At 70.6% G+C, this 56,777-nt stretch carries 52 protein-coding genes, 3 tRNA genes and 2 pseudogenes (1 of these 57 running past the window's edge); 31 read left to right on the forward strand and 26 right to left on the reverse strand.

What is annotated here, in order from left to right:
• Positions 1 to 285: pseudogene (locus RWM17_RS00730) on the reverse strand (hypothetical protein); the annotation flags it as partial.
• A 212-nt stretch (positions 286 to 497) separates the two neighbouring features.
• Here RWM17_RS00730 and RWM17_RS00735 point away from each other — a divergent pair.
• On the forward strand, positions 498 to 884 hold the full coding sequence (locus RWM17_RS00735) for a hypothetical protein (protein WP_314100643.1): 387 nt from the start codon (positions 498 to 500) through the stop codon (positions 882 to 884).
• Between the two features lie 18 nt (positions 885 to 902).
• Positions 903 to 1,211, forward strand: a complete 309-nt coding sequence (locus tag RWM17_RS00740) for a pore-forming ESAT-6 family protein (protein ID WP_194614162.1) — start codon at positions 903 to 905, stop codon at positions 1,209 to 1,211.
• 223 nt (positions 1,212 to 1,434) lie between these two features.
• Here RWM17_RS00740 and RWM17_RS00745 read toward each other — a convergent pair.
• A tRNA-Leu gene (locus RWM17_RS00745) sits at positions 1,435 to 1,518 on the reverse strand.
• A gap of 109 nt (positions 1,519 to 1,627) precedes the next feature.
• Between RWM17_RS00745 and RWM17_RS00750 the strand changes: the two genes are divergently transcribed.
• The 7 genes from RWM17_RS00750 to pknB all read left to right on the forward strand — a co-directional run bounded on the left by RWM17_RS00750 (position 1,628) and on the right by pknB (position 10,755).
• On the forward strand, positions 1,628 to 2,341 hold the full coding sequence (locus RWM17_RS00750; RefSeq protein ID WP_314100644.1) for a DUF3662 and FHA domain-containing protein: 714 nt from the start codon (positions 1,628 to 1,630) through the stop codon (positions 2,339 to 2,341).
• The gene (locus RWM17_RS00755; RefSeq protein ID WP_399539835.1) at positions 2,338 to 2,871 is read left to right on the forward strand and encodes an FHA domain-containing protein; all 534 of its coding nucleotides are present in this window, start codon (positions 2,338 to 2,340) and stop codon (positions 2,869 to 2,871) included. The genes RWM17_RS00750 and RWM17_RS00755 overlap by 4 nt, the downstream gene beginning before the upstream one ends.
• A gap of 7 nt (positions 2,872 to 2,878) precedes the next feature.
• The gene (locus tag RWM17_RS00760; protein WP_314100645.1) at positions 2,879 to 4,123 is read left to right on the forward strand and encodes a protein phosphatase 2C domain-containing protein; all 1,245 of its coding nucleotides are present in this window, start codon (positions 2,879 to 2,881) and stop codon (positions 4,121 to 4,123) included.
• Positions 4,107 to 5,600, forward strand: coding sequence for an FtsW/RodA/SpoVE family cell cycle protein (locus RWM17_RS00765; protein WP_314100646.1), 1,494 nt, complete (start codon positions 4,107 to 4,109; stop codon positions 5,598 to 5,600). Before RWM17_RS00760 ends, RWM17_RS00765 begins: the two co-directional genes overlap by 17 nt.
• Entirely contained in the window at positions 5,600 to 7,072 is a 1,473-nt protein-coding gene (locus tag RWM17_RS00770) for a penicillin-binding transpeptidase domain-containing protein (protein ID WP_314100647.1), read from the forward strand. Before RWM17_RS00765 ends, RWM17_RS00770 begins: the two co-directional genes overlap by 1 nt.
• Entirely contained in the window at positions 7,069 to 8,853 is a 1,785-nt protein-coding gene (locus tag RWM17_RS00775) for a protein kinase domain-containing protein (RefSeq protein WP_314100648.1), read from the forward strand. The genes RWM17_RS00770 and RWM17_RS00775 overlap by 4 nt, the downstream gene beginning before the upstream one ends.
• A 192-nt stretch (positions 8,854 to 9,045) precedes the next feature.
• Positions 9,046 to 10,755: a Stk1 family PASTA domain-containing Ser/Thr kinase gene (gene pknB, locus RWM17_RS00780; RefSeq protein WP_314100649.1), complete on the forward strand. Its 1,710-nt coding sequence runs from the start codon at positions 9,046 to 9,048 to the stop codon at positions 10,753 to 10,755.
• A 55-nt stretch (positions 10,756 to 10,810) separates the two neighbouring features.
• Here pknB and RWM17_RS00785 read toward each other — a convergent pair whose 3' ends face one another.
• From RWM17_RS00785 to RWM17_RS00795, 3 genes are read right to left on the reverse strand one after another with little or no spacing between them, the layout of a single operon-like run.
• Positions 10,811 to 11,449: a glutamine amidotransferase-related protein gene (locus RWM17_RS00785; protein ID WP_314100650.1), complete on the reverse strand. Its 639-nt coding sequence runs from the start codon at positions 11,447 to 11,449 to the stop codon at positions 10,811 to 10,813.
• Positions 11,446 to 11,607, reverse strand: coding sequence for a hypothetical protein (locus RWM17_RS00790; RefSeq protein WP_314100651.1), 162 nt, complete (start codon positions 11,605 to 11,607; stop codon positions 11,446 to 11,448). The genes RWM17_RS00785 and RWM17_RS00790 overlap by 4 nt, the downstream gene beginning before the upstream one ends.
• A gap of 2 nt (positions 11,608 to 11,609) precedes the next feature.
• On the reverse strand, positions 11,610 to 12,383 hold the full coding sequence (locus RWM17_RS00795) for a class E sortase (protein ID WP_314100652.1): 774 nt from the start codon (positions 12,381 to 12,383) through the stop codon (positions 11,610 to 11,612).
• Between the two features lie 114 nt (positions 12,384 to 12,497).
• Between RWM17_RS00795 and RWM17_RS00800 the strand changes: the two genes are divergently transcribed.
• Positions 12,498 to 12,761: a cell division protein CrgA gene (locus tag RWM17_RS00800; protein ID WP_123547410.1), complete on the forward strand. Its 264-nt coding sequence runs from the start codon at positions 12,498 to 12,500 to the stop codon at positions 12,759 to 12,761.
• 202 nt (positions 12,762 to 12,963) lie between these two features.
• On the opposite strand, the gene RWM17_RS00805 is transcribed toward RWM17_RS00800, so the two are convergent.
• Entirely contained in the window at positions 12,964 to 13,809 is an 846-nt protein-coding gene (locus RWM17_RS00805; protein ID WP_314100653.1) for a rhomboid family intramembrane serine protease, read from the reverse strand.
• Complete coding sequence (locus RWM17_RS00810; RefSeq protein WP_123547408.1) at positions 13,810 to 14,349, reverse strand: peptidylprolyl isomerase; 540 nt, start codon at positions 14,347 to 14,349, stop codon at positions 13,810 to 13,812.
• Positions 14,350 to 14,487: 138 nt separating this feature from the next.
• On the opposite strand from RWM17_RS00810, the gene RWM17_RS00815 reads away from it, so the two are divergent.
• On the forward strand, positions 14,488 to 15,033 hold the full coding sequence (locus RWM17_RS00815; RefSeq protein WP_314100654.1) for a hypothetical protein: 546 nt from the start codon (positions 14,488 to 14,490) through the stop codon (positions 15,031 to 15,033).
• A gap of 330 nt (positions 15,034 to 15,363) precedes the next feature.
• Here RWM17_RS00815 and RWM17_RS00820 read toward each other — a convergent pair.
• From RWM17_RS00820 to dnaA, 10 genes are all read right to left on the reverse strand, one after another.
• Positions 15,364 to 15,436 (reverse strand) — tRNA-Ala (locus tag RWM17_RS00820).
• Between the two features lie 37 nt (positions 15,437 to 15,473).
• Positions 15,474 to 15,547 (reverse strand) — tRNA-Ile (locus tag RWM17_RS00825).
• A 71-nt stretch (positions 15,548 to 15,618) separates the two neighbouring features.
• Positions 15,619 to 16,026 (reverse strand): DUF3566 domain-containing protein, encoded by a 408-nt coding sequence (locus tag RWM17_RS00830; RefSeq protein ID WP_123547406.1) that lies wholly within the window; start codon positions 16,024 to 16,026, stop codon positions 15,619 to 15,621.
• Positions 16,019 to 18,691, reverse strand: coding sequence for a DNA gyrase subunit A (gene gyrA / locus RWM17_RS00835; protein ID WP_194614170.1), 2,673 nt, complete (start codon positions 18,689 to 18,691; stop codon positions 16,019 to 16,021). The genes RWM17_RS00830 and gyrA overlap by 8 nt, the downstream gene beginning before the upstream one ends.
• A 76-nt stretch (positions 18,692 to 18,767) precedes the next feature.
• Positions 18,768 to 20,741, reverse strand: coding sequence for a DNA topoisomerase (ATP-hydrolyzing) subunit B (gyrB, locus tag RWM17_RS00840; protein ID WP_123547404.1), 1,974 nt, complete (start codon positions 20,739 to 20,741; stop codon positions 18,768 to 18,770).
• 165 nt (positions 20,742 to 20,906) lie between these two features.
• The gene (locus tag RWM17_RS00845) at positions 20,907 to 21,488 is read right to left on the reverse strand and encodes a DciA family protein (protein WP_314100655.1); all 582 of its coding nucleotides are present in this window, start codon (positions 21,486 to 21,488) and stop codon (positions 20,907 to 20,909) included.
• The gene (recF, locus tag RWM17_RS00850; protein WP_314100656.1) at positions 21,485 to 22,729 is read right to left on the reverse strand and encodes a DNA replication/repair protein RecF; all 1,245 of its coding nucleotides are present in this window, start codon (positions 22,727 to 22,729) and stop codon (positions 21,485 to 21,487) included. The genes RWM17_RS00845 and recF overlap by 4 nt, the downstream gene beginning before the upstream one ends.
• Before the next feature lie 15 nt (positions 22,730 to 22,744).
• On the reverse strand, positions 22,745 to 23,629 hold the full coding sequence (gene gnd, locus RWM17_RS00855; RefSeq protein ID WP_314100657.1) for a phosphogluconate dehydrogenase (NAD(+)-dependent, decarboxylating): 885 nt from the start codon (positions 23,627 to 23,629) through the stop codon (positions 22,745 to 22,747).
• A gap of 56 nt (positions 23,630 to 23,685) precedes the next feature.
• Positions 23,686 to 24,834: a DNA polymerase III subunit beta gene (gene dnaN, locus RWM17_RS00860; protein ID WP_314100658.1), complete on the reverse strand. Its 1,149-nt coding sequence runs from the start codon at positions 24,832 to 24,834 to the stop codon at positions 23,686 to 23,688.
• Positions 24,835 to 25,324: 490 nt separating this feature from the next.
• Positions 25,325 to 26,740: a chromosomal replication initiator protein DnaA gene (gene dnaA / locus RWM17_RS00865; RefSeq protein ID WP_123547400.1), complete on the reverse strand. Its 1,416-nt coding sequence runs from the start codon at positions 26,738 to 26,740 to the stop codon at positions 25,325 to 25,327.
• Positions 26,741 to 27,047: 307 nt separating this feature from the next.
• Here dnaA and rpmH point away from each other — a divergent pair, with 307 nt between their 5' ends.
• The 8 genes from rpmH (at position 27,048) to RWM17_RS00905 (ending at position 32,584) form a co-directional block, all read left to right on the forward strand.
• Positions 27,048 to 27,185, forward strand: a complete 138-nt coding sequence (gene rpmH, locus RWM17_RS00870; protein ID WP_123356527.1) for a 50S ribosomal protein L34 — start codon at positions 27,048 to 27,050, stop codon at positions 27,183 to 27,185.
• An 8-nt stretch (positions 27,186 to 27,193) separates the two neighbouring features.
• Positions 27,194 to 27,529 (forward strand): ribonuclease P protein component, encoded by a 336-nt coding sequence (gene rnpA, locus RWM17_RS00875; protein ID WP_123547399.1) that lies wholly within the window; start codon positions 27,194 to 27,196, stop codon positions 27,527 to 27,529.
• Complete coding sequence (yidD, locus tag RWM17_RS00880) at positions 27,526 to 27,888, forward strand: membrane protein insertion efficiency factor YidD (RefSeq protein WP_123547398.1); 363 nt, start codon at positions 27,526 to 27,528, stop codon at positions 27,886 to 27,888. The genes rnpA and yidD overlap by 4 nt, the downstream gene beginning before the upstream one ends.
• 10 nt (positions 27,889 to 27,898) lie before the next feature.
• Positions 27,899 to 28,861: a membrane protein insertase YidC gene (gene yidC / locus RWM17_RS00885; RefSeq protein WP_314100659.1), complete on the forward strand. Its 963-nt coding sequence runs from the start codon at positions 27,899 to 27,901 to the stop codon at positions 28,859 to 28,861.
• Between the two features lie 91 nt (positions 28,862 to 28,952).
• Positions 28,953 to 29,552, forward strand: a complete 600-nt coding sequence (locus RWM17_RS00890) for a R3H domain-containing nucleic acid-binding protein (protein ID WP_314100660.1) — start codon at positions 28,953 to 28,955, stop codon at positions 29,550 to 29,552.
• Between the two features lie 7 nt (positions 29,553 to 29,559).
• Positions 29,560 to 30,210 (forward strand): 16S rRNA (guanine(527)-N(7))-methyltransferase RsmG, encoded by a 651-nt coding sequence (rsmG, locus tag RWM17_RS00895; protein ID WP_314100661.1) that lies wholly within the window; start codon positions 29,560 to 29,562, stop codon positions 30,208 to 30,210.
• A 509-nt stretch (positions 30,211 to 30,719) separates the two neighbouring features.
• Positions 30,720 to 31,622, forward strand: coding sequence for a ParA family protein (locus tag RWM17_RS00900; protein ID WP_314100662.1), 903 nt, complete (start codon positions 30,720 to 30,722; stop codon positions 31,620 to 31,622).
• Positions 31,622 to 32,584, forward strand: coding sequence for a ParB/RepB/Spo0J family partition protein (locus tag RWM17_RS00905; protein ID WP_314100663.1), 963 nt, complete (start codon positions 31,622 to 31,624; stop codon positions 32,582 to 32,584). The genes RWM17_RS00900 and RWM17_RS00905 overlap by 1 nt, the downstream gene beginning before the upstream one ends.
• Positions 32,585 to 32,996: 412 nt before the next feature.
• Here the strand turns inward: RWM17_RS00905 and RWM17_RS00910 are convergent, their stop codons facing one another.
• From RWM17_RS00910 to RWM17_RS00935, 6 genes are all read right to left on the reverse strand, one after another.
• On the reverse strand, positions 32,997 to 33,956 hold the full coding sequence (locus RWM17_RS00910; RefSeq protein ID WP_314100664.1) for a D-alanine--D-alanine ligase: 960 nt from the start codon (positions 33,954 to 33,956) through the stop codon (positions 32,997 to 32,999).
• A 65-nt stretch (positions 33,957 to 34,021) separates the two neighbouring features.
• A complete protein-coding gene (locus RWM17_RS00915; RefSeq protein WP_314100665.1) occupies positions 34,022 to 35,329 on the reverse strand; it encodes a PLP-dependent aminotransferase family protein in 1,308 nt (435 codons plus the stop codon).
• 123 nt (positions 35,330 to 35,452) lie between these two features.
• Complete coding sequence (gene trxA, locus RWM17_RS00920) at positions 35,453 to 35,779, reverse strand: thioredoxin (protein ID WP_123547390.1); 327 nt, start codon at positions 35,777 to 35,779, stop codon at positions 35,453 to 35,455.
• 71 nt (positions 35,780 to 35,850) lie between these two features.
• On the reverse strand, positions 35,851 to 36,858 hold the full coding sequence (gene trxB / locus RWM17_RS00925) for a thioredoxin-disulfide reductase (protein ID WP_314100666.1): 1,008 nt from the start codon (positions 36,856 to 36,858) through the stop codon (positions 35,851 to 35,853).
• Positions 36,859 to 37,079: 221 nt separating this feature from the next.
• Positions 37,080 to 38,753: a murein biosynthesis integral membrane protein MurJ gene (murJ, locus tag RWM17_RS00930; protein WP_314100667.1), complete on the reverse strand. Its 1,674-nt coding sequence runs from the start codon at positions 38,751 to 38,753 to the stop codon at positions 37,080 to 37,082.
• Complete coding sequence (locus tag RWM17_RS00935) at positions 38,750 to 41,017, reverse strand: DUF6049 family protein (protein WP_314100668.1); 2,268 nt, start codon at positions 41,015 to 41,017, stop codon at positions 38,750 to 38,752. The genes murJ and RWM17_RS00935 overlap by 4 nt, the downstream gene beginning before the upstream one ends.
• A gap of 173 nt (positions 41,018 to 41,190) precedes the next feature.
• On the opposite strand from RWM17_RS00935, the gene RWM17_RS00940 reads away from it, so the two are divergent.
• The 7 genes and pseudogenes from RWM17_RS00940 to dnaB all read left to right on the forward strand — a co-directional run bounded on the left by RWM17_RS00940 (position 41,191) and on the right by dnaB (position 48,186).
• A complete protein-coding gene (locus RWM17_RS00940) occupies positions 41,191 to 42,621 on the forward strand; it encodes a CCA tRNA nucleotidyltransferase (RefSeq protein ID WP_314100669.1) in 1,431 nt (476 codons plus the stop codon).
• A 16-nt stretch (positions 42,622 to 42,637) separates the two neighbouring features.
• Positions 42,638 to 44,044: a sugar ABC transporter substrate-binding protein gene (locus RWM17_RS00945; RefSeq protein ID WP_314100670.1), complete on the forward strand. Its 1,407-nt coding sequence runs from the start codon at positions 42,638 to 42,640 to the stop codon at positions 44,042 to 44,044.
• 203 nt (positions 44,045 to 44,247) lie between these two features.
• Positions 44,248 to 44,610 (forward strand): annotated as a pseudogene (rpsF, locus tag RWM17_RS00950) (30S ribosomal protein S6); the annotation flags it as partial.
• Positions 44,611 to 44,721: 111 nt separating this feature from the next.
• A complete protein-coding gene (locus tag RWM17_RS00955) occupies positions 44,722 to 45,297 on the forward strand; it encodes a single-stranded DNA-binding protein (RefSeq protein ID WP_314100671.1) in 576 nt (191 codons plus the stop codon).
• A 51-nt stretch (positions 45,298 to 45,348) separates the two neighbouring features.
• Positions 45,349 to 45,609, forward strand: a complete 261-nt coding sequence (gene rpsR, locus RWM17_RS00960) for a 30S ribosomal protein S18 (protein WP_055964231.1) — start codon at positions 45,349 to 45,351, stop codon at positions 45,607 to 45,609.
• Positions 45,610 to 45,637: 28 nt separating this feature from the next.
• Positions 45,638 to 46,090 carry a 50S ribosomal protein L9 gene (rplI, locus tag RWM17_RS00965; protein ID WP_123547383.1) on the forward strand — a complete coding sequence of 151 codons (453 nt, stop codon included), beginning with the start codon at positions 45,638 to 45,640 and terminating at the stop codon, positions 46,088 to 46,090.
• A 692-nt stretch (positions 46,091 to 46,782) separates the two neighbouring features.
• A complete protein-coding gene (gene dnaB / locus RWM17_RS00970) occupies positions 46,783 to 48,186 on the forward strand; it encodes a replicative DNA helicase (RefSeq protein WP_314100672.1) in 1,404 nt (467 codons plus the stop codon).
• Positions 48,187 to 48,197: 11 nt separating this feature from the next.
• On the opposite strand, the gene RWM17_RS00975 is transcribed toward dnaB, so the two are convergent.
• Both RWM17_RS00975 and RWM17_RS00980 read right to left on the reverse strand, forming a co-directional pair.
• Positions 48,198 to 49,799 carry an ATP-binding cassette domain-containing protein gene (locus RWM17_RS00975; RefSeq protein WP_314100673.1) on the reverse strand — a complete coding sequence of 534 codons (1,602 nt, stop codon included), beginning with the start codon at positions 49,797 to 49,799 and terminating at the stop codon, positions 48,198 to 48,200.
• Between the two features lie 341 nt (positions 49,800 to 50,140).
• The gene (locus RWM17_RS00980; protein ID WP_314100674.1) at positions 50,141 to 50,767 is read right to left on the reverse strand and encodes a TetR/AcrR family transcriptional regulator; all 627 of its coding nucleotides are present in this window, start codon (positions 50,765 to 50,767) and stop codon (positions 50,141 to 50,143) included.
• 101 nt (positions 50,768 to 50,868) lie between these two features.
• Between RWM17_RS00980 and RWM17_RS00985 the strand changes: the two genes are divergently transcribed.
• A complete protein-coding gene (locus RWM17_RS00985; RefSeq protein ID WP_314100675.1) occupies positions 50,869 to 52,716 on the forward strand; it encodes a carboxylesterase family protein in 1,848 nt (615 codons plus the stop codon).
• 117 nt (positions 52,717 to 52,833) lie between these two features.
• Here the strand turns inward: RWM17_RS00985 and RWM17_RS00990 are convergent, their stop codons facing one another.
• Entirely contained in the window at positions 52,834 to 53,490 is a 657-nt protein-coding gene (locus RWM17_RS00990) for a hypothetical protein (RefSeq protein ID WP_314100676.1), read from the reverse strand.
• Positions 53,491 to 53,623: 133 nt separating this feature from the next.
• Between RWM17_RS00990 and RWM17_RS00995 the strand changes: the two genes are divergently transcribed.
• The 4 genes from RWM17_RS00995 to RWM17_RS01010 form a co-directional block, all read left to right on the forward strand.
• Positions 53,624 to 54,328: a response regulator transcription factor gene (locus RWM17_RS00995; protein ID WP_314100677.1), complete on the forward strand. Its 705-nt coding sequence runs from the start codon at positions 53,624 to 53,626 to the stop codon at positions 54,326 to 54,328.
• Positions 54,318 to 56,123: a HAMP domain-containing sensor histidine kinase gene (locus RWM17_RS01000; RefSeq protein ID WP_314100678.1), complete on the forward strand. Its 1,806-nt coding sequence runs from the start codon at positions 54,318 to 54,320 to the stop codon at positions 56,121 to 56,123. Before RWM17_RS00995 ends, RWM17_RS01000 begins: the two co-directional genes overlap by 11 nt.
• Entirely contained in the window at positions 56,120 to 56,392 is a 273-nt protein-coding gene (locus RWM17_RS01005; protein ID WP_314100679.1) for a hypothetical protein, read from the forward strand. The genes RWM17_RS01000 and RWM17_RS01005 overlap by 4 nt, the downstream gene beginning before the upstream one ends.
• Positions 56,393 to 56,541: 149 nt before the next feature.
• Positions 56,542 to 56,777, forward strand: partial view of a phosphotransferase gene (locus RWM17_RS01010; protein ID WP_314100680.1) — the start only. Its footprint extends 667 nt past the window's final position; the window shows 236 of its 903 coding nt (coding positions 1-236); the start codon lies at positions 56,542 to 56,544; the stop codon falls past the right edge of the window.

A 56,777-nucleotide genomic window follows, 5' to 3' on the forward strand; every position in this document is an offset into this window, starting at 1 on the left:
GGGCACGAGGGCGGCGCCGGGAGCAGCCGAGGAGGCGCCCGTCACGACCCCGAGGACGAGCACGGCCAGCAGCGCGAGGGGCACGCCCCAGTCGAGCGCGACGGCGCCGCGACGTCGTGAGGGAGCAGCGGGCTGCACGCCGGCGAGCAGGCCCGAGTAGGTGCCGATGGCGCTGCCGGGTGCGGCCGGGACGATGCGGACGCCGCAGGACGAGCACCACGAGCCGCCTGTGGCGAGCGGGGCCCCGCACCGACCGCAGCTCCGCGCGCCCACCAGAGCACCCATCGGCGCCGCCTCTCGTCCCCGGGACCAGCCGTGCCGCCCGCCGCGACCGGCGGCGCGCCCGGCGAGGTCCCCTCGACCGCCGAACCGCCCCAATCTAACGGATCACGAGCTGCGCGGGTCGATGGCGGCCGAAGGGGGCGGCAGACCGATCTGTCCGTCCTCCTCGGCGACCGAGATGTACCCCTGGGACGGGTGGCGGAGGCGCCGTCCCCGTGGTTTCCTCATATGTCGACCACCAGTTCGAGACGCACGAGGAGACGATGATGAAGTTCGCCATGGGGAGCGAGACACTCACGCAGCTGAGCCAGAAGACGAGCGGGGCCGGCGACGACCTCGGCGCCCTGGTCCGCCAGCTGGCCGACGCCGCCGAGCCGCTCGAGGGGCGCTTCAACGGCGCCGGACGAGCAGCCTTCGACCGCTTCAAGAACGAGGTCGACGGCATCTCCGTCGAGCTCAACGCGGCCCTGTCGTCGGTGCTCACCGGCATCACGGGCCAGAACCGCGCGTTCCTCGAGGGGGAGCAGCAGATCGCCGACGAGACCTCGTCGGCCCAGGCGGGCGCCGGCTTCGAGTCGGCCCGTTTCGGCACGCAGGCATAAGGCAAGGGGAGCAGACAGATGGCCAACGCAACGGACCGCCGCGACTACGACCTCGCGGCCTCGGGCAACGCCCAGGACAACTTCAACGCCGTCGCCGGTCGGCTCGAGGCGCTCATCACGCAGCGCGACGCCGACGTCAAGACGGCGATGGCCGACTACCAGGCCGACGGCTCGAGCGAGGAGTACGCCACCAAGGAGCAGCGCTGGAACCGCGTCGCGACCGAGGTGCGCACGATCATCAACACCCTCCGCACGTCCCTGCAGTCGAACGACGAGTCGGCGCAGACCGCCATGCAGCGCGCCAAGGCAGCCGTCGACGGCATCTGAGCCACGTCGCCGCCCGTGACGCGCTCACGGACCGACCGAGAAGGGCCCTCCACCGGAGGGCCCTTCGTCGTCGCGCCGCAGGGGCGGCAGCGCGACAGAGGGCACGACGAACTAAGAAGGCCCTCCAGTAGGAGGGCCTTTCGTCGTCGCGCCGCAGAGGCGGCGGCGCGACAGAAGGCACGACGAACGAAAAAGGCCCTCCGATAGGAGGGCCTTTCGTTCGTGCGCGAGGGGGGACTTGAACCCCCACGCCCTTTCGAGCACTGGCACCTGAAGCCAGCGCGTCTGCCAATTCCGCCACTCGCGCGAACTCGAGAACATTATCATGTCCGAGCGCCCCGTCAGAGCACCTGCGGGGGCCGTCCACGCCGTCCGGCTAAGATCGGGCGACCAGCGACCCCCGAACCTGGAGACCCATGGGACTGCTCGACAACTTCGAACGCGGGCTGGAGCGCGCCGTGAACGGCGCCTTCGCCAAGACGTTCCGTTCGAGCGTGCAGCCCCTCGAGATCACGAGCGCGCTGCGGCGCGAGCTCGACACGAAGGCGGCCGTGGTCTCCCGTGACCGCATCCTCGTGCCGAACGAGCTCCTGGTCCGGCTGTCCCCGGTCGACCACGAGGCGATGGCATCCGTAGGGCCTGCCCTGATCGACGAGCTCACGCAGCTCACGCAGCGGCACGCGACGGCGCAGGGCTACCAGTTCGCCGGTCCGCTCCGGGTCCGGCTCCGGGAGGACGAGGCGCTGAGCGTCGGCATCCTCGCCGTCGACTCGCGCAACGTGCAGGGCGACGTCACGTGGCGACCGTTCGTCGACGTGGACGGCACGCGCCACGCCCTCACCGGCCAGCGCACCGTCATCGGCCGGGGCAGCGACGCGGACATCACGGTGCAGGACACGGGCACGAGCCGCAAGCACGTCGAGATCCTCTGGGACGGCCAGCGTGCCCAGGCCCGCGACCTGGGCTCCACGAACGGCTCGAAGCTCAACGGGGCACCGCTCTCGAAGGCCGCCCTGCAGCCCGACTCGGTCATCGAGATCGGTCGTACGCGTATCGTGTTCCGGGTGCTCCCCCAGTCATCGACGCCCGACCCCTTCGACGGGCCCGACGTCCGAGGGGGATCCTGGTGACCAGTGAGCTGACCCTCTTCGCGCTGCGCTTCGCCTTCCTGGCCGTGCTGTGGCTCTTCGTCTTCGCCGTCGTCTTCGCCCTTCGGTCCGACCTCTTCGGCCAGCGGGCGCGCAAGATGCCGACCGACCAGCAGCCGGGACGCGCCTCCTCCTCCGCCGCCGCGCCTCCTGCGCCCCGGCCCGTGTCCACGCCGGCGCCCGCGCAGCAGCGTCCGCCCGTCGCCCCCTCGTCCGACGGCGCCGCGACGCGCCTCGTCATCACGAAGGGCGCCAAGGCGGGTCTCGAGATGCCGCTCGGCGACGGCCCCCTCACGATCGGTCGGTCGCAGGAGAGCAACCTGGTCATCCGCGACGACTACACCTCGACGCACCACGCCCGGCTCATGCTCTGGAACGGACGGTGGGTCGTACAGGACCTGGACAGCACGAACGGGACGTTCCTCGCGGACGAGCGCGTCACCGTGCCCACTCCGGTGCCGACGGGCGCCACGGTGACGATCGGGCAGACGAGCTTCGAGCTGCGACGGTAGCCGCCCGATGACGACGCCCAAGAGTGCCGCCCTGTCCAACGTGGGCAAGATCCGGTCCAACAACCAGGACAGCGGCTATGCCGGTCAGCAGCTGTTCGTGGTCGCGGACGGCATGGGCGGCCACGCCGGCGGCGACGTCGCCTCGGCCATCGCCATCCGCCGCATCCGCGAGACCGACAAGCAGTACACGTCGCCGGGCGACGCGGAGTTCGCGCTGCAGTCGTCGCTGATCGCGGCCAACCAGCTGCTGGCCGAGACGGTCTTCGAGCACCAGGAGCTCACCGGCATGGGCACGACCGTGAGCGCGCTGCTCCGCGTCGGCGACAGCATGACGATCGCCCACATCGGCGACTCCCGCATCTACCTGTGGCGCGACGGCGAGCTGAGCCAGATCACCGCGGACCACACGTTCGTCCAGCGGCTCGTCGACAGCGGCCGGATCACGGCCGAGGAGGCGGCGGTCCACCCCCGCAGGAGCGTCCTGATGCGCGTCCTCGGCGACGTCGACGCGGCCCCCGAGATCGACACGGCCATCATCGGCACCCAGCCGGGCGACCGGTGGCTGATCTGCTCCGACGGACTGAGCAGCTACCTCGCCGAGGACCGCATCAAGAAGGCCCTCGCCGCCGGGCTCGACGCCGACCAGACCACGCGCCGCCTCGTCAAGGAGACCCTCGACCACGGCGCCCCCGACAACGTGACGGTCGTGATCGTCGACGTCGACGACACCGGCGACTCGTCCGTCGAGCCCCCGGTCACGGTCGGCTCGGCCTCGGCTCCGCTGACGTTCGAGGGCGAGGCCGGTCGCAAGTCGCTGCGGCTGCCGACGATCCTGCTGCACCCCCTCAAGGTCGCCTCGACCCCGGAGGACAGCCACTTCGAGCCCGAGTCCGACGAGTACCTCGCCGAGCTCATCGCCGAGGACAGACGTCGCCGTCGCCGTCGCCGCGTCACCTGGCTGGTGGCGCTGGTCGTGGCCGTCGGCGCCCTCGTCGCCGGTCTGTTCCTCGCCTACCAGTGGACCCAGGACCACTACTACGTCGGCGAGCGCAACGGCACGGTCGTGATCTACAAGGGCGTCCAGCAGACGCTCGGCCCGATCACGCTCAGCGAGGTGCACGAGGTCACCGACGTCCGGGTGGACGACCTGCCGAACTACACGCAGCAGACCGTCGAGGACACGATCAACGCGGACTCGCTCGGCGACGCCCGCGCCATCGTCGAGAGGCTGGCCGATGCCGTCGCTCGATGACCAGCGGTCCGACGAGGCCTCCACCGAGCTGATCGGCCGTCCCGCAGGAGGCGCGGGAGCGTCCCGTGGACCCGCCCGCGCCTCCGGCACCTCGCCTCGAGACCCGGGGCAGGCCCAGAACCTGACGCAGGCGATCACGCTGCGGCTGCGCCAGCCCGCGAAGCTGCGGAACCTCGAGCTGCTGCTGCTGATCGTCGCGGCCGGCATCGGCGCCGGGGCCATCGTCCTCGTGCAGCTCGGAGCGACCGGGGCGATCGACGCCTCCGTGCTGGTGGCCGGCTCCGCCGTGCTCGGCCTCGGGCTGATCTTCCACCTCGTGCTCCGGGTGGTCGCCCGCGAGGCCGACCCGTTCCTCCTGCCGATCGCGCTGACGCTCAACGGCATCGGCATCTCGATGATCTACCGCATCGACCTCGCCTACGGGCGCGAGGGCTGGGCCGCCTTCGGCATCAAGCAGATCGCGTGGACGGTCATGGCGATGACGATCGCGCTCGTCGCGCTGATCGTCGTGCGCAACTACCGGGTGCTCTCGCGGTACCGCTACATCGCGATGTTCGTGTCCATCGCCCTGCTCCTGCTCCCCCTGATCCCGGGCCTCGGCCGTGAGGGGCTGAACGCGCGCGTCTGGATCGACATCGGGCCGTTCTCGTTCCAGCCCGGCGAGATCGCGAAGATCACGTTGGCGATCTTCTTCGCGGGGTACCTGGTGACCGCCCGCGACAACCTGTCGCTGATGGGGCCCAAGATCCTCGGCATGCGGTTCCCGCGCGCCCGCGACCTGGGGCCCATCCTCATCGTCTGGGTCGTCGCCATGGGCGTGCTGATCTTCCAGCGCGACCTCGGCACCTCGCTGCTGTACTTCGGCCTGTTCCTGGTCATGATCTACATCGGCACGGGCCGCGGCAGCTGGATCGTGCTGGGCCTCACGCTGTTCCTCGGGGGCGCCATCGTCGCCAGCACGTTCCTCGGGTACGTCCAGGGGCGCTTCCGGGCCTGGCTGAACCCGTTCGACCCTGCCGAGTACTCGGCCGACGGCGGCTCGTTCCAGCTCGTGACGGGCCTGTTCGGCTTCGCGAACGGCGGCCTCGTCGGCACCGGGCTCGGACAGGGCCGTCCGCAGACGACGCCCCTCGCCGAGAGCGACTACATCTTCGCCTCGCTCGGCGAGGAGCTCGGCCTGGCCGGGATCTTCGCCATCCTGGCGCTCTACCTGCTGCTCGTCTCCCGCGGCTTCCGCATCGGCTTCGTCGGCCAGGACGACTTCGGGCGGATGCTCGGCGTCGGCATCGCCTTCGTCATCGCCCTGCAGGTGTTCGTCGTCATGGGCGGCGTCACGCGGGTGATCCCCCTGACCGGGCTGACGGCCCCCTTCATGGCCGCGGGCGGCTCCTCCCTCGTGGCGAACTGGATCATCGTGGCGCTCCTGCTGCGGCTGTCCGACTCCGTCCGCGACCAACCGAGGCTGGTGATCGGCTGATGAACAAAGAACTCAAGCGCGTGAGCTTCGTGGTGCTCGCCATGTTCGTGGCGCTCTTCATCTCGAGCTCGTACATCACGACGATCCAGGCCGACGCGCTGCGCGCCGACGGGCGCAACTACCGGTCCCTGCTCGCGAGCTACTCGGCCCAGCGCGGTCCGATCCTCGTAGGCGGCCAGCCCGTGGCGCAGTCGGTGCCCGTCGACGACGTCTACGAGTTCCAGCGGACCTACCCGCAGCCCGAGCTCTATGCCCCCGTGGCGGGCTACTACACGCTCGGCCAGGGCTCGCGCGGCGTCGAGGACGCCATGAACCAGCAGCTGACCGGCAACGCGAACTCGCAGTTCTTCGACTCGATCAACTCGTTGCTCACGGGTCAGGACCCCGAGGGCGCCACGGTGAACCTCACGCTCGACCCGGTGGTGCAGCAGGCGGCGTACGACGCCCTCGGCGACAACTCGGGCTCGGTCGTCGCGATGGACCCGGCGACGGGCAAGATCCTCGCCATGGTGTCGAAGCCGAGCTACGACCCCAACCCGTTGGCGTCGCACGACCCCGCGTCGGTCAAGAGCTCGTACGACGCGCTCGTCGCCGACCCGTCGGACCCGCTGCAGAACAGAGCCATCCAGGGCGACCTCTACGCCCCCGGCTCCACGTTCAAGCTCGTCACGGTGGCCGCGGCCCTCGAGAGCGGCGACTACACGCCCGACAGCGAGTTCCCGAACCCGGCGACCCTGCAGCTGCCCGGATCCACCTTCAGCATCAACAACGCCGAGGGCGGCAGCTGCGGAGGCGGCGAGACGGCCACCATCGCCACCGCCCTCCGCCTGTCGTGCAACATCCCCATGGCGCAGCTCGGGCAGGCCCTCGGCACCGACGCCATGGCCGACCAGGCCGCGGCGTTCGGCTTCGGCGACGACTCGATCGACATCCCCCAGGCCGTCACGCCGAGCCGCTTCCCGATCGAGCGCGACGGAGAGCCGATCGACGACGCCACGCTCATGCTGCAGTCGTTCGGCCAGGGCTCGGACCGGGTCACGCCGCTGCAGATGGCCATGGTCTCGTCCGCGATCGCCAACGGCGGCACGCTCATGGACCCGACGCTGATCGAGAGCGTCCTGAACCCCGACCTCAGCCCCGTGGAGGACTTCTCGCCCAGCGAGTACGGGAAGCCCGTCAGCACGGCGACGGCTCAGACGATGACCGACATGATGGTGCAGGACGTCGCGGACGGCGCCGCCAGCGGTGCGAGAATCGCTGGTGTCGACGTCGCGGGCAAGACGGGAACGGCCGAGAACGGCCCAGGCGACCCCTACACGTTGTGGTTCACCGGCTTCGCGCCGGCGGCGGACCCAGAAGTGGCCATCTCGGTGGTCGTCGAGAACGGCGGCGGACTCGGACAGTCCGCGTTCGGGAACAGTGTCGCGTCACCAATCGCGAAGAAAGTACTAGAGGCGGTGCTGAACAAATGAGACCTTCCGGCGGAATCACCTTCGGTGGGCGATACCAGTTGTCGACCCGCGTCGCCATCGGCGGCATGGGCGAGGTCTGGGAAGCCACGGACCTGGTCATCGGCCGAACGGTCGCGATCAAGATCCTCAAGGACGAGTACCTCGGCGATCCCGGGTTCCTCGAGCGCTTCCGCGCCGAGGCGCGGCACGCCGCCCTCGTCAACCACGAGGGCATCGCGAACGTCTTCGACTACGGCGAGGAGGAGGGCAGCGCCTACCTCGTGATGGAGCTCGTCCCCGGCGAGGCCATGTCGACCGTGCTCGAGCGCGACCGGGTGCTGCCCACCGACAAGGTGCTCGACATCGTCGCGCAGACCGCGTCCGCCCTGCAGGCCGCGCACGCCGCGGGCCTCGTGCACCGCGACATCAAGCCGGGCAACCTGCTCGTGACGCCCGACGGCCGCGTCAAGATCACCGACTTCGGTATCGCGCGCATCGCCGACCAGGTGCCGCTCACCGCGACCGGCCAGGTCATGGGAACGGTGCAGTACCTGTCGCCCGAGCAGGCCAGCGGGCACCCCGCGTCGCCGAGCACCGACATCTACTCGCTCGGCATCGTGGCGTACGAGGCGCTGGCCGGCCGACGCCCGTTCACGGGCGAGTCGCAGGTCGCCATCGCGATGGCCCAGATCAACGAGCAGCCGCCCGACCTGCCCTCGACGGTGTCCGAGCCCGTGCGCCGCCTGGTGCTCTCCTGCATCGCCAAGAAGCCGGCCGACCGTCCCGCCAGCGCCTCGGCGCTCGCCCAGGCGGCCCGGGCCCTGCGTCGAGGCGACGTGGCCGCCGCCACCGTCGCGGTCCCGATGATCGGCATGGCCGCCGCCGGGGCAGGCGACGCCGCGACCCAGGCCTTCAGCGCCCAGGACGCCACCACCCAGCTCTACGACCCCACCGGCAGCACGCGCCAGCAGCCGGGCGCCGCTGCCTGGACGCCCGGTGCCGCCGACCCCGAGGCCCAGCGCGGCGAGGGCGACGAGCTGGACGACGAGAAGAAGCCGCGCAGCCCGTGGTTCTGGCCCCTCATCGTGCTGGGAGTCATCGTCCTCGCCGGCGTCGGCGCCCTGATCGCGTTCGCGGTCACCTCGGGCGACCCGACACCGGCACCGACCACCCCCTCGTCGTCGGCCCCCGCGCCGTCGCCGTCGACCACGACGCCCGAGCCCGAGCCGAGCCCGACGACGGTCGCCGTCGACGAGAGCGTCTACGTCGGCCTCGCCGAGGACGACGCGCGCGGCCGCCTCGGCGACCTCGGGCTCGACGTCACGTCCGTCGACGCGACGACCCCGGCTCCCGACCAGGCCGCGGTCGGGACCGTCGCGGGTCTCGACCGCAGCGGCAACGTGCCCATCGGCGCCTCCGTGACGATGTACATCTACCGTGCGGCCCCGACACCCCCGCAGCCGACCGCACCGACCGCCTCCGCCCCGCAGGTGAGCGGCAACGGCCAGGAACAGGTCACCATCTCGTGGCAGGCCTACGGCAACTGCCCCGTGGGGTACACGCTGACCGGCTACACGTACTCGATCACGGGCGGCACGGACTCGGCGGGCCAGACGAGCGGGCAGCTCGGCACCAACGTGACGAGCGTCTCGGTCAAGTCGGCGACGCCCGGCAACATGACCGTCCAGTACGTCGCCGTCTGCGGTCAGCTGAGCTCCGCTCCGTCGGCCGGCGTGACGGTCGCCGTGACAGCACCGCCGATGACCCCGAGCCCGAGCCCGGGCGACGGCAACGACGGTTAGGCCTTCCGCGCCGACCGAGGCCACGATCGTCAGCGACGATCGTGGCCTCGGTCGTCCAGAGGTGTCACGAAGCGCTGACAATCATCCCTCTGGCGTAGGCGGCGGCCCCGTCCGGGGGTCGAGGCCCGGATACACTGGGTCCGGTTCGGAAGGGTCGCGCAGGCAGCGGGGTCCCAGAGGGGAGACTGGCGCGTGGCTGAAGGCGTGAGAGAGGGCATCCACCTCCTCGCCAACCGGTACCAGATCGGCGAGCTGATCGGCCGGGGCGGGATGGCCGACGTCCACGTCGGGACCGACGCGCGGCTCGGCCGCCGTGTGGCGATCAAGTTGATGAAGCCGTCGCTCGCCACCGACCCCGCGTTCCGCACCCGCTTCCGCCAGGAGGCGCAGGCCGCGGCCCGCATGGCACACCCCACCATCGTCCGCGTCTTCGACGCCGGCGAGGAGTCGACCCGTGACCGCAGCGGCCACGAGGTGCAGGTCCCCTTCATCGTCATGGAGTACGTCGAGGGGCGGCTCCTCAAGGACGTCGTCCGCGAGGGCCCGATGGACCCGACCGAGGCCGTGCGCATCACCGAGGGCATCCTCACCGCCCTCGAGTACTCGCACCGGGCGGGCGTCGTGCACCGCGACATCAAGCCCGGCAACGTCATGATCACGCACTCCGGCCAGGTCAAGGTCATGGACTTCGGCATCGCCCGAGCCATCTCCGACTCGTCCGCCACGGTCGCGCAGACGACGACCATCCTGGGCACTGCCCAGTACTTCAGCCCCGAGCAGGCACGGGGCGAGACGGTCGACGCCCGCTCCGACCTCTACTCGACCGGCGTCCTGCTCTTCGAGCTGCTCACCGGCCGCGCGCCGTTCCGGGGCGACTCCCCCGTCGCGGTCGCCTACCAGCACGTCAGCGAAGCACCCGTGCCCCCGAGCACGGTCGCGCCCGCGGTCTCGCCGGCCCTGGACGCCGTGGTGCTCCGTGCCCTCGCGAAGGACCGCTTCGAGCGCTTCCAGACGGCCGCCGACTTCCGGGACGACGTCCACGCCGCCGGCGAGGGGCGCGCGCCCGAACGACGCCGGGCCGCGCCCGAGGCCGGCTCGACGCTCTTCGGCGTCGACCCGCACAGCCGGGTCGGCAGCGAGGCCGCGCTGAAGGAACTCTCCTCCGACGACAACGACCGGCCCCAGCGCACGCAGACACGACCCCCGGTCGCCTGGATCTGGGCGGGCATCGTGCTCGTCGGCATCGTGATCGTCGCCGTGGTGTTCTGGGTGGTGAACCTCCAGCCGCCCCAGATCGACAACGCCCAGACCTCGACCATCCCCGTCGTCGCGGGCAGCACCTACGACGACGTCGCCGCCCAGCTGGGCGACCTCGACCTCACGGTGACGCGCACCGACGCCCCGAGCGACACCGTCGACGAGGGCCTCGTCATCTCGACCGACCCGGAGGCCGGCACGGCCGTGCTGAAGAACTCCGCCGTGGCCGTCACGGTGTCCTCGGGGCCCGTCCAGGTCGCGATGCCCTCCGTCGACGGCCAGCAGCTCGACGCGGCGTGGGCCGCGATCACCGCGGCGGGGCTCGTCCAGGGGCAGCAGGTCTCCGACTACTCGCCCGACGTCCCCGAGAACGGGGTCCTCGAGTCGACGCCGGCCGCCGGCACCCAGGTGGACGTCGGCACCACTGTCGACCTCGTCGTCAGCAACGGCAAGGTGAGCGTCCCCGACGTGACCCGTCAGTCGTTCGAGCAGGCCGTCTCGGTCCTCGGCGACCAGCTCGGCCTGACGGTGAAGTCGTACGTCGACCCCGGCTGCTCCGGCGGCAGCGTGTCCAACCAGTCCCTCCCGCCGGGCGACCAGCCGCAGGGCTCGGAGATCACGCTCGGGGTGTGCAGCGCAGGCTGACCCGCGCCTGCTGAAGGCCACGGCCCCCCACCGCCGACGCGGCGGGGGGCCGACGTCAGCTCAGGTCGACCAGCGGGCTCAGCGAGCGCGCGGTGACCGCCGCCTCCGGCAGGCCGGCGACGCCGAGCCAGTTGCCGATCATCTGGTAGCCGCCCTGGGTCAGGACCGACTCGGGGTGGAACTGCACGCCGTAGAGCGGCGCGGAACGGTGCTGCAGGCCCATGATCACCCCGCCGGAGGTGCGGGACGTGACCTCGAGGTCGCCCGGCACCGTCTCGTCGACGACGGCCAGCGAGTGGTACCGGGTGGCCGTGAAGGGCTGCGGCACGTCGGCGTAGAAGGCGCTGTCGTCGTGCTCGACGCGCGACGTCTTGCCGTGCATCAGCTCTTCGGCGTGCGTGACGGTGGCGCCGAGGGCCTCGGCGATGGCCTGGTGGCCGAGGCAGACGCCGAGCAGCGGCTTGTCGACGGCGAGGGCGGCGTGCACGACGTCGACCGAGACGCCCGCCGCCGCCGGGGTGCCGGGGCCGGGCGAGAGCAGGACGGCGTCGTACTCGGAGATGCGACCGGCGATCTCGTCACGGCCGAAGGCGTCGTTGCGCACGACGTCGGTCTCGGCCCCGAGCTGCTGCAGGTAGCCGTTCAGCGTGTAGACGAAGCTGTCGTAGTTGTCGACGACCAGGATGCGCGTCATTGTTCCTCCACGGTGACATCGGGGGCCGGGATCAGCTCGTTCACGAGCGGGAAGACCCACTCGACCAGGGCGAACAGGACGGCGGCGAGGAGCACGAGCAGCAGCAGGAGCCGCAGCCACCAGGGGCCCGGCAGCACGCGCCAGAGGGCGCCGTACACGGTCAGCCCCCGATCCCGGCCGCGGCCAGGGCGGCGGGCGGGCCGTCCGAGAGAGGCTGCCACGAGTCGAAGACGCCGTAGGCGACGATGCGCTCCTGGGCGGTGAACATGGGGTTGCAGCTGGTGAGGGTGATGAGGCGCTCCCCGGAGGCGGCGGACACGTCGGGCGAGTCGGGCACGGGCTGCAGCACCGAGACCTGGGTCGCCGGCACGTACTGGAGGTTGCGGAAGGCGTAGGTGTACCAGCCGTCGGCCGTCTGGACGTAGAGCTCGTCGCCCGGTCGCAGGTCGGCGACCGCGTTGAACGGGGCGCCGTAGGTCGTCCGGTGCGCGGCGATCCCGAAGTTGCCGACCTCGCCGGGCATCTGCGTGTCGTCGTAGTGCCCGATGCCGATCTTGTTCAGGGTGCGGACCGTGCTCGTGCCGCCCGCGATCGGCACGGCGTAGTCGGCGCCGAAGCGCGGCACGTACAGGTTCGCGAACTGCTCGGCCTCGGCGGGGGCGGCGGTGACCGGGGGGTCGCCGGCCGCGTCTGCAGCGGCGGGAGGCGCCTCCTGCGCCTGGCGCTCGAGCTGCTGAGAGAGCTGCGAGGCCTGGTCCCGGTGCTCGCCCGCCACGACCAGGTCGTTGAACCACTGCTGCCACGCGATGAAGAGCAGCACCAGGACGCCTGCCGTGATGAGGAGCTCGCCGAGCACGCCGACGAACGACACCGGTCGGCGTCGTCGCCGGGGACGACGGCCGTCGACGGAGGCGAGGCGCGCGTCGACGGTCATGGGGTCGATCCTAACCGCGGCGCCTGGGGCCTCGGGGGCCGCGGGCCGGACCCTGTGGACGAGGTGCCGCCCGGCCGAGGAGCCCGTCAGGGCCGCCACGCTAGGATGTGCGCCATGGCTGCAGACAAGAACCCCACCTCGAAGCCCGCCCGCGCCCGCGCGGACCGCTCCGCCGAGGCGCGCCCCGCGGCCGACGCCCCGAACCCGGTGTGGTTCAAGCCGGTCATGTTCGGCTTCATGCTGATCGGCCTCGCCTGGATCGTCGTCTTCTACGTGAGCCAGAGCGCCCTGCCCATCGGCTCGCTCGGCTCGTGGAACATCCTGATCGGCTTCGGGATCATGTTCATCGGGTTCCTCATGACGACCCGCTGGCGCTAGGCGCTCGGGGCCCCGTCTCTCGAACAGGCGTTCGCACTTACACCGCTGTAACTATCCCCACTGTGGACAGTCTTGTGGATAAGTCGGTGGAGAACGCCACTCGCTGAGATCGGACCGGCCCGACGACGAAGGAGGCGGCACCCAGGTGGGTGCCGCCTCCTTCGTTCTGCTCACCTCGCGTCGGAGGTGCCCGGGGGCCGGGTCAGAGGTAGCCGAGGTACATCGCCGAGCGCCCGAGGACGATCAGCAGGCAGACCGCCCCGACGGCGACGAGCCCCGCCGTCTGCAGGCCGGCCCTCGAGCGGTGGCGTGTCTTCGTGTAGAGGAACGACACGAGGGCGCCCACGACGAGCCCGCCGACGTGCGCCTGCCACGAGATGTTCGGGGAGACGAAGCCGATGGCGAGGTTGATGCCCAGCAGGACGAGCAGCTGGACGCCGTTCGAGCCGCCCAGGCTGCGCGCGATCACGAAGAAGCCCGCCATGAGGCCGAAGATCGCCCCGGACGCACCCACCACCGGAGTGGTCGGCGACAGGAGCGTCACCGCGGCCGCGCCGCCCAGCCCGCTGATGAAGTAGAGCGCCGCGTAGCGCGCCCTGCCCAACGTCCGCTCGAGCTGCGCTCCGAAGATGTACAGCGCGTACATGTTGAAGAGGATGTGCAGGACGCTGCCGTGGGTGAACATCGACGTGACGATGCGCCATGGCTCGACCAGAGCGATCGGCGCGTAGTACGAGAACGCCGAGCTGACCACGCCGCCCGTGAGCACCTGCGCGAGGTAGACGACGAGGCTGACGCCGATGAGGCCGTACGTGACGACCGGGGCCCCGCCGCGCGAGGCGCTGCGGATGCTGCCCATGACACGAGGCTGGACACGCGGAGCGGAGGCCTGGGCCTCGCGCACGCACTCCGGGCAGTGCACGCCCACCGCGGCCGGGGTCTGGCACTGGCCGCAGATGGTGCGGCCGCACCGCTGGCAGAGCACGAAGCTCTGCCGGTCGGGGTGCCGGTAGCAGTAGTTCGCGGCGTCGGCGGGGACCTGTGTCACCTAGACCTCGTCGATGGTGACGCTCTCGATCACGACGTCCTCGAGGGGCTTGTCGCGGGCGTCGGTGGGGACGGCCTCGATGGCGTCGACGACCTTCTTGGACTCGTCGTCGGCGACGACGCCGAAGATGGTGTGCTTGCCCTGCAGCCACGGCGTGGCCACGGTGGTGATGAAGAACTGCGAGCCGTTGGTGCCGCGACCGCCCTGCTTGCCGGCGTTCGCCATGGCGAGGACGTAGGGCTCGCCGAAGTTGAGCTCGGGGTGGATCTCGTCGTCGAACTGGTAGCCGGGGCCGCCGATGCCCTGGCCGAGCGGGTCGCCGCCCTGGAGCATGAAGTCCTTGATGATGCGGTGGAAGACGACGCCGTCGTAGAGCCGGTCGGTGCTGACCTTGCCCGTGGAGGGGTGGGTCCACTCGATGGTGCCGGTGGCGAGGCCGGTGAAGTTGGCGACGGTCTTGGGTGCGTGGTCGCCGAAGAGGTTCACGGTGATGGTGCCGTGGTTGGTCTTGATGGTGGCGACAGCGGTGTGCGTAGACATGACGCCATTCTCCCACAGGGCCCTCCGCACATCAGCGGGTGCCCAGCGAGCGCGGTGTTACCTGCCAGGAAGCCTCGTGCCAGACTGGGAGGCCAGCATCGAACCGAGCCGTTGCGCACTAGTCGTTGGAGGAACACTGTGGCCCTGTCACGCAAGCAGAAGAAAGAACTGAAGAAGTTCAAGAAGCACGCGTTCGACGTGTGGTCCGAGCAGCGCGAGGTCGTGAGCCACGCAGGCAAGGTGATCGGCGACGCCCGTGACCACGGAGTCCGGTACGCCAACAAGAACGTGACGCCGCGCATCAAGCACGCCGTCGACCAGAACGTCCGTCCGGCCGTCTCGCAGGGCCTCTCGGCCGGCAGCCACGCCGCGACCGTCGCCCAGGACCGTCTGAAGCACGACGTCTACCCGGCCCTCTCCTCCTACTTCGGCGGTCTCGACCTCGTCAACGACCCCAAGGTCAAGAAGGCCGTCAAGAAGGCCAAGAAGCAGGGCGGCAAGTTCGCCTCGCAGGCCGAGAAGTACGCGCCCGCCAAGAAGAAGTCGGGCCCCGGAGTCGGCGGCGTGCTGCTGATCGGCCTCGGCGTCGTGGCGCTCGGCGGCCTCGTCTTCGCCGCGGTGCAGACGCTCCGTGCCGACGACGAGCTCTGGGTCGCCGACGACGACGCCGACACGAAGGCCTAGTCGCTCAGCCCCCGCACCACCCCGAAGGGCCCGCCTCCTCCCCGGAGTCGGGCCCTCCGTGCACCCCCGCGCCTCCGCGACGAGCGAAGCGACGTCACGGCGGTGACGAGCGAAGCGAAGTCGCCCCATGCCCCGCGGCAACGAGCGAAGCGACGTTGCCCCCCCCCGCGACGAGCGAAGCGACGTCGCCCGCTCCGCAGGCGGCTGTGCCATCTGGGTCGGCGGAGCCGACGCGCTGCGCCGCAGGAGCGGCGGCGCAGCCGAACGAGCACGAACGAAAAATCCCCGCGAACCCACGACGTGGGCGAGCAGGGAAAGGCCTATTTTTCGTGGAGCCTAGGAGAATCGAACTCCTGACATCCTGCTTGCAAAGCAGGCGCTCTACCAACTGAGCTAAGGCCCCGAGGTACCGGGTGAACCCGTCGGAGGACCTTCGGGAGTGGGGCTAACAGGACTTGAACCTGTGACCTCTTCGTTATCAGCGAAGCGCTCTAACCGCCTGAGCTATAGCCCCCGGACCGTCGTAAAGCCTACAGCACCACGACGGAGATGACGAATCGGCCGCGGGGGCCGATCCGACCCGGATCAGTTGTTCGTGAAGCCGACCAGCAGGCCGCCGGTGACCCGGACGCTGAGGTTGTAGAGCACGGCGACGACGGCGCCGAGCACGGTGCCGACCACGACGTTCAGCACGGCCACGACGATCGAGAACAGCATGACCTGCCCGACGTTGAAGCTGTCCTGGATGGTGAAGTTCTGGTCGCCCAGGATGTCGCGCAGCACCTGGTCGAGGTCGTTGAAGATGCCCGTCTGGTTGAGGATCAGCCAGATCAGGAACGTCGCCACGACGGTGACGATCCCGAGCGCCACGGCGATCAGGAACGACAGCTTCACGACGGACCAGAAGTCGATGTAGACGAGCTTCAGGCGCACCTGCTTGGTGCCGGACGGGCGCGCGGTCTTGCGCTGAAGCTTCTCGGCGACGCTACTCATTGGTCGGTTCCTCTCCGGTGCTGCTGTCGTCGGCCGTGTCCGCGGGCGCCTCCGTGACGGGCTCGACGGCGTCGATCACGTCTCCGGGGCTGACTGCGGGCACGGCGTCGTTGTCGCCGACGGCGTCGATGACGGCCTCGTCGGACGGTGCCACGAGGTTGCGCTCGGTGTTGCGCGCCAGTGCGATGATGCGGTCGTCGGCGGCGAACCGCGCGAAGACGACACCCATGGTGTCACGTCCCTTCGCCGGTACCTCGGCCACGGCAGAACGTACCACCTTGCCGCTCGAGAGCACGACGAGCACCTCGTCGTCGTCGCCGACGATCAGGGCGCCGGCCAGGTCGCCCCGGGCCTCGGCGAGCTTGGCGACCTTGATGCCGAGTCCGCCGCGGTTCTGCACGCGGTACTGGTCGGCACCGGTGCGCTTGGCGTAGCCGCCCTCGGTGACGACGAAGACGTAGCCCGTGTCGTCGGCCACGGAGGCGGACAGCAGCGTGTCGCCCTCGCGGAAGGTCATGCCCTTCACGCCGGACGTGGAGCGGCCCATCGGGCGCAGCGAGTCGTTGGTGGCCGTGAAGCGCAGCGACATGCCGTGGCGCGAGACGAGCAGCAGGTCGTCGCTCTCGTCGACGAGCAGCGCCGAGACGAGCTCGTCGTCGTCGCGGAGGTTGATGGCGATGATGCCGCCGGTGCGGTTCGTGTCGTACTCGGTCAGGGCCGTCTTCTTGATCAGGCCGTCGCGGGTCGCGAGCACGAGGTACTGGGCGACCTCGTAGTCGCGGATGTCGAGCACCTGCGAGATCGACTCGTCCGGCTGCATGGCGAGGAGGTTCGCGACGTGCTGTCCCTTGGCGTCGCGTCCCGCCTCCTGCAGCTCGTAGGTCTTGGCCCGGTAGACGCGTCCCTTGTCGGTGAGGAAGAGCAGCCAGTGGTGCGTCGTCGTGACGAAGAAGTGGTCGACGACGTCGTCGGCCCGCAGCTGCGCGCCGCGGACGCCCTTGCCGCCGCGGTGCTGGCTGCGGTAGTTGTCGCTGCGGGTGCGCTTCACGTAGCCTCCGCGGGTGATGGTGACGACCATCTCCTCTTCCGGGATCAGGTCCTCGACGCTCATGTCGCCGTCGAAGCCGAGCATGATCTCGGTGCGCCGGTCGTCGCCGAACTTGTCCGTGATCTCGCGCAGCTCGTCGCTGACGATCGTGCGCTGGCGCTCGGGCTTGGCGAGGATGTCCTTGTAGTCGGCGATCTCGCGCTCGAGCTTGTCCGCGTCGTCCTGGATCTTCTGGCGCTCGAGGGCGGCCAGGCGGCGCAGCTGGAGGTTGAGGATCGCGGAGGCCTGGACCTCGTCGACGTCGAGCAGGTCCATCAGGCCGGCGCGCGCCTCCTCGACCGTGGGCGAGCGGCGGATGAGGGCGATGACCTCGTCGAGCGCGTCGAGCGCCTTGAGGTAGCCGCGGAGGATGTGCGCGTCCGCCTCGGCCTTGCGCAGGCGGAACTGGGTGCGCCGGACGATGACGTCGATCTGGTGCGCCACCCAGGCCGAGATGAAGCCGTCGAGCGCGAGGGTGCGCGGCACGCCGTCGACGATGGCCAGCATGTTGGCGCCGAAGTTCTCCTGGAGGGAGGTGTGCTTGTACAGGTTGTTGAGGACGACCTTCGCGACGGCGTCGCGCTTCAGGACGATGACGAGGCGCTGGCCGGTCCGGCCCGAGGTCTCGTCGCGGATGTCGGCGATGCCGCCGATGCGGCCGTCCTTGACGAGCTCGGCGATCTTGATCGCGAGGTTGTCGGGGTTGACCTGGTAGGGGAGCTCGGTGACGACGAGGCAGGTGCGGCCCTGGATCTCCTCGACGTTGACGACGGCACGCATCGTGATCGAGCCGCGACCAGTGCGGTAGGCGTCCTGGATGCCGCGGACGCCCAGGATCTGCGCGCCGGTGGGGAAGTCCGGCCCCTTGATGCGCTCCATCAGCGCCTCGAGCAGTTCTTCGCGGGAGGCCTCGGGGTGGGCGAGCGACCACTGCGCGCCCTCGGCGACCTCGCGGAGGTTGTGCGGCGGGATGTTCGTCGCCATGCCGACGGCGATGCCGACCGAGCCGTTGACGAGGAGGTTCGGGAAGCGTGCCGGCAGGATGGCCGGCTCCTGGGTGCGGCCGTCGTAGTTGTCCTGGAAGTCGACGGTGTCCTCGTCGATGTCGCGGACCATCTCGAGGGCGAGCGGCGCCATCTTCGTCTCGGTGTACCGGGGGGCGGCGGCGCCGTCGTTGCCGGGTGAGCCGAAGTTGCCCTGGCCGAGCGCGAGCGGGTAGCGGAGGCTCCACGGCTGGACGAGCCGGACGAGCGCGTCGTAGATGGCCGTGTCGCCGTGGGGGTGGAACTGGCCCATCACGTCGCCGACGACGCGCGAGCACTTCGAGAACGCGCGGTCGGGGCGGTAGCCGCCGTCGTACATCGCGTAGATCACGCGACGGTGGACGGGCTTGAGGCCGTCGCGCACCTCGGGCAGCGCACGGCCGACGATGACGCTCATCGCGTAGTCGAGGTACGAGCGCTGCATCTCGAGCTGCAGGTCGACCTGCTCGATGCTGTCGCGCTTGATCGCCGCGGGGAACGCGGTGGTGCCCTCGGCGTCGGTGCCCTCGGGGGTGTCGTTCGGCTCGTCGGCCATGATTCTCCGTCTGTCGTGGTCTGCCCCGGTGTCCTCCGCGGGGCGCGGGCGTGCTCCGGCTCAGCCGGCGCACGCGTCAGATGTCGAGGAAGCGGACGTCTTTCGCGTTCTGCTGGATGAAGTTGCGTCGCGACTCGACGTTCTCGCCCATGAGCGTGTCGAAGATCGTGTCGGCCGCCGCGGCGTCCTCCAGGGTCACCTGCAGCAGGGTGCGCGTGTCGGGGTCCATGGTGGTCTCCCACAGCTCCTTGTAGTCCATCTCGCCGAGGCCCTTGTAGCGCTGGATCGCGTTCTCCTTGGGGATGCGCTTGCCGGCGGCCTTGCCCGAGACGAGGACCGCGTCGCGCTCGGCGTCGCTGTACACGTACTCGTGCGCGGCGTTGCTCCACTTGAGCTTGTAGAGCGGCGGCTGCGCGAGGTAGACGTAGCCGAGGTCGATCAGGGGGCGCATGTACCGGAACAGCAGCGTCAGCAGCAGGGTCGTGATGTGCTGGCCGTCGACGTCGGCGTCGGCCATCAGCACGATCTTGTGGTACCTGGCCTTGTCGGGGTCGAAGTCCTCGCCGATGTCGGCGCCGAACGCCTTGATCATCGCCTGGACCTCGTTGTTGCCGAGCGCGCGGTCGAGCCGCGCCTTCTCGACGTTGAGGATCTTGCCGCGGAGGGGCAGGATCGCCTGCGTCTCGGGGTTGCGGCCCTGGACGGCCGATCCGCCGGCCGAGTCGCCCTCGACGATGAAGATCTCGCTGCGCGAGGGATCCTTGCTCTGGCAGTCCTTGAGCTTGCCGGGCATGCCGTTCGACTCGAGCACTCCCTTGCGCCGCGTCTGCTCGCGCGCCTTGCGGGCCGCCATGCGCGCCTGCCCGGCCAGGATGCCCTTGCGGACGATCTCGGCGGCCTGCTTGGGGTTGCGGTCGAACCAGTCGGTGATCTGGTCGAAGGTGACCTTCTGCACGAACGACTTCGCCTCGGTGTTGCCGAGCTTGGTCTTGGTCTGGCCCTCGAACTGCGGCTCGCCGAGCTTGATCGAGATGACGGCCGTCAGGCCCTCGCGGACGTCGTCGCCCGTGAGGTTGTCGTCCTTCTCCTTGAGCAGGTTCTTCTCGCGCGCGTACCGGTTGATGAGCGTCGTGAGCGCCGCCCGGAAGCCCTCTTCGTGGGTGCCGCCCTCGTGGGTGTTGATCGTGTTGGCGTAGGTGTGGACGCTCTCCTGGTACGAGGTGTTCCACTGCATGGCGACCTCGAGCGAGATCTTCTTCTCGGTGTCCTCCTGCTCGAAGGCGAGGATGTCGTCGTGCACCGTCTCGACCTTCTTGACCGCGTTCAGGTACTGGACGTAGTCGACCAGGCCCTTCTCGTAGTGGAAGACGTCGTGACGGGGCTCGGCGTCGTCGGGCTGCGGGCGCTCGTCGCTGAGCTCGATGCGAAGGCCCTTGTTGAGGAACGCCATCTGCTGGAACCGGGTGCGGAGCGTCTCGTAGTCGAACTCGACCGTCTCGAAGATCTCGGCGTTGGGCCAGAACGTGATCGTCGTGCCGGTGGTGTCGTCCTCCTCGCCCTTGGCGAGCGGCGCGACGGGGACGCCGTCGGTGAAGCTCTGGCGGTAGACGTTCCCCTGTCGGCGGACCTCGACGTCGAGCTCGCTCGAGAGCGCGTTCACGACCGAGCTGCCGACGCCGTGCAGGCCGCCGGAGACCGCGTAGCCGCCGCCGCCGAACTTGCCGCCGGCGTGCAGCACCGTGAGGACGACCTCGACGGTCGACCGGCCCTCGACGGGGTGCACGTCGACGGGGATGCCACGGCCGTTGTCGACGACGCGGACGCCGCCGTCTTCTCGCATGGTGATCTCGATGTGGTCGCACCAGCCGGCCAGGGCCTCGTCGACCGAGTTGTCGACGATCTCGTAGACCAGGTGGTGCAGACCGCGCGGGCCCGTCGAGCCGATGTACATGCCCGGTCGCTTGCGCACCGCCTCGAGACCCTCGAGCACCTGGATCGCGCTGGCGCCGTAGGAGTCGTCGGGCTGGGCGTCGGCGGGGTTCGGTGTCATGTTCGCGGGGGCTCCTGGCGTCTGGGACGAGGGTCGTCGCCCGGCCGCGACCTCGCTGAGGACGGCTCGCGGACGACCTTGTGAGTCTACCGCAGGCCTGTCCCCCACGGGGCTGATTCCGCCCTCAGAGGGATTTTCCCGAGCCGGGTGGACGATTCACCCTCCCTAGCCGTAGGTATCGCGAGGGCCGCGCCCTGGGACCGATCTGGGGCCGCGTTTCCAGGACGGGGCGTTGGGTGCCAGGAAACGCACCGACTGGATGCCGGCGTCGGGGTAGCGCTGGACGATGGTCGTCGTCACCGTGCCGCGCATCAGGCGGAGCTGCGTCGCCCAGGCCGTCGAGTCGCACTGCACGGTCAGGGTGCCGTCGTCGATGGACACCGGGTGGGAGTGCGCGGACAGCTCGTCGCCGACCATGTCGGGCCAGGCCGCCATGAGGTCGGACTGCGCCAGGGGCGACTTCCAGCCCAGCTCGGACGTGACGCTGGCGAGCACGTCGGCGATCCCGCGGGGCTCGCGTCCCGTGCCGAAGGGCTGGCTCGGCGAGCCGAGCTTGATGGCCTTCCGCCGCCGGCCGTCTCGCGAGCGGCCGTTCGGGTCGCCGAAGACGCGGCGGAACCTCAGGTAGACGCGCTGCGCCTCGTCGTCCGGCAGCGGCTCGGGGGGCGCAGGAGGCGGCGGTCCCGTCGTCGAGGAGGGCGCGTCCTCCGCGGCGCGCGCGGTCGGGTCCTCGTCGTCGGCGTTCACGACGGGTCCGGGGTCGCGCCCGCGGTGTCGGTGGGTGCTGCCGGGTCCGCGGTCACGGCCGTGCCCGTGACGCCTGCCGTGTCGGGCTCCTCGACGATGGTGCCCGCGGAGATGCGCACGGTGTGCGCGGCGAGCCGGTCGGGCACGTCCTCCTCGACCGCTGCGGTGATGAGCACCTGCTCGTAGTCGGCGACGGCGTCGGCCAGCCGCTCGCGGCGGGACCCGTCCAGCTCGGCGAACACGTCGTCGAGCACGATGACGGGGTCGCCCGTGGTCGCCTCGGCGCGGACGACCGCCGCCGACGCGAGCTTCAGGGCCAGGGCGAACGACCAGGACTCGCCGTGGCTCGCATAGCCGCGGGCGGGCAGGCCGTTGAGCGAGAGGAAGAGGTCGTCGCGGTGCGGCCCGACCAGGGTGAGGCCCCGGTCGAGCTCGCTGGGCCGGACCCGGGCGAGTGCCTCGCGGAACACGTCGGCGACCTCGGCCGGCGCCACCTGCTCGGTGGGCGCCTCTGGCGCCGGGGCGTCGTCGTCGACCGTCGCGCCCCGGATGCTCAGGACGGTCGAGAGCCGTGCCGCGTGGTCCTCGCCCGCGACGGCGGCGTACGAACGAGCCACCTCGGGGGCGAGATCGGCGACGAGCCTCTCGCGTGCGACGACGATCTCCGTGCCCAGCGCCACGAGGCGCTCGTCCCAGATGTCGAGGGTGCCGAGCTGACCCGCCTTGACGCCGGAGGCGCGGGCCGACTTGAGGAGCGTGTTCCGCTGGCGGAGCACACGGTCGTAGTCCGCCTGGACCCCGGCGAACCGGGGCGCCCGGGTCACGAGCAGCTCGTCGAGGAACCGGCGCCGGCCCGACGGCTCGCCCCGGACGAGCGCGAGGTCCTCGGGAGCGAACAAGACGCTGGTGAAGTAGCGCGGCAGCTCGCGGGGCTTGATCGCGCTGCGGTTGACCTGGGCACGGTTGGCCCCGGTGCGGTTGATCTGCACCTCGGCGAGGAGCTCGCGCCCCTCGGACTCGAGGCGCGCGCGGACGATCGCCGAGTCGGTGCCCTGTCGGATCATCGCGGCGTCGGACGAGACGCGGTGCGACCCGAGGGTCGCGAGGTAGCCGAGCGACTCGACCAGGTTGGTCTTGCCCTGGCCGTTGCGGCCGACGAAGAGGTTGGGCCCGCGCGCGAGTGCGACTTCGGCGGAAGCGTAGTTCCGGAAGTCGGTCAGGCTCAGATGGAGTACTCGCACGCGGGCCGGAGGCGACTAGGCCTTCTTGACCGCGTGGCCGCCGAACTGGTTGCGCAGGGCGGCGACGGCCTTCATGGTGGGCGAGCCCTCGCCCTGGCGCGACACGAAGCGCGCGAAGATCGACGCGCTCAGGGCCGGCATCGGCACGGCGTGGGCGATGCCCTCCTCGAGCGTCCAGCGACCCTCGCCGCTGTCCTCGACGTAGCCCGAGAGCGCGTCGAGCTTGGGGTCCGCGTCGAGCGCGAGGACCATGAGCTCGAGCAGCCAGGAACGGACGACCGTGCCGCGCTGCCATGCCTTGAACACCGCGGGGACGTCCTCGACGAGGCCCTTGGCCTCGAGGAGCTCGTAGCCCTCGCCGTAGGCCTGCATGATCGCGTACTCGATGCCGTTGTGGACCATCTTCGCGTAGTGGCCCGCGCCGACGGGGCCGGCGTGGCTGAAGCCCTCCTCGCGAGGGCCCTCGGGGCGGAGCGCGTCGAAGACCGGCATCGCGCGCTCGACGTCGGCGGTGTCGCCGCCGACCATCAGGCCGTAGCCGTTCTCGAGGCCCCACACGCCGCCGGAGACGCCGGCGTCCATGTAGCGGATGCCCTTGGCGTCGAGGAGGGTCGCGTGGACCTCGTCGTCGAGCCACTTCGAGTTGCCGCCGTCGATGACGAGGTCGCCCGGCTCGAGGACCTCGCCGAGGTCCTTGATGACGGCGTCGGTGATCTGGCCGTGGGGGACCATCACCCAGACGAGACGAGGCGACGGGAGCGCCTGGGCGAGGGCGCCCAGGTCGGCGACGTCGGAGACCGCCGGGTTGGCGTCGTAGCCGGTCACCTCGATGCCTGCGTTGCGCAGGCGAGCGCGCATGTTGTTGCCCATTTTGCCGAGACCGACGAGGCCGATGTGCATGAGGATCCTTCGTTCTGTGGAGGCGTCGATCGTGGCGCCTCCGTCGTGTCGCGCTGTCAGCGCAGGAGGAGGTTGGGCTGCAGCAGGTAGCGGTAGCTGTCAGCGCCCGCCTGGTCCTTGGAGGACTGACTGGTGATCAGCACAGGACCGGGCTTGTTCGGGTTCTCCGTCTTCGTGAAGGAGATCCGCACGAACTCGGAGTGGACGGCTCCGAGGCCGTCGAGGAGGAACTGGGGCTTCAACGAGACCACCGTGTCCTCTCCCGTCAACAACGCGTCGATCGACTCTGATGCCTGCGCTTGTTCGCTGCCGACCGCCTCGAGGGTGAGGCCGTCGATCGTGAACGTGAACCTGAGGGCCGCCTCGCGCTCGAGCACGAGCGAGACACGGCGGATGGACTCGACGAGCTCGGCGGTGTTGATCACCGCGAAGTTCTCGACGGTCTCGGGGAAGAGCCGCTTGACCGGGGGGAAGTTGCCCTTGATCAGCAACGACGTCACGGTCTTGTCGCCGGCCTGGAACGCGATCAGCTCGCGGTCGTCGCTGCCGGTGATCGACACGGAGACGGTGCTGGCGCTGCCGAAGGTCTTGCCGACCTCCTGCAGGGTGCGGGCCGGGACGAGCGCCGTGGTCGTCTCGGTGCTCGCGGCGGTGCCGGGGTCGAACTCGATCCCCCGGACGGCCACCCGGTAGCGGTCGGTTGCCACGAGCGACAGCGCGTTCTCGGTGACCTCGAGCTGCACGCCCGTGATGACCGGCGTCACGTCGTCGCGGGAGGCGGCGACGGCGACCTGGGAGATGGCCAGCGAGAAGGCGTCCCCGGGGACGACGCCCGAGCGCTCCCCGACCGTGGGCAGCGTCGGGTACTCCTCGACGGGCATGCTCAGCAGCGAGAAGTTGGCGGAGCCGCAGCTCACGGCGATGCGGTTCTCGTCGGTCGAGAACGTCACGGGTGCGTTGGGCAGGCGGTTCGCGATGTCGGCGAGGAGCCGCCCCGAGACGAGGATCGTGCCGGGCTCGTCGACCTCGGCCGCGATGCTCGTCTGGGCCGAGACCTCGTAGTCGAAGGACGAGAGCGTGAGGCCGTCGACGTCCGCCTCGATCAGCACGCCGCTGAGGATCGGCAGCGTCGTCCGCTGCGGGAGGAGCTTCACGGCGAAGGAGACGGCATCGCTGAAGACGTCGCGGTTGACCTGGAACTTCACGCGGGGACCCCTGTTCGACTTCTCGCTCGTGGATGGCCCGCCAATACTGCCACAGCGAGGAGGCGGGCGGTCCCTGCCCCGAGGACCGCCGCCGGCTGTCCACAAGGTTGTCTCTCCAACAATTTCTTGTAATCAGGATTAACAGTCTTAACCGTTGTGCACAGTGTGGATAACCTGTTTAAAACCCCGAGGCCAGAGGGAACTACACGATTGTGACTTGTGCACGGAGTGTGGACTCGACGGGGTGATCGGTCGACGTCCTGCCCGTCCGCCGAGGGCGGTTCCCACAGGCCCGAGCGATCCGTGAACACCTGAGCTGTAGTTGTCCACGTCTTTCCACAAGTTATCCACACTGTGGGATCGATGGCTGTCCTCAGGTGCTGCAGGCCGCCTCCTGCGGGCTCGTGGACGCACGAACGGGCGCCGACCCGAGGTCGACGCCCGTCCGGGGCACGCGGCGAGGAGGCGCAGGCACAGCGCCTCGACTCGCCTACTTGTAGCGGGTGTCCTGCTTGATGCGGCTCGTCAGCTCGGTCACCTGGTTGTAGATCGAGCGGCGTTCCTTCATGAGCTCGCTGATCTTCTTGTTCGCGTACATGACCGTGGTGTGGTCGCGGTTGCCGAAGAGCTGGCCGATCTTGGGGAGGGACAGGCTGGTGAGCTCGCGGCAGAGGTACATCGCGATCTGTCGAGCCGTGGCGATCGCCTGCGAGCGGGACGACCCGTAGAGGTCGTCGACCGAGAGCTTGAAGTAGTCGGCGGTGTGGTTGATGATGTCGACCGGCGCGACGATGTTGTCCTCGTCGAGGGTGATCAGGTCCTTCAGGACGGTCTGCACGAGCGCCATGTCGACCGCGGTGCGGTTCAGGCTGGCGAACGCCGTCACCCGGATGAGCGTGCCCTCGAGCTCGCGGATGTTGCTCGACACCTTCGTGGCGATGAACTCGAGCACCTCGTCGCGGACCTGCAGCTTCTCGCTCTGCGCCTTCTTGCGGAGGATCGCGATGCGGGTCTCGAGGTCGGGCGCCTGCACGTCGGTGATCAGGCCCCACTCGAAGCGCGAGCGCATGCGGTCCTCGAAGCCCGTCAGGTGCTTGGGCGGCAGGTCGCTCGTGATCACGAGCTGCTTGTCGTGGTCGTGCAGGGTGTTGAAGGTGTGGAAGAAGGCCTCCTGGGTCGAGTCCTTGCCCTGCAGGAACTGGATGTCGTCGATCAGGAGGATGTCGATCTCGCGGTATCGCTGCTGGAACAGGTTCGACCGGTTGTTGGCGATCGAGTTGATGAAGTCGTTCGTGAACTCCTCGCTGCTCACGTAGCGGACCCGGATGCCCGGGTACATCGTCTCGGCGTAGTGGCCGATGGCGTGGAGGAGGTGCGTCTTGCCCAGCCCGGACGAGCCGTAGATGAAGAGGGGGTTGTACGCCTTGGCCGGCGCCTCGGCGACGGCCACCGCCGCGGCGTGGGCGAACCGGTTCGAGGCGCCGATGACGAAGTTGTCGAAGCTGTACTTGGGGTTCAGCCGCGAGTCGTTGCGCTTGCCGGTCGACGGCGACTCGACCGGGGCCGGCACGAACGGGGCCTCGATGTAGTGGGCCGGCTCCGACTCCTCGGGCTGCTGGGTGAGGGTGTCGGGCGTGATGTCGGGGTTGACGGTGATGGCGAAGCTCGCGACCGAGGTGTCGCCGAGCGCGGCGATGGACTCGAGCAGCGGGGTGCGGATGCGCTGCTCGAGCATGCCGCGGGTCAGGTCGTTGGGCACCTCGAGGTAGAGGGTGCCGCCCAGCACGCCCTTGGGCTCGACCAGGCTGATGAAGCCGTGCAGCTGAGGAGTGATGCGATCGTCGGTCGTCAGGGTCGCGAGCACGGATCGCCAGAGGTCCTGGACCGGATCGACGGTGTTCGCCACGGGGCTCTTCCTACCTACTTATGCACAGGTTTCTCCACTGGCCGACGAGCGACGTCAGAGCCAGGAACACTGCTACTTCCCCAGAACTACGCGGATGCGGAGCGGGAGGTGCCCACTTTAGTTCGTCGGGCCGCACCCTCCGCAACCGAGGTTGTCAACAGTGTGGAGAACTCCGGGGAGGGCTGTCGTTTGACCACAGGACAGAAGCCGCGTACTTTTAATCAGTTGAATCCCAGCCGACTCGGCTGACGAAGACTTCTCGGATCACGGCACCAGGCCAGGTCCGCATCCCCCTGGAGAGAACACCATGAGCAAGAGAACGTTCCAGCCGAACAACCGCCGCCGCGCCAAGAAGCACGGTTTCCGTGCCCGCATGCGCACCCGTGCCGGCCGCGCCATCCTGGCGCACCGCCGCGGCAAGGGCCGCACCGAGCTCTCCGCGTAGCAGCCTCCGTGTTGGCCCGGGCCAACCGGATCGTCCGCGCAGACGACTACCGCAACACAGTGCGCCGTGGCCGCAAGTCGGGCACGGCGCACTCGGTCGTCTACGTGCGTCGTCGAGACGACGACCTGGTCCGGTTCGGCTTCATCGTGGCCAAGACGGTCGGCAACGCCGTGGCGCGCAACACCGTCCGTCGTCGGCTCAAGCACGTCTGCCACGACATCCTCCCGGGGGTGCCCCCGGGCACCGACGTTGTCGTCCGGGCACTGCCAGGCAGCCTCGACGTTCCGTGGTCTACCCTGCTCAGGGACATCTCGGGGGTCGTCGACAAGGTCGTGGGACAGTGAAGCAAGCGGTGCAGTTCGTGACGTTGCTGCCGCGCAACGTGTGCGTCGTGCTGCTCCGCGCCTACCGGGCCGTCGTCTCTCCCCTCTACGGCGAGGTCTGCCGGTACCACCCGTCCTGCTCGCGGTACGCGCTCGAGGCCATCCAGCAGCACGGCGTCGTGCGGGGCTCGGCGATGGGCGCGTGGCGGATCGGACGCTGCAACCCCTGGGCTGCCGGCGGCATCGACGACGTGACCCCGCCCCGGCGACAGAAGTACACCACCACGGCCTTCGGCTTCGTGGTCCCTCGATCCGACGTGGTCGCGCCCGCCCCGAGCGGCGTGCCCCGTCTCATCGTCCAGAGCCACGGAAAGGGCTGACCCGAACACCATGGACTTCATCGGAACCATCCTCTGGCCCCTCAGGTGGGTCGTCGAGGCGATCCTCGTGGGCTTCCACAACGTGCTCACCGCGCTCGGCATGGACACGGCCGCCGGCAGCACCTGGGTCCTGTCGATCGTCGGCCTCGTGCTCGTCGTCCGAGCTGCCCTCATCCCGATCTTCGTCCGCCAGATCAAGAGCCAGCGACGCATGATGGAGATCGCGCCCCGGCTCAAGAAGATCCAGGACAAGTACAAGGGCAAGCGCGACCAGTTCAGCCGCGAGGCGATGTCGCGCGAGACCATGGCGCTCTACAAGGACACGGGCACGAACCCGCTCAGTTCCTGCCTGCCGCTCCTGATCCAGATGCCGATCTTCTTCAGCCTCTACACGGTGCTGCACAACGCCCAGCAGGACAAGGTCGGCATCGGCCTCCTCAGCCAGGCGCTCTCCACCTCGTTCGGCGAGTCGTCGCTCTTCGGCGCCCCTCTCAAGGAGACCTTCCTCGGCGCCACGACCTGGGAGGTCCGGCTGATGGCCGGCATCATGGTCGTCGTCATGACCGCGTCGCAGTTCATCACGCAGCTGCAGATCGTCTCGAAGAACATGTCGCCCGAGACCAAGGCGAGCCCGATGTTCAAGCAGCAGCGGATGCTGCTCTACTTCCTCCCCCTCGTGTTCGTCTTCTCGGGCCTCTCGTTCCCCCTCGGTGTCATGTTCTACTGGCTGACCTCGAACATCTGGACGATGGCGCAGCAGTTCATCGTCATCCGGAACATGCCCACCCCGGGCAGCGAGGCGGCCCTGGCCCGCGAGGAACGTCTCGCGAAGAAGGCCCAGCGCAAGGGCCTCGGGCTCGGTGACATCACCGTCACCGAGATCGAGTCCGCCCCCGCCGTGCCGAAGGCGACGCAGCGCGTGCAGCCGGTCGGCAAGAACCGCGCCAAGAAGCAGAACGGCGCCAAGAAGTAGCGCCGTGCTCCCCCGGCCTCGTGCGGGGGGAGCACGTCCGGCAGCCGATGCCGGCGACGTGTGACCGATCTACCCGGAAGAGGCGACGAGCATGACCGACAACGACACTGCCGACATCGACACCACCGGCGCCGACCTCCCCGTGGGCACCGCGGCGGCAGCCGAGGAGGCGACGGTCACCGACGACCGGCAGCGCACCTCCGGCGCTGCCGACTCGGTCGACGGGGCCGACGCCGCGTCCGTCATCGACGAGGGCGAGATCGCCGCCGACTACATCGAGGAGCTCCTCGACATCTGCGACTTCGACGGCGACATCGACATCGAGGTCCGCGGCGGCCGGTCGTACATCTCGGTCGACGCCTCCGGCGAGGGGTCCCTGCGGGCACTGTCGAAGCCCGACACGGTCACGGCCCTCCAGGAGCTGACCCGCATCGCGGTGCAGACCAAGACGGGCGAGTTCTCGCGTCTCATCCTCGACATCGGCGGATCGCGCCAGACCCGCGAGGCCGAGCTCGGGGCCATGGTCGACCGGGCCGTCGAGCGTCTCGAGGAGGGCGCCGAGGCGGCGTCCCTGCCGCCCATGTCGTCGTACGAGCGCAAGCTGGTGCACGACATCGTCGCCGCCCGCGGCTTCGTCTCGGAGTCCGAGGGCGAAGGCCGCGACCGTCACACCGTCATCAAGCGCGGCTGACCCGATCGTGAGCACCGACCAGGCGGGCCTCCTGGAGGCCGAGCCCGCCGTCGCGCGGGAGATCTTCGGCGACCGCCTCGAGGTCGTCCGACAGTTCACCGCCGACCTCGCACAGCACGGCGAGGAGCTCGGGTTGATCGGGCCCCTCGAGCTCCCCCGCCTCTGGACACGTCACGTGGTCAACTCGGGGCTGGTGGCTCCGCTCCTCCGACCGGGTGCGCGGGTGGGCGACATCGGCTCCGGCGCCGGCCTGCCCGGCCTGGTGCTGGCAGCCGCGCGCCCGGACACGACGCTCTTGCTCATCGAGCCGATGGAGCGACGGACGGACTGGCTCTCCGCCGAGGCCGAGCGCCTCGGCCTGACCAACGTCGAGGTGGTCCGTGCCCGCGCGGAGGACGTCGAGCTCGACACGTGGCTCGACCAGGCGACCGCGCGCGCCGTGTCGGCGTTGTCCAAGCTGATCCCGTTGACGGCTCGACTCGTGCGGACCGGCGGCGAGCTGATCCTGATGAAGGGCGTTCGTGTCGACCAGGAGGTCGAAGCGGCACGCAAGGTCATCGCCAGGACGCACCTGGTGGACGTCGAGGTGCTCGAGCTCGGCGTCGGGGTCGTCGACCCCGCGGAGACGACCCGGGTGTTCCGGGCCACGCTCGACTGACGAGCGCCGAGGAGGCGCCGGTCGGCTCCACAGGAAGCGATCTGAGCGCCGCGGGTGATCCACCGTCTGGCACGTCGCCGTTCAGCGTCCGAGATCGGCCTAGCCGTCGATCGAGTTGTATGTGACCGTTGATCAGGGTATTTGCTGGAGCGCACTGAGATGTCGCTGATCTTGGCGTTCTCAGGTCCCGAGCGCGACAGCTCGTCCGGGATGCTTCCTCGTGGGGCCGTGACGCGCCGCCGGCGACTTGCTCGACGTGCCTGCGACACAGTTATGCACATGTTGGCGAGCCTGTGCACAAACATGCCTGGCGCTCGTCCTGCGCATCCCGCGCCGTCACTCGCCTCTCGTTTCACGTGAAACGCGAACACGATGGGAAGGGCTCCGATGCCTGTCTGCACGACCCGGCGAGATAGAGTGGAGGCTCGGCTCAGCAGTGATGATCATCGTCGATCGTGACCACGCGCGAGGCCGTTTCACGTGAAACACAGCGATGCGGAGATCCCCCGGTGAGTTCATCCACGGAGTACGACGACAGCACTCCCCTGGCGCGCGAGCTCGCTGATCTCCGCCGCAGGCGCGAGGCACTGTCGAGGGACCCGCTCCCCGCGCCGACCAAGACCCGCATCTTGACCGTCTCGAACCAGAAGGGCGGGGTGGGCAAGACGACGACGACGGTCAACCTGGCCGCCGCCCTCGCCCGGAGCGGCGCTCGCGTCCTCGTGATCGACCTCGACCCGCAGGGGAACGCCTCGACCGCACTAGGAGTGGAGCACCGTGCGGACACGCCCAGTGTCTACGACGTGATCGTCAACGAGGGCGACATCTCGGACGTCGTGCAGCAGAGTCCCGAGTTCCCCGACCTGTACTGCGTGCCGGCGACCATCCACCTGGCGGGTGCGGAGATCGAGCTCGTGTCGCTCGTGGCTCGCGAGCAGAGGCTCCGTACCCAACTCGACGCTTACCTGTCGGCCACGGAGGCGGCAGGCGAGCGGTTCGACTACGTGTTCATCGACTGCCCGCCGTCGCTCGGCCTGCTCACCATCAACGCCTTCGTCGCGGCCGGAGAGGTGCTGATACCGATCCAGTGCGAGTACTACGCCCTCGAGGGGCTCAGCCAGCTGCTCCGCAACATCCAGTTGATCGAGAAGCACCTCAACCCGACGCTGCAGGTGTCGAGCATCCTGTTGACCATGTACGACGGGCGCACGAACCTGGCGAGACAGGTCGTCGCAGACGTGCGCGAGCACTTCCCGGCCGAGGCACTCGACACTCTCATCCCCCGATCCGTCCGCATCAGCGAGGCGCCCGGGTACGGACAGACGGTCATCAGCTACGACACGAACTCACCCGGCTCGATCTCGTACCTCGAGGCCGCAGCAGAACTAGCACGACGAGGAGCACCCCAGTAGTGGCAACCAAGAGAACGGGCCTCGGGCGCGGCATCGGCGCCCTCATCCCCGTGGCAGAAGAAGGCCAGGACAGGCCCGTCGACGTCTTCTTCCCGACAGGACAGCAGACGGCAGACGAGCTGGTGGCGGTGCCGGGGGCACGGCTCGCCAACATCAACCCGCTCGATGTCGTCCCCAATGGGCAGCAGCCCCGTGCGGAGTTCCGCGAGGAGGAGCTGGCGGAGCTGGTCACCAGCATCCGGGAGGTGGGTGTCCTCCAGCCCATCGTGGTGCGGCCCCTCCCCCGTGACGCGTCTGCGAAGGGTGCCGCCGCCGCCCCGCAGTACGAGCTCGTCATGGGTGAGAGACGGCTGCGGGCCACGAAGCAGCTGGGCCTGGCTACGATCCCCGCGATCGTCAAGGAGACCGCCGACGAGTCGATGCTCCGCGACGCCTTGCTCGAGAACCTGCACCGGGCGGAGCTGAACCCGCTCGAAGAAGCCTCGGCCTATCAGCAACTCCTCGCAGATTTCGGCATCACGCAGGAGGAACTGTCGAGCCGCATCGGCCGCAGCCGGCCACAGATCTCGAACACCCTCCGCCTGCTCCGGCTCCCTGCGAGCGTGCAGCGACGCGTCGCTTCCGGTGTGCTCTCGGCGGGCCACGCCCGGGCGATCTTGTCCACCGGTGATTCACTCTTGATGGAGCGTCTCGCGGACAAGATCGTCAACGAGGACCTGTCGGTGCGTGCCGCTGAGGCCGCAGCCGCAGGTACGAGCCTCAAGCCCCGTACCACTCGGGCTGCGGTGGGCCGCCATCAGGCTCATCTCGACGAAGTCGCGGAGAACCTCGGGGATCGGCTCGAGACCAAGGTGAAGGTCAAGATGGGTGCCAGGAAGGGCTCGATCGCCATCGACTTCGCATCGATGCAGGACCTCAACCGGATCCTTGCTGCCCTGGGGCAGGATCCCTTCTCCCAGTAGGTCTGGTGCTCTGGCTGACCGGGTCATGGTCTGTTCCACGTGAAACGCCCGTCTTCTCGTCCGAGGAGGCGGGCGTTTCGCTGTGCTCGACGTCCAGTTCGGCTCATTCCCGCCCGTTCCACGTGAAACGGGTCCTTCGTGTCAGGAGGGAGGCTTGCGGTATGGGCAGCCGTAACCCAGCCTCGCCCCGTGTGCGTGCGGTCGCCATGTCGTAGGGGCGAGGTAGGCAGGCTTCTAGTAGTGCACGATCCCTCGACCGATTGTCAGCATGCCCCTCGCAGGGAGCGGTTGCGGCGCCATCAGGGTAGGCAGGATGGCAGTCCTTGATCTCTTAGGCCGGTCGGATTCGCATGTTCCACGTGAAACGCCCGCCTTCTTCTTGGAGAAAGCGGGAGTTCCACGTGAAACGGTGTCACGCGTGGTCGAGGACTGCCTTCTCGGCGAGAGCGGCGTAGACCAGGCCGAGCTCGAAGCCGGCGGCGTCGAGTGCCATGGGGACCAGGGAGGTCTCGGTCAGGCCGGGCAGCACGTTCACCTCGAGGAACCACGGGGTGCCCGCGGCGTCGACGATCAGGTCGACCCGGGAGAGGTGGCGGAGGCCGAGCGCCCGGTGGACGGTAACCGCGGTCTGGGCCGCCGCCTCCTGCGCTCGGTCGTCGAGGCGGGCCGGCGTGAAGAACGTGGTCTCGCCGGCGTTGTACCGGGCCTCGAAGCCGTAGACACCGTTGCGGGGGACGATCTCGACGGCCGGCAGGGCGGACGGGCCGTCGCCCGTGTCGATGACGCCTACCGCGATCTCGGTGCCGGTGATCTTCTGCTCGACGATCACGTCGTCGCAGTACGTGTAGGCGTCCACCATCGCGCGGGGCAGCTGATCAGCGGATTCGACGACGGTCACGCCCTGGGCCGAGCCTCCCCGCGCCGGCTTCACGACGACCGGGACGGGGTGCTCCTCCGAGATGGCGGCGAGCACGCCCGCTGCGCCGAGCTCGCGGAAGGCGTCGTGCGAGAGCGTGATGCCGCGGGGCGTCCGGACCCCCGCGCGATGGGCGAGCTCCTTGGCCGTGGGCTTGTCCCAGGCGAGCCGAGCCGCCGCCGAGCTGCTGCCGACGAAGGGGATGTCCAGCGCCTCGAGCAAGCCGCGCAGGGCGCCGTCCTCGCCGCTGGCACCGTGCAGCGCCGGCCAGACGACGTCGGGTCGAGTGGTGGTGAGGTGCTCGAGCAGAGATGCATCGGGATCGCGCAGGTCGACCTCGATGCCGTTGGCGACCAGGCTGTCGACCACGCGCCTCCCCGACCTCAGCGAGACGTCCCGTTCGTGGGAGATGCCCCCGGCCAGCACGGTGACCTTCTTGACGGCGCTCTGAGTCATCGGGGCTCTCTCTCGTGAGTCTGCCACGCGATCGTCCCGTGGCGGCATTTCGGGTTAAGTGCTGATCAGTTGGTGTTCGGCGGCGGTGTCGACACGCCGGTGCGCATCGTCAGGGGCGAGCCGAGCCGGGCGCCGGAGAACGTCGCGAGCAGGTCGAGCTCGCCGTTGACGACGGTCGCGAGCCGGGCGATTCCGGTCCGGATCGACTCGGGCGTCGGGTAGCAGAACGACAGACGGATGTTCTGGCGCCCGCCGCCGTCGGCGAAGAACGCCGTGCCGGGTGTGTACGCGACCAGCTCCTTCACGGCACGGGGCAGCATCGCCTTCGAGTCGAGCTCGTCGGGCAGGGTGACCCAGACGAAGAAGCCGCCGTCGGGCACGGTCCAGCTGAGTGACGGGAGGTACTCCCCCAGCGCTGAGATCATGGCGTCCCGACGCTCGCGGTAGAGGCCGCGGAACGACTCGATCTGACCGCGCCAGTCGGCCTGGTCGAGGTACTCGGTGATGACGAACTGGCCGAACGAGTTGGGCGAGAGCGTCGCGGACTCGTTGGCGAGGATGAGCTTCTCGCGGATGGCGTGCGGGGCGAGGGCCCAGCCGACGCGGAAGCCGGGAGCGAGCGTCTTGGAGAACGAGCCGAGGTAGATGACGCCCTCGTCGTCGACCGAGCGCATCGCCCGGGGGGCCGGCTGGTCGAAGTACAGGAGGCCGTACGGGTTGTCCTCGAGGACGAGGATCCCGGCGTCGCGACAGATCTCGAGGATCTCGAGCCGGCGGGCCCAGGTCAGGGTCACGCCGGCCGGGTTGTGGAAGTTGGGGATCGTGTAGAGGAACTTGATCGTGCGGCCCTCGGACCTGACCCGCGCGATCGTCTCTCGCAGCGCCTCCGGCACGAGGCCCTCGGCGTCGGTCGCGACGTGCGAGACGTCGGCCTGGTAGGCCTTGAAGACGCCCAGGGCGCCCACGTAGCTGGGCGACTCGGCCAGCACGACGTCGCCCGGGTTGACGAACAGCCGGGTCACCAGGTCGAGGGCCTGCTGGGAGCCGGTGGTCACGACGACGTCGTCGGCGCTGCCCCGGATGCCCTCCATCGCCATGATCTGCATGATGTGCTCGCGGATGGCCGGCGTGCCCTGCCCGGAGCCGTACTGCAGGGCCATGGCCCCGCCGTTCTGCGACATCACCCGGTCGATCGCCCCCGTCACGAGCTCGCGCGGCAGGGCGGAGACGAAGGGCATGCCGCCGGCCAGGGAGACGACCTCGGGTCGGCTGGCGACGGCGAAGAGGGCTCGGACCTCGGAGGCGCTCAGGCCGGCCGTGCGGTCGGCGTAGGAGTCGTACCACGGGTCGAGGTTGGTGCCCTTGTCGGTCATGTGCGTCCCTGTCGGTCAGAGGTGGTGCGGTTCAGGATATGCCCGGAGCGGCCCGGAGACGGCGAGAGCCCGCCCAGCGGGTGCTGGGCGGGCTCTCGGGCGGTGCGTCGACGGGAGGTCGACCTACGCGAGGAACTCCGCCAGGTCGGCCTCGAGGGCCGGCTTGGGCTTGGCGCCGATGACGGTCTTGACGACCTGGCCGCCCTTGTAGACCTTCATCGCCGGGATCGACGTGATCTGGTACTGCATGGCGGTCTGCGGGTTGTCGTCGACGTTGAGCTTGACGATCTCGATCTTGTCGGCGTTCTCGGCCGCGATCTGGTCGAGGATCGGCGAGACCGCGCGGCACGGGCCGCACCACTCGGCCCAGAAGTCGACCAGGATCGTCTTGTCGGACTTGAGGACGTCGGCCTCGAAGGAGGCGTCGGTGACTGCCTTGGCGCTGCTCATGGTGGTTCCTTTCGTCAGGGGGTTCGTGTGTTCGTGCGTGCGGGCCGACGTCGCCGACCTGCGGTCGCAGGTCAGGCGGAGACGGGCTCCGGGGCGACCGACTCGGCGGTGTCGATGCCCTCGGCGGCGCCCTCGGTGTGCTCGGCCAGGAAGGTCTGGTCGAGGCTGGCGAGGAAGTGCTCGGCGTCGAGTGCGGCGACGACCCCGGAGCCGGCCGCGGTGGCCGCCTGGCGGTAGGTGTCGTCGACGACGTCGCCCGCCGCGAAGACGCCGCGGAGGTTGGTCTTCGAGCTGCGGCCCTCGACGGCGATGGTGCCGCCCGTGGTGAGGTCGACCTGGCCGTGGACCAGGTGCACGCGGGGGTCGTTGCCGATGGCGATGAAGAGCCCGTCGAGGTCGAGGTCGCTCGTGGTGCCGTCGACCGTGTCGGTCAGCTGCACGCCCGTGGCCTTCTCGTCGCCGAGGATCGCCGTGACCTGCTTGTTGAACAGGAACTCGATCTTGTCGTTGCCCTGCGCGCGGTCCTGCATGATCTTCGAGGCGCGCAGCGTCTCGGAGCGGTGGATGACGTAGACCTTCGAGGCGAAGCGCGTCAGGAACGTCGCCTCCTCCATGGCCGAGTCGCCGCCTCCCACGACCGCGATCTCCTTCTGCTTGAAGAAGAAGCCGTCGCAGGTGGCGCACCAGCTGACGCCGCGGCCGCTCAGTCGTTCTTCGTCGGGCAGGCCGAGCTTGCGGTACGCGCTGCCGGTCGCGAAGATCACGGTCAGGGCCTCCTCGACGGTGCCGCTGCCGAGCGTGACCTTCTTGACGTCGCCCGTCAGGTCGACGCTGGTGACGTCGTCGAGCAGCACCTCGGCGCCGAACTTCTCGGCCTGCTCCTGGAGCTTGAACATGAGCTCGGGACCCTGGATGCCGTCGGGGAACCCGGGGAAGTTCTCGACCTCGGTGGTCTTCATGAGCTCGCCGCCCGCCTCGACCGAGCTCGCCACGATCAGCGGCTCGAGACCGGCGCGCGCCGCGTAGATGCCCGCCGTGTAGCCGGCGGGTCCGGAGCCGATGATGATGATCTGGCGCATGGCACCTTCCTCAGTGACGTTCGTGGATGACGGGAGAGGGACTGCGGGCCGTCTGCCCGTCTCGCCCTCGCTCGACCGTCTGGTGCAACACATCCTAGGGTCGGCGCATTCCGTCGGCCCGGGGCTCGCAGACGGCGCCCAGCGACCGCCCGGCGAGCCGCTCGGCGGCTGCGGAGCCGACCGGGTCAGCCACCGGCTCGGCAACCGCGTTACCGACCGCGTCAGCGACGAAGGAGGCGCGCGGCCAGCGGGCGCACCCGGCGGACCACCGGGGCGGTCAGGTCGGTCAGCTCGGGCAGGCGGATCAGTGCCAGGAGCCCGAGGTACACGGCGGCCATGACGAGCCCGGCGACGACGACGGTGAGGATGCCGGCGATGCGGCCCGAGTGCGCGAAGCCGTCGGGGGTGAAACCGCCCAGCCCGGTCACGACGACGAGCCCGACGGCCCCGGCGACCAGGGAGAAGAAGGCGAACTGCAGGTAGCGGCGCAGCACCCAGCGACCGTCGATGCCGCCCAGCCTGCGCTTCACGAGCACGAGGGCGACGATCGTCTGGGCCGAGCCGGCGACCGAGGTCGTGATCGCGATGGCCACGGCGATGAGCTCGTCCGGCACGACCGCCGACGAGACCAGCGTGCCGACGACGAAGATGCCCGACTGGACGATCTGCATGAAGAACGGCGTGCGCTGGTCGTGCAGGGCGAAGAAGACGCGCTGCACGACGAACAGGACGCTGAAGAGCACGAGCCCGGGCATGAAGCCGAGGATGACCTGCGCCATCTGGCTCGCCCCGGTGAAGGTGCTCTCGAAGAAGCTCGCGAACGGGTAGGCGACGACGCACATGGCGACCGCCGCGAAGACCATGAACATGCCGATGGTGCGGAGCGACTGCGAGAGGTCGGTGCGCACCGCGCGCAGGTCGCCGCGGGAGGCGTGCCCGCTCATGCGCGTGAAGTAGGCGGTCGCGATCGAGACGGCGACGATGCCGTGGGGCAGCATGAAGAGCAGCCACGAGTTGGCGAGCACGGCGTTCGAGGCGCCGGTGCCGCTGCCCTCGGAGGCGACGCGGCTCTGCACGAGACCGGCGAGCTGGGTCACGAGGACCATGCCGAAGAGCCAGCCGGCGGCCTTGCCGGTCGCCCCGAGGCCGACGCCGCGCCAGCGGAAGTCGGGACGGAACGACAGCCCCGCCCGTCGCCAGAAGAGCAGCAGGAAGCCCGCCTGCGCCAGGACGCCGAGGCTCGCCGTGCCGGCGAGCACGGTGATGCGGCCGGGGGTCCAGACGTCGACGACCGAGTTCTCGGCCGAGCCGCCGAAGAGCACCATGAAGACGACCAGGCCGGCGATGGCGACGACGTTGTTGACGACCGGGGCCCAGGTGAACGGCCCGAAGACCTGGCGGGCGTTGAGCACCTCGCTGAGCAGCGAGTACATCGCGTAGAAGAAGATCTGCGGCAGGCACCAGTAGGCGAACGCCGTGGCGAGGGCGATCGCGTCAGACGTGTAACCACCTTGACCGGTCGACCCCGCCTGCTGGGCGTAGAGCCGCACGAGCAGGGGCGCGAGCAGCGTGCCGACCAGGCCGACCGCAGCGAAGACGATGGTGCCGAGCGTCACGATCTTGTTGATGAAGCGCTGGCCGCCGTCGTCGTCCTGGGTGGCGGCACGCACGATCTGCGGCACGAGCACCGCGCTCAGCAGACCGCCTGCGATGAGCGCGTAGATGTTGTTCGGCAGCTGGTTCGCGAGGGCGAACGAGTCGGCGGCGCGGCTGGCCGACTGGCCGATCGCCGCGGCCAGCACGGCCGTCTTGACGAAGCCGAGCACCCGGGACACCATCGTGCCCGAGGCGAGCAGCACGCTCGCGCGGCCGAGGCCCGCCTGCTGAGCGCTCACGAGCTGACACCTGTCTCGGTGGTGTCAGGTCGGACACCGGTGTCGGTGGTGTCGCTGCCGACGGCACCGGCGCCTCCGTCGGAGGTCCGTGTCGTGGCCTCCTCGCGAGCGAGCCGCCGCTTGCGGAACGTCCGGTAGATCCCGCCGCCGAACAGCACCAGGAACCCGACGGCGAACACCCAGGTGATCGCGGTCTCCCAGCCGGCCTGCACTGAGATGGAGACGGTGGACGGCGTCGAGATGGCGACCCCGGCCGCGCTGACGAGGCTGAGCGACACGTCGACGGTCCCGTTGGCGACGGACTGCACCGGGACGCGGACACGGGCCTGCGAGTCGGACGCGACGGTCACCTCGATGCGGTTCTGCTCGACCGACAGCAACGAGTTCGAGGGCTGCACCATCAGGTAGACGGTGGCTGCCGACGAGGTCGAGTTCTGCACGTAGAGGGGCAGGGAGGTGCGGTCGCCGAGGATGGAGAGGTCGCTGCCCTGCACGATCGAGACGAGGCCCGACGTGGCGACGGACTCGGCGTCGGCCGCCGCGACCTCGGCGGCGAGGCCGTCGGGGTTGTCTCGCCAGGCGTGCGAGGCGAGGGCGAGCGTCCGGAGGCGCGCGGGGCCCGTGACGGCCTGGGGCTGGGCGAGGGCCGTGGAGAAGTCGGAGACGCGGCGGTCGGCCGTCGCGAGCGTGCGCAGCAGGGCGGCCCGCGCGTCGTCCTCGGGCTCGTCGAGGACGGTGGCGGTCGACGGGACGCTGGCCACCGCCTCCTGCAGGGTGCTGGCAGCCGACCACGGGAGGTCGCGCAGCGCTGCGAGCGTCCGCGTCAGGTAGGCGCTGTCGGGCGACCAGCCGCGCCCGAGCGTGGCGAGGAGCGTGCGGGCGTCGCTCGGACGCTCGCGGGCGACGGTGGCGACGCTGGCGGAGAGCTCGGCCATCGCCGTCGCCCAGGCTGCGTCGTCGGAGGCGCCGGCCGCGTCCGAGAGCAGCGTCGAGAGCGTGTCGTCCGAGACGAGCCCCGCGGTGGCCCCGAGCTGCGTCGCCGCGTTCTCGGTCGCCCCGGTCGAGACCTCGACGTTCGAGCTGGACACGATGGTCGAGGTGTACCCGCTCGCGGCCAGGACGTCGAGGTCGGCGGCGACGACCGTGTCGGCCTCGGGCCACGCGACGCCGGTGGTCGACCAGGGCCAGCTCAGCAGCGACTCGGTGGTGGGCAGGGCCGGCGCGGCCGAGGGGTCGTCCGTCTGACCGGTGCCGCTGCCGTCGGTGCCGTCGCCGCCGTCGGCGGGCGGCTCGACGGCCGACGGCTCGGAGGTGCCGCTCGCCGACGGCTCGGGCGTGCCGCTCGGCGTCGCCTCGGCGAACAGCGTCGGGTCGATCAGGGAGTCGAACGAGACGGGCGTCGGGATCGTCGTCGCGCCTCCCTGGCTCAGGCCCGTGACGTCGGCGTCCGCGTACGCGAGCGGGAACATCTCGAGGCCCGACTGCTGCAGCTGGTCGAGCCAGTCGAGGGCCGAGGCCGGCGCCGACGTGCCCAGCAGCCGGACGGAGGCGATGATCATCGGGTCGACGGCCACGGCGGCCTGCGTGCCCTGCACCGCCCTCAGCTGGCGTGTGAGCGTGCCGTCGATCGAGGTGTACGCCGCGAGGGCGTTCGCGTCGAGCACGCCGTTCTCGGTCTCGGGTGTCGTGATCGGCACCGCGACGGCGAGCTTCGTCGCCTGGAAGCTCTCGGCCGGGAACCAGGCGACGCTGCTGCGCGCCTGGGCCAGCTGGGCGCCGTCCGCGTCGACGAGCCGGGCGCCGAGGGCGCGCGCACCCCAGCCGTAGCCGCCGAGCGCGACGGTCGCGGCCGGCACGGTCACGGAGCCGACGGTGCGCGACTGCCCCGACGGGACCTCGGGCACGTCGACCCGCGTCAGGGAGGTGCCGAGGTAGTCGCTCCCGCTCGTCGAGGCGGGCGAGAGCCAGCCGGCGAGCTTCGCGCGGGTGACGAAGGCCTGCCGGTCGAGGTAGATGCGGGCGACGGAGGCCGCCAGGTCGTCCTCGGTCGCGTTCGTGACGACGACGTCGAGCACGAGGTCGCGGTCCGGCACGAGCACGCCCGACTCGGCGGGCGCCAACGAGAGCGTGACGGCGTCGTCGGGGGCACTCGACGCGGCGGCGGCCGCGCGGGCGGGCGACGCGCCCGACGACCCGAGGCCGAGCCCGACGACCACGACGAACACCGCCGTCAGCGCGGCGAGCAGGGCGTGGAGTCGTCTCATAGGCAGGGTGCGGCCGGCGCGGGACGGCCGACGAGCATGCCGAGTCTAGGCAATCGAGACCCCCTGGTCGCGGTGAGGGTCCCGAGACGCGACCGACGACGGACGGCCTCAGCCCTGGGGAGGAGGCGCCCGCCGCCCGGTGCGCCGGGCGCACTGTGGCAAAGTGGTCGGTCATGGACACCGTCGCCTCCGCAGTCGAGCGACTGGACCGACTGGCCGCCGCCCCCCGCATCGAGAAGCTCGCCGCCGCGTTCGCCGCGGCCGGCCACGAGCTCGCCCTCGTCGGCGGCCCGGTCCGCGACGCGTTCCTCGGCCGCCGGGTCAACGACCTCGACTTCACCACCGATGCCTCCCCCGACGAGATCCTCGAGATCGTCGTGCCCCTCGCCGAGGCGCACTGGGACGTCGGGCGTCAGTTCGGCACCATCGCCGCCCGCGTCGACGGCGAGGTCGTCGAGATCACGACGTACCGCAGCGACGTCTACGACGGCGAGACCCGCAAGCCCGTCGTCGAGTTCGGCGACACCCTCGAGGGCGACCTCGTGCGGCGCGACTTCACCGTCAACGCGATGGCGCTGCGACTGCCCGAGCGGGTGCTCGTCGACCCGTCGGGCGGCGTGGAGGACCTGCTGGCCGGCCGTCTCGCCACGCCGGGCAGCGCCGTCGACTCGTTCCGCGACGACCCGCTCCGCATGATGCGCGCCGCACGCTTCGTCGCGCAGCTCGGCTTCTCGGTGTCGGACGAGGTGCGCGAGGCGATCTCGGCCCGCGCCTCCACCCTGTCGATCGTCTCGGTCGAGCGCGTCGCCGACGAGCTCTCGAAGCTGCTCCGCACCGACACGCCCCGCGACGGCGTCCGGCTGATGGTCGACACCGGCCTCGCCGACCACGTCCTGCCCGAGCTCGCGGCGATGCGCCTCGAGGTCGACGAGCACCACCACCACAAGGACGTCTACGAGCACAGCCTCACGGTGCTCGACCAGGCCATCGGCTACGAGCGCGAGCGGCACCCGGGCGAGGCGCCCGACCTGACCCTCCGGCTCGCCGCGCTGCTGCACGACTGCGGCAAGCCCGACACCCGCAGGCTCGAGCCGGGCGGTGTCGTCACGTTCCACCACCACGACGTCGTCGGGTCGAAGCTGGCCCGCAAGCGCCTGCGCGCCCTCCGGTTCGACAACGACACGACCAAGGCCGTGTCCCGTCTGATCGAGCTGCACCTCCGCTTCTTCGGGTACACCGAGGGCGCCTGGACCGACTCGGCGGTGCGCCGCTACGTCCGCGACGCCGGCGACGAGCTCGAGCGCCTGCACATGCTGACCCGTGCCGACGTGACGACCCGCAACAAGCGCAAGGCCGACCGGCTCGGCTTCGCCTACGACGACCTCGAGGCCCGCATCGCCGACCTGCGCGAGCGCGAGGCGCTCGACTCGCTCCGTCCCGACCTCGACGGCGACGACATCCAGCGCGTGCTCGGCATCTCCCCCGGCCGCGAGGTCGGCGAGGCGTACCGGTTCCTGCTCGAGCTGCGCACCGAGGAGGGGCCCCTCGGCAGCGAGGTCGCGACCGACCGGTTGCTGGCCTGGTGGGCGACGCGCGCCTCCTAGGCCGTACTGTCGGGTCGTGCCCACCCGACCCAGCTCCGTCACGATCGCCGCCGCCGTCTGCGTCGTCGTGGTCGCCGGCTCCGCAGCGGGCATCGCCGCCTTCGGCGCCTCCCACTCGTCCGAGGGCGCGACGGCCGCCCCCGGCCGCGACGGTCGGACGACCGTCACCGTGCGGCTCTGGGACGAGGGCGTCGCCGCCGGCTACGAGAAGTCGTTCGCGACCTTCGAGCGCGACAACCCGACGATCGACGTGGACGTCGAGGTGGTGCCCTACGCCGACTACGCCGCCGACCTCGAGTCGGACGTCGACGACGGCAGCGCCCCGGACGTCTACTGGCTGAACAGCGCCGCCTACGCCGACCAGGCCGAGGCGGGCGACCTGCTCGACGTCGACCGGGTGCTCGGCGCCTCGGCGCACCGCGCCTGGAGCCCCGAGGTCACCGAGCAGTACACGCTCGACGGCCGGCTCTGGGGCGTGCCCCAGCTCAGCGACGGGGGCGTCGCGCTCTACTACAACGCCGACCTGCTCGCCGCGGCGGGCGTCGACCCCGCGGCGCTCGACGAGCTGACCTGGGCGCCCGGCGGCGGCGAGGGCGACACCCTGCTGCCGGTGCTCGAGCAGCTGACCCGCGACGCCCAGGGCCGCAGCGCCGCCGATCCCGCCTTCGACGGCACGCCGGTGCAGTACGGCTACAACGCCGGCGAGGACCTGCAGGCGATCTGGCTCGACTACCTCGGGTCGAACGGGGCGAGCCTCGAGGACGCGACGGGCACCTCCTTCGAGCTGGACACGCCGGAGGCGCAGGCCGCGTTCCGGTACGTGGTCGACCTGGTGCAGCAGCACCGGGTCGCTCCCCCGGCGTCGCTCACCAACGCCGACCCGGACTACAGCCGCGACCAGTTCACGTCCGGCCACATGGCGCTGTTCCAGTCGGGGCTGTACAGCCTGGCGCCGGTCGCGGCCGGGTCCGACTTCACCTGGGGGGTCGCGCGCATGCCCGCCGGTCCCGAGGGGCGCGTCAGCGTGTCGAACGGCATCGTCGCGGCCGGCAACGCGCACACGCCCCACCTCGGCGCCACGGCGCGGGTGCTCGCCTGGCTCGGCTCGACCGACGGCTCCCGCTACATCGGCGCCGACGGGGCGGCCGTGCCCGCGGTGCTCGGCGCCCAGGCCGCCTACTACGAGCACTGGTCGGACCAGGGCGTCGACGTGGCGCCGTTCTTCGACGTCGTCGCGTCGGGGCGCTCGATCCCGGCCCCGACCGGCATCTGGGGCGACGCCGAGCCGGTCGTCGACCCGGTGCTCGACGAGATGTTCCTCGGCACGACGACGGTCGAGGAGGCGCTGGCCAGGGCCCAGGAGCTGGCGACGGCCACGCTCGAGGACGACCCCGGCGAGGGCGGGCGCGGGACGCCTCGCTGATCGGGTGCCGCGCTGGCCGCGCGCCGGGCTGGCTCGGCATCGTGCGGGGCTGGCCGGGTGCCGGGCTGGCTCGGCATTGTGCGGGGCGGGGCGACCGGCTACGCTGGGAAGGTTGCGTCTGCCCCCGGGCGGGCGCGACGTCATGAACACCCTCCTGCTGCAGAACGTCTGTAGCCGCGAAGTCCGAAGGAGGTGGGTTAGTCATGCACCAGTACGAACTGATGGTCATCCTGGACCCCGAGATCGATGAGCGCACCGTCGCCCCGAGCTTGGACAAGTTCCTCAACGTCATCCGCAACGACGGCGGCACGATCGACAACATCGACATCTGGGGTCGTCGTCGTCTCGCCTACGAGATCAAGAAGAAGACCGAGGGCATCTACGCCGTCGTCAACATGACCTCGAACTCGGCCGCCACGGTCGAGCTCGACCGTCAGCTGGGTCTCTCCGAGGCCGTGCTCCGCACCAAGGTGCTGCGCGCCGAGGAGGCCATCGCGATGGTCGCCGAGGCCAAGAAGCTCTCGGACGAGAAGGCTGCCCGCAAGGCCGCCAAGGCTCCCGCCGCTGCTCCGGCCGCCGCTGCTGCACCGGCCTCCGCCGGTGCCGCGACGCCTGCCGGCTCCGCGACGCCCGCCGCTCCCGCCGCGCCCGCCGCACCGAAGGCTGCCGAGTAGCCGATGGCAGGCGAGACCGTCATCACAGTGGTGGGCAACCTCACCAGTGACCCCGAGCTGCGCTACACGCAGAACGGGCTCGCGGTCGCGAACTTCACCATCGCGTCGACCCCCCGCACGTTGGACCGCGCGTCCAACGAGTGGAAGGACGGCGAGGCGCTCTTCCTCCGTGCCAGCGTCTGGCGCGAGTTCGCCGAGCACGTGGCGTCGTCGCTGACGAAGGGCTCGCGCGTCATCGTGCAGGGCCGTCTGAAGCAGCGCAGCTACGAGACGAAAGAGGGCGAGAAGCGCACCAGCTTCGAGCTCGACGTCGACGAGATCGGCCCCTCGCTCCGCTACGCGACCGCTCAGGTCACGCGTGCGGCCTCGTCCCGCGAGGGCGGCGGCGGCGGTGGCTCCTTCGGGGGCGGCCGTGGCGGCGGCCAGCAGGGCCAGGTCGGCGGCGGCCAGCAGTCCGAGCCGTGGGGCCAGTCCGCACCGGCTCAGGGCGGCGGCCAGCAGGGCGGCGGTTCCCAGGGCGGCGACGTCTGGAACACCCCCGGCGGCAGCGGCACCTACAACGACGAGACGCCTTTCTAGGCCTCGTCGCACCTCACTTCTTCTTCATCTGAACTCGAAAGCAGAAAAACAATGGCTGGAAAGAGCAGCGGCGACCGCCGCAAGCCCCTCCGCGGCAAGGGCGGCAAGAACGCCGCTCCCGCGAAGGCGATCCGCGTCGGCGTCATCGACTACAAGGACGTCGCGACCCTCCGCAAGTTCATCTCGGAGCGTGGAAAGATCCGCGCCCGTCGCATCACCGGCGTCTCCGTCCAGGAGCAGCGCCTCATCGCCCGTGCCGTGAAGAACGCCCGCGAGATGGCGCTCCTCCCCTACGCCGGCTCCGGCCGCTGATCAGCGGCGAACGGAAGAGAGAGCAACCATGTCCAAAGTGATCCTCACGCACGAGGTCTCCGGCCTCGGCTCGGCCGGTGACGTCGTCGACGTCAAGAACGGCTACGCCCGCAACTACCTCGTCCCCCAGGGCTTCGCCGTGGCGTGGTCGCGTGGTGGCGAGAAGCAGGTCGAGCAGATCCGCACCGCCCGCGAGACCCGCGAGCTCAAGACCATCGAGGAGGCGCACGACCTCAAGGCCCGCCTCGAGGCCCAGAAGATCCGCCTCACGGTCAAGACCGGTGCCGACGGCCGCCTGTTCGGCTCCGTCCGTCCCGGCGACGTCGCGGACGCGGTCAACGCCCAGGGCGTCGCGACCATCGACAAGCGCAAGGTCGAGATCCCGACCGCGATCAAGCTCGTGGGCGACCACGAGGCGACCCTGCGCCTGCGCGAGGACGTCGTCGCGACGATCACCCTCACGGTGGTCAGCGCGAAGTAGTCCCGCGCTGCGTCAGCAGCCAGCACCACCTCAGCACAGCAGAGCGGCGGCCCCCTCGGGGGTCGCCGCTCTTCTGCGTGCCCGGGGCGCGGGTCAGCCGGCCCCCGGGGTGTGCTCGACGGCCTGCCGTCCTCCGGGCGCGGGTCGTCGTGCTCCGTTCCGGACAGGATGCGCCCGCGTGCCGCGCCATCTTGTCCGGAACGCGGCATGGAGGGCACGAGGTGGGCCGACAGGGGCCCGCAGGAGGCGGGGAACGGCCCCCGAACAGGGGGTTACGTCAAGCTGAACGCGGGCTGCGCTCGTACCGGGTGCCGCGCCTCCTTGTCAACTTCTCTGTGCACAGCCAGAAGTCAAATCGGGACTCTCAACCCACGGTTCAAGGAACTTTCTACACACAGGCTGCGGGAAAATAAACCCCAGGTCAGGAGTGCCTAGTCGGTGTGAAGTATCTGTTTGTCCACAGGACGATCCACAGTTGTCAACAAGCACCCCCGGCGTTTCTCACCGGTTCTCCCCAGAGTTATCCACAGGTGTATTTGCTGTGGAGAACTAGGTGTCCATAAGGTATACCGCGCTCGCCAGACGGGGGTCGCGGGGGCTCGGCACAGGGATGTCGGTCGCTCGCTGTAGAACCGTCCTGGACGACGTCCGTCGCCGTCCGGCACGCACCCGAACACCTTGCAGGAGGTCCCATGTCGATCGCTCACCTCGGTCTCGCGAGCGGCACCTCCGGCGACAACGACCGGCAGCAGCGCAGCGACCGCGGCGGCATGGGCACGGGCATGGACAGGGTGCCCCCGCACGACCTGCTGGCCGAGCAGAGCACCATCGGCGGCATGCTGCTGAGCAAGGACGCGGTGGCCGACGTCATCGAGACCGTCCGCGGCATGGACTTCTACGTGCCGAAGCACGAGGTCATCTACGACGCGATCCTCGGCCTGTACTCGCACGGCGAGCCCACCGACGTCATCACGGTCAGCGACGAGCTGATGAAGTCGGGCGACCTGTCGAGGGCAGGAGGCGCGGAGTACCTCCACACGCTCACCGGCGTCGTGCCCACGGCCGCCAACGCGGGCTACTACGCGTCGATCGTCGCCGAGAAGGCGGTGCTGCGGCGCCTGGTCGAGGCCGGCACCCGCATCGTGCAGATGGGCTACGCGAGCGAGGGCGAGGTCGTCGACCTCGTCAACAACGCGCAGGCCGAGGTCTACAACGTCGCCGGGGGAGTCCAAACCGAGGACTACGTGCCCCTGAACGAGGCCGTGACGGTCGCGATCGACGAGATCGAGGCGGCCAAGGGCCGGGACGGTCAGATGACCGGAGTGCCGACCGGCTTCGCGCAGCTGGACGCGCTGACGAACGGGTTCCACCCCGGTCAGCTGATCATCGTGGCCGCGCGACCCGCGCTCGGCAAGTCGACGCTTGCGCTCGACCTCGCGCGGGCGGCGTCGATCAAGCACGGCCAGGCGTCGGTCTTCTTCTCGCTCGAGATGGGGCGCAGCGAGATCGCGATGCGCCTGATGTCGGCCGAGTCGAGCGTGCCGCTGCAGAACATGCGCAAGGGAACCGTCGACGCCCGCGACTGGACCAACATCGCGCAGGTGCGCGGTCGCATCAACGACGCGCCCTTGTTCATCGACGACTCGCCCAACATGACGCTGGTCGAGATCCGGGCGAAGTGCCGGCGGCTGAAGCAGCAGCACAACCTCAAGCTCGTGGTGATCGACTACCTGCAGCTGATGACCTCGGGCAAGCGCGTCGAGAGCCGTCAGCAGGAGGTGTCGGAGTTCTCGCGTGCGCTCAAGCTGATGGCGAAGGAGCTGCAGGTGCCCGTGATCGCGCTGTCGCAGCTGAACCGTGGCCCCGAGCAGCGTGCCGACAAGAAGCCGGCCATCAGCGACCTGCGAGAGTCCGGCTCGCTCGAGCAGGACGCCGACATGGTCATCCTGCTGCACCGCGAGTCCGCCTACGAGAAGGACAACCCGCGCCAGGGCGAGGCCGACTTCATCGTCGCCAAGCACCGCAACGGCCCGACGGACACGATCACCGTGGCGTTCCACGGCATGTTCTCGCGGTTCGTGGACATGCCCAGCTAGTCACGGCGCCGTCAGTCGAGGGCCACGCGGGCGTGCAGCCCCAGCCGGTCGAGGAACCTCTCGTCGTGGCTGACGACCACGAGGCCTCCGCGCCAGGCGGCGAGCACGTCGACGAGGTGGTCGGTCGTCGTCATGTCGAGGTCGTTCGTCGGCTCGTCGATCACGAGCAGCTGGGGGACCGGGTCGGCGAGCACCAGGCCCGCGAGGGCCACGCGGAAACGTTCTCCTCCAGAGAGTGTGGCCGTCGTCCGGTCGACGACGGAGCCACGGACGAGGAGACGCGCGAGGGCGTTGCGCAGCTCACGGTCGGGCACGGCGGGAGCGGCGCGGGCGACGTGCTCGAGGACGGTGTCGTCGTCGGCGAGCAGCCCGTCACGACGTTGGGGCAGCCAGGCGACCCGTTCGGTGAACGACGTCGCCCCCGTGTCGACCAGGGGGTGCGGCCGCGCGCCGGGGGTGCCGACGAGCTGCTCGAGCAGCGTCGTCTTGCCCGTGCCGTTCGCGCCGACGACCGCGATCCGCTCCGGCCCCTGCAGCACGGTGGTCCTGCCCCGCACGGTCAGCTCCGCGAGGCGTCGTCCCGCCGGGATCGCCGGATCGGGGAGGTCGACCCGGACGGCGTCGTCGTCCCTCACCGCTCGTGAGGCGACGTCGACCTGGTCCCTGGCCCGCGCCTCCGCGTCCCCGTGCCCCGAGCGCAGCCGGCCCGCGGTCGTCTCCGCCTTGTTCCTCCTCGCGTGGGCGATGATCGCGGGCATCGACTCCGCCGAGCGTCGCCCGGCGCGCGCCCGCCGGGCGATCGTCGTCTCGGCTTCGATGCGCTGTCGCCGCTCGGCGCGCAGCAGCTGATCGGCGTCGCGCAGGTCGCGCTCGGCCGCCGACCGCTCGACGGCCAGGCGCTGCTCGAAGTCGGACCAGGTCCCGCCCGAGGTGCGGATCGAGCCGTCGCGCAGCTCGGCGATCTCGTCCACGTGCTCGAGCAGCTCGCGGTCGTGGCTCACGACGACGAGGGTGCCACGCCAGCGATCGACGAGGTCGAGCAGCAGCCCGCGCGACCGCAGGTCGAGGTCGTTCGTCGGCTCGTCGAGCACGGCGACGGGCCGGTCGCGCAGCCGCACGCCGGTGACGGCGGTGAGGACGGCCTGGCCGCCCGACAGGGTCGCGACCGGACGGAGCAGGTCCCCGGTGTCGAGGTCGAGCCCGACCTCGCTGAGGGCGGCGACGGCCCGGGCCTCGACATCCCAGTCGTCGCCGAGGGCGTCGAAGTGCCGCGGGTCGGGGTCGCCGCCGAGGATCGCGTGCAGGGCGTCGAGCCGCGGACGGATGCCGAGCAGGTCGGCGACGGTGTCGTCCGGTCCGCGACGGAGGCGCTGCGGCAGCAGGTCGACCGGGCCGGTCGTCGAGACCCTCCCGCCGGTGGGGGCGAGATCGCCCGTGACGAGGCGGACGAGCGTCGACTTGCCGGCGCCGTTGGACCCGACGAGGCCGGTGCGGCCCCGCCCGAAGGCCGTCGTGACGCGGTCGAGGACGACGGCGCCGTCGGGCCAGGCGAACGAGCAGTCGGTGAGGACGACGGACGGTGCGGGTGTGGTGGTGCTGAGGGTGGAGGGCACGGTGCTCCCGGGGGTGGTGTCGGCGCACGACACCACCGCGCTCCCGGCCGGAGGCGGGGGAGCGTCGGCCTCGCCCGGGTCAGCGGGCGGGCACGGGCGGAGTCAGTGCGAGGGCAGCTGCTGCGTCGTGGACGCAGTACCGGTGCTGGTGCGCAATGGGCCGTCTTCCGTGCGGGGAGCCCCCGTGTCCGCGAGCCGTCCGGTCGGCCGGTGAGGTGGCCGCACCGACGTCGCGGCTCGCGACGAGGTACGCGCCGATGCTAGGCGCAGGGTGCGGAGCGGCGCAAGGGCGTGACGGGGTGCCGTGCACGGCGCACGGCGCCCGGCACCCGCGGCGAGTCCTACGGCGCAGCCGACTCGACCGTCAGCCCGCGGATGACCGCCGTCACGGCGACGACCTGCGTCCGCACGCCGTCGGGATCGACGGCCGCCTGGCCGACCGCTCCCACGTGGGCGGCGACCACGGCCTTCGCCAGGAGGGCCGGCTCGACAACGGGCTCGCGTCCGTGGACGGCGGCGAGGGCGACGAACCGAGCGCCCAGCTCGGCCGCGACGGCGCCGTCGTCGATCCTCATCAGGTCGGCGAAGACGGGGTCCGCCGCTGCCCGTGCGAGCAGCACCGACCGCAACGAGAACCACTCCCTGCTGTCGGGCAGCGAGTCCAGGAGGTGGCCCACCGCCTCCTCGAGGGAGCCCTGCCGCCCCTCACCTGACGTCTGCGCCTCGAGGGCCGCCCCCAGGCGGTGCCAGACCCGGCCCGCCTGCTCCTCGTGCAGCGCGAGGTAGAGCTGGTCGACGCTGGTGAAGTTCGAGTAGAAGGCCCCGCGGGTGAAGCCCGCCCGCGCGCAGAGGGCCTCGACGCTCTGGCCGATCGTGCCGCTCGCCTCGAACAGGTCGGCCGCGGCCGCCAGGAGGCGACGCCGCGTGTCGGTCCGCCGGCGCACCGAGGGGGTTTCTCCGTCGTTCACGGGACGAGCCTATGCGCCCTGACCCGCGGCTTCCCCAGTTTGGATGCATGTCGTATCGAGTACGTTTCGTATCGAGTACGCACCGAATCGAAGGGATCAGGGTGACGAAGAGGACGCAGGACGGAACACGCAGCAGATCACACGGCAGGAGGTGGTGGCTGCCGACCGCAGCCGTGGCGCTGGTCGGCGCGGTGGTCGCCTGGCTGAACCAGGCTCCGTGGTGGGGGTGGCTGCTCGTGGCCGCGACCGTCGCGGCGGCCGCGCTCCTCTCGCGGACGTGGCGACGTCGTCGGTGGTTCGTCCGCGGCGCGGCGTGGGTCGCGGTGGCCGGGCTCACCGGCGGCGTGGCCCTGGCGGCGGGGCCGATCGTCGGCACCCGGATCCTGGACGGCCCCCACACGGACCCCGTGACGACCGCCCAGGGCGACGTGGTCGGGGTGCACGACACGAGCGCCAGGGTGGACGCCTTCGCGGGCATCCCCTACGCCGCCCCGCCCGTCGGCGACCTGAGGTGGGAGGCGCCGCAGCCGGCCCCCGCACGATCCGAGACCCTCGTCGCCGACGACTTCGGCACCTCCGTGGTCCAGGCCGAGCCCAGCGTCGTCACCCGGGCCGCGACCCGCGTGCTCGACCTGCCGCTCGAGCAGACCCTGCTGGGCGGGTACACGACCGACGAGGACAGCCTGCGGCTGAACGTCTGGAGACCGTCGGAGGCGCCTCCTGCGCCCCTGCCCGTGCTCGTCTACCTGCACGGCGGCGCGTTCGTCGCCGGCTCGGGTGCGCTGCCTGCCTACGACGGGACGGCCCTCGCCTCCACCGGCCGAGCCGTGGTCGTCACGATCAACTACCGGCTCGGCGTGTTCGGGTTCTTGGACAGCACAGCCTTGGCCGGCGACGCCCTCGGCGGCGAGACCCCGGGCAACCAGGGCCTGCTCGACCAGCTGGCCGCCCTGCAGTGGGTGCACGACAACATCGGCGAGTTCGGCGGGGACCCGGGGCAGGTCACCGTCGCGGGGGAGTCGGCGGGCTCGGGATCCGCGTGCATCCTGGGCGTCTCGCCCCTGGCCACGGGCCTCGTGCACGGACTCATCGGCGAGAGCGGGGGGTGCTTGGGCAGCGCGGGCGACCGCGACGGGGGCGACCTCTACGACGACGCCGAGCACGCGCGCGAGGCCGCTCGCGGCCTGAGCGACGCACTCGGCGGCGCGACCCTCGCGGAGATGCGCGAGATGCGCGAGATGCCGGCCGAGCGCATCGCCGAGGCCGCGGCGGCCGCGGACCTCACGACGCACTGGTGGCCGGTCGTGGGCGACGCCGTGCTGCCCGACACCCCGTCTGCCCTCTACGAGGCGGGGCTGCAGAACGACGTCCCCCTGCTGCTCGGCAGCAACGCCGACGAGACGTCCCTCGACCTGGTCGGCGGGGTCGACTCGGACCCGGCGACGTGGGCCCGGGAGGCCCGCGACGAGTACGGGGACGACGCCGACGAGTTCCTCGCGCTGTACCCGGGAGGCGACGAGGAGGTGGTCGAGTCGCGGATCCGGTCCGGCACCGACCAGTCCATGACCGCCCCGATGCGGAAGTGGGGCCTGACGGCCGCCCGGTCGGGGGAGTCGCCGGTCTATCCGTACTGGTTCACGCGCGTCCCCCCGGACCCGGACCTCGAGCGCTTCGGCGCGTACCACGGGTCCGAGGTGATGTACGCGTACGGCAACCTCGGCGCCGACGGCGACATCGACTACACGACCGTCGACCGCCGGCTCGAGTCGGAGATGACGGGGTACTGGCTCGACTTCGTCACCCGCGGCGATCCGAACGGAGCCGACCGTGAACGATGGCCGACCCTGCAGGAGGCGCCCGACAGCGTCCTCGAGCTCGGCGACGTCACCTCCGTCACGTCGCGCCCGTCGGCGGAGGCGGTCGACTTCTGGCTGCGCCGGGAGGGCTGAGGCTGCGGGGCTGGCGCTGCGGGGCTGGCGCCGCAGGGCTGACGCCGCAGGGCCGCCGCCGGTGTCGGCGACGGCCCTGCGGGTCAACGGGTCAACGGGTCAGCGGGGGAGCGGAGCTCAGCCCCGGGCGACCTCGAGCGCGACCGAGGGCAGGAGCTCCGTGCCCTTCGAGATCGAGGAGGCGTCGTTCCCGGCGCCGCCGAACTCGATGCCGACGCGGTCGCCGCCGTCGTCCGGAGCGACGGCCACCTCGGTGACCCCGGCCGCCTCCAGGCGCTCCACGACCTCGGCGGCGAACGCCGGTGCCTCGGGGTTGCTGCGGTCCAGCTCCCACGGCGGTGCCGGCTCGAGCGGTGCGCAGAACGCCTCGGCCTGCTCGCCGACCGCGGTCTCGGCCGCCGTCGCGGGCCGCGTCAGCGACGACGAGTCCGCGGTCTCCGTGATCGCGGTCGCGCTGCCCGTCGCCGAGACCGTGCGATCGGCGATGCACCGGAGGTACAGGTCGTTCGCCGGGTCGGCCGCGGCCAGGTAGGCGAGCGACTCCCTGGCCGGGGTGCCGTACTCCTGGATCGCCGCGGCGTCGAGCGCCTTCGTGACCTCGTTCGCCGCCGTGCCGGTCGACGTCGTCGACGAGACCTGAGCCTGGGCGCCCGTGCTCGCCGCGCTGGTGGCGGGAGCCTCGGCAGCCTGGGCGGACATCGAGAGACCCGCGACGGCGGCGCCTCCGAGGACGAGTGCGCCGCCGACGACGGCGCTGATCTTGGTGAGGGACATGTCGGTCCTTTCGGTTGGGGAGATCTCAGCGTCGGCCAGGAGTGTGAAGGACCTGTGCGCTCGCCGTGCCGGTTCGGTGAGAAGAGCCGTAGCAGGACGATCGCCGGGCTCACGGCCCCGTAGCGTGGCTCACGTGGCGCGGATAGTGGTGGCAGAGGACGACGAGCTCCAGGGGGAGCTGCTCCGGCGCTACCTCGAACGCGAGGGGCGCGAGGTCGAGGTGGTCTCCGACGGCGTCCGCGCGCTCGAGAGCGTGGGGGACGGCCGCGCCTCCTTGTTGGTGCTCGACGTGATGCTCCCGGGCCTCGACGGCCTGCAGGTCAGCACCCGCCTCCGTGAGGAGGGGTCGGAGCTGCCGATCCTGATGGTCACCGCCCGCGTGGCGGAGAACGACCTGCTGCTCGGCCTCGACCACGGCGCGGACGACTACCTCACGAAGCCGTACAGCCCGCGCGAGCTCCTCGCCCGGGTCCGGGCGCTGCTGCGGCGGAGCGCGCCCCAGCGTGTGGACGGCGTGCTCCGCGCCGGGGACGTCTCCCTCGACCCGGCGCGGCGCGAGACGCGGACCTCCGGCCGACTCGTGGACCTCACGCGTGCCGAGTTCGACCTGCTGAGGGCGCTGATGTCGGCAGCGGGGAGCGTGCTGAGCCGAGGGCAGCTGCTGGTCGCCCTGCACGGTGACGGCCGCTTCATCACGGAGCGGACCATCGACGCCCACGTGAAGAACCTCAGGGCGAAGCTCGAGCTCGACTCGGAGGCGCCCTGCGGCATCGAGACCGTCTACGGCGTCGGGTACCGCTTCTCCTCGACCGGGGAGACGGGGCCTCGTGCGTCGTAGCCTGCTCGTCCGCTTCCTCGCGATCGGCATCGTCATCGTGACCCTCTCGATCGCGGGCACGACGTGGATCGTCTCGACGGCGGTCACCCGCCGGGACGCCGTCCAGATCGACCGGGACGCCCGCACCGACCAGGACATCGTGGCGGCGGTGCGGAGCTGGGCAGGCCGGGAGCAGAGCTGGGCCGACGTCGCGACGGAGCTCGACCGGCTCGGCGACCGGTTCGATCGGCGCCTCGTCCTCCTCGACGTCGACGGCCGGACCATCGGCGACACCGACGCGTCGCGGCCCGTGCCCCAGCTGCCCGGCACGCCGGTCGACCCGCTCTCGGAGACCTTCGCGGACACGCTGAGCCCGATCAGCACGACGGTCGCGGGCGCGATGGTGCTCGACGAGTCGCAGGCACGGTCGTCCCGTGCAGCGGCGGAGGCGGTCGCCGACTGCGCAGGGCTGCCGTCGTCGTCGGTCTCGCTCTGGCCGAACGGCCGGGCGGTCGTCTCGGGTGCGTTCCCGCCCGGCTGCGAGACCGAGGCCTACACGGCACCGCACGGCCCCGAGCAGGCGGCCCTCGGCCTGCTCACCGCGCAGACGAACGAGTGCCTGGCCGTCCAGTCCATCACTTCCGTCAGCGCGGTCCAGCTCGACCTCGTGTCGCCCGGTGCCGCCGAGGGGATCTCGCTCCGCGTCGTCGGAGGCGACGAGGCGGTCCCCCTGGAGACGCTGCAGCGGACGAGGAGCTGCGTCACGAGGGCCTGGACGACGATCAACGAGGACCTCGTCCCGCCCCGCGCCTACCTGGTCACCTCGCCGGTCGACGGCGCCCGGCCGGCTCTGGACTCGTTGACGACCGACTCCCTCGCCCGGATCGCGGCGGTCGTCATCGGCCTCGTCGCGCTCAGCGGCGCCCTCGTGCTCGTCGCGAGCGGCCAGGCGGTCCGTCGCATCCGTCGCCTGCAGCTCGTCACCGAACGGCTCACGGCAGGGCAGCACGCCGCTCGCGCACCGGAGTCGGGGCAGGACGAGATCTCGAGGCTCGGGAGCGCGGTGAACGAGCTCGCGGACGGTCTCGAGCAGGCGCGGCAGCAACGAGACCAGCTGACGGCCGACATCGCCCACGACCTCAGGACCCCGCTGACGAGCATCCGCGGCTGGGCCGAGGCCTGGGACGACGGGGTGGTCTCCGACAAGGACGAGGTCGTCAGGGTGATCGGCCGCGAGGCCCAGCACCTCGAGCGTCTCATCGACGACCTGCGGACGGTCGCGTCGTCCGACGCAGGGGAGCTGAGGCTGCAGCCGCAGGAGGTCGACCTCGCGGCGTTGCTGGAGGAGTCCGTCGACGCGCGGCGGCTGCAGGGGCCGGTGGTCGAGTACCGAGGACCCCTCCGCGTGGTCGTCGTCGCGGATCCCGTGCTCATGCGCCAGGTCGTGGGCAACCTGCTCGACAACGCCCTCGTGCACGGTCGCCCCCGCAGGGTGGTCGTCAGCCTCCTGCCCGGGGACGGCTCGGTCCAGGTCGACGTCGAGGACGACGGGGTCGGCATCCGCGAAGAGGACCTCGGGTCGGTGTTCGACCGCCTCTGGCGAGCGGACCGGTCACGCCGGCGCGACGGGCCCGGGCACGGCCTCGGCCTGACCATCACCCGACGCGTCGTCGAGCTGCACGGCGGGACGATCGACGTCGCGAACGTGCGGCCGCACGGGGCCCGGTTCACGTTCCGCATCCCGTCGAGTCCGTCGAGTGTCGGGTGGCGAGCGGCGCCTCCTCACTTCCTGACGTCTGGCATCCTCGGTCCATGAGCGATGCGAGAGACCTGCCGAGTGCTCGCCCCGTCGAGGTCCGTGAAGTCGTCGAGCCGTCGTCACCGTGGCTGCCCTTCAGGGAGGTCGTGACCAACCTGCTGCTGGTCTTCGTCGGCGGCGCCCTGTTCTGGTTCGTCGCCGATCGGCTCGAGGAGCCGATGTGGGTCGCCTTCGTCGTCCTCGCGGGCGTCTGGATCGCGGGCACGGTGCTCGCCCGCCTCCTTCGACGACGGCGTCCTGCCGGGGCGGTCGACACAGACGAGTGACCCGCCGCTGACCGTCGTCGAGCGGGGAAGGCGCGAGCACGGCACGGGACGGGACGGCGAAGGCGCGAGGAACACCGGAAAGGGACGACGTGCCCGGGGGCCCGAGGGCATGTCGTCCCGGTCGAGGCATCTCACCGAGAGGAGCGGACGTGACCAGGACGACTTGGGCGGAGGTGCCCACCACGGTGCGCCGTGCACTCGAGGAGGCGCTGGGCGACCAGGTCGAGGAGGCGGCGAGCCAGCCGGGAGGGTTCTCGTCCGGCAGTGCCGATCGGTTGGTGCTCCGCAGCGGACGGCGAGTCTTCGCGAAGTCGGTGAGTCGATCGCGCAACGCCGGCACCCACGAGCTGCATCGGCGGGAGGCGATGGTCGTCCGGGGTCTGCC

The sequence above is a fragment of the uncultured Frigoribacterium sp. genome, assembly GCF_963515265.1.
In the GTDB taxonomy this organism is placed as follows: domain Bacteria; phylum Actinomycetota; class Actinomycetes; order Actinomycetales; family Microbacteriaceae; genus Frigoribacterium.

Excerpts from the sequence above, each read along its gene's own strand:
- RWM17_RS00740 (WP_194614162.1), top strand. The coding sequence starts at position 903 with ATGGCCAACGCAACGGACCGCCGCGACTACGACCTCGCGGCCTCGGGC.
- RWM17_RS00750 (WP_314100644.1), top strand. The coding sequence starts at position 1,628 with ATGGGACTGCTCGACAACTTCGAACGCGGGCTGGAGCGCGCCGTGAAC.
- RWM17_RS00760 (WP_314100645.1), top strand. The coding sequence starts at position 2,879 with ATGACGACGCCCAAGAGTGCCGCCCTGTCCAACGTGGGCAAGATCCGG.
- RWM17_RS00765 (WP_314100646.1), top strand. The coding sequence starts at position 4,107 with ATGCCGTCGCTCGATGACCAGCGGTCCGACGAGGCCTCCACCGAGCTG.
- RWM17_RS00770 (WP_314100647.1), top strand. The coding sequence starts at position 5,600 with ATGAACAAAGAACTCAAGCGCGTGAGCTTCGTGGTGCTCGCCATGTTC.
- RWM17_RS00775 (WP_314100648.1), top strand. The coding sequence starts at position 7,069 with ATGAGACCTTCCGGCGGAATCACCTTCGGTGGGCGATACCAGTTGTCG.
- RWM17_RS00785 (WP_314100650.1), bottom strand. The coding sequence starts at position 11,449 with ATGACGCGCATCCTGGTCGTCGACAACTACGACAGCTTCGTCTACACG.
- RWM17_RS00795 (WP_314100652.1), bottom strand. The coding sequence starts at position 12,383 with ATGACCGTCGACGCGCGCCTCGCCTCCGTCGACGGCCGTCGTCCCCGG.
- RWM17_RS00800 (WP_123547410.1), top strand. The coding sequence starts at position 12,498 with ATGGCTGCAGACAAGAACCCCACCTCGAAGCCCGCCCGCGCCCGCGCG.
- RWM17_RS00810 (WP_123547408.1), bottom strand. The coding sequence starts at position 14,349 with ATGTCTACGCACACCGCTGTCGCCACCATCAAGACCAACCACGGCACC.
- RWM17_RS00830 (WP_123547406.1), bottom strand. The coding sequence starts at position 16,026 with ATGAGTAGCGTCGCCGAGAAGCTTCAGCGCAAGACCGCGCGCCCGTCC.
- gyrA (WP_194614170.1), bottom strand. The coding sequence starts at position 18,691 with ATGGCCGACGAGCCGAACGACACCCCCGAGGGCACCGACGCCGAGGGC.
- gyrB (WP_123547404.1), bottom strand. The coding sequence starts at position 20,741 with ATGACACCGAACCCCGCCGACGCCCAGCCCGACGACTCCTACGGCGCC.
- gnd (WP_314100657.1), bottom strand. The coding sequence starts at position 23,629 with ATGCACATCGGCCTCGTCGGTCTCGGCAAAATGGGCAACAACATGCGC.
- rpmH (WP_123356527.1), top strand. The coding sequence starts at position 27,048 with ATGAGCAAGAGAACGTTCCAGCCGAACAACCGCCGCCGCGCCAAGAAG.
- yidC (WP_314100659.1), top strand. The coding sequence starts at position 27,899 with ATGGACTTCATCGGAACCATCCTCTGGCCCCTCAGGTGGGTCGTCGAG.
- RWM17_RS00890 (WP_314100660.1), top strand. The coding sequence starts at position 28,953 with ATGACCGACAACGACACTGCCGACATCGACACCACCGGCGCCGACCTC.
- RWM17_RS00910 (WP_314100664.1), bottom strand. The coding sequence starts at position 33,956 with ATGACTCAGAGCGCCGTCAAGAAGGTCACCGTGCTGGCCGGGGGCATC.
- RWM17_RS00915 (WP_314100665.1), bottom strand. The coding sequence starts at position 35,329 with ATGACCGACAAGGGCACCAACCTCGACCCGTGGTACGACTCCTACGCC.
- trxA (WP_123547390.1), bottom strand. The coding sequence starts at position 35,779 with ATGAGCAGCGCCAAGGCAGTCACCGACGCCTCCTTCGAGGCCGACGTC.
- trxB (WP_314100666.1), bottom strand. The coding sequence starts at position 36,858 with ATGCGCCAGATCATCATCATCGGCTCCGGACCCGCCGGCTACACGGCG.
- RWM17_RS00935 (WP_314100668.1), bottom strand. The coding sequence starts at position 41,017 with ATGAGACGACTCCACGCCCTGCTCGCCGCGCTGACGGCGGTGTTCGTC.
- RWM17_RS00940 (WP_314100669.1), top strand. The coding sequence starts at position 41,191 with ATGGACACCGTCGCCTCCGCAGTCGAGCGACTGGACCGACTGGCCGCC.
- RWM17_RS00955 (WP_314100671.1), top strand. The coding sequence starts at position 44,722 with ATGGCAGGCGAGACCGTCATCACAGTGGTGGGCAACCTCACCAGTGAC.
- rpsR (WP_055964231.1), top strand. The coding sequence starts at position 45,349 with ATGGCTGGAAAGAGCAGCGGCGACCGCCGCAAGCCCCTCCGCGGCAAG.
- rplI (WP_123547383.1), top strand. The coding sequence starts at position 45,638 with ATGTCCAAAGTGATCCTCACGCACGAGGTCTCCGGCCTCGGCTCGGCC.
- dnaB (WP_314100672.1), top strand. The coding sequence starts at position 46,783 with ATGTCGATCGCTCACCTCGGTCTCGCGAGCGGCACCTCCGGCGACAAC.
- RWM17_RS00990 (WP_314100676.1), bottom strand. The coding sequence starts at position 53,490 with ATGTCCCTCACCAAGATCAGCGCCGTCGTCGGCGGCGCACTCGTCCTC.
- RWM17_RS01005 (WP_314100679.1), top strand. The coding sequence starts at position 56,120 with ATGAGCGATGCGAGAGACCTGCCGAGTGCTCGCCCCGTCGAGGTCCGT.